This is a genomic window from Bradyrhizobium yuanmingense, assembly GCF_029167105.1.
In the GTDB taxonomy this organism is placed as follows: Bacteria; Pseudomonadota; Alphaproteobacteria; order Rhizobiales; family Xanthobacteraceae; genus Bradyrhizobium; species Bradyrhizobium yuanmingense_A.
On the sequence record NZ_JARFML010000003.1, the window covers coordinates 345,534 to 388,245 of the forward strand.

Below are 42,712 nucleotides of genomic sequence, written 5' to 3' on the forward strand. Positions count from 1 at the left end.
CTCGATGCGATCATCAGGAGCGCACTAGAGTGGGAACTTGCAAGATCGTACTAAGTTGGGCGTTACGAGGGGACCGAATCGTAGTGCGAGCGTTAAAATCGTGTAGTGCGGTGAAGGGCGTGATCCCTGAGCTGCTGCCGGTTTGATGGACACCGGGTTAAGCTAATCGCACCGTGCGCTCGAACTCAACCGGGCTGAGATAACCGATAGTCGAGTGCCTGCGGGTCGTGTTGTAGAATCTTTCGATGTAATCGAACACATCGGCTCGCGCCTCATCTCTGGTTTTGTAGATCTTGTTGGCCGTCCGTTCGGTCTTGAGCGAGGAGAACAAGCTATTCATCGCCGCGTTGTCCCAGACGTTCCCGGAGCGGCTCATACTGCAAATGATGCCGTGGTCGGCCATCACAGACAGGTTCACTATGTCGTCAGTCATTCCTCGAATCAAGTTGGTGCGACAAATCATCGGTAATCACCCGCAAAGTTGCTCGTTTGCTCCCGGGCCATGCGGGAGCGGCGCTGCGCGCCGCTTTGCTCTACCGAGCTACACCTCTCTCTGGGGGCGACCAACCGCCTCTACGACGCTTCCTTCCCTCTGTTGTAACTGTAGCTTTTCCGACCGGGACTGTGGTGAGGCCCATCTTGCTCGATCGCCGGAGGTTATTGATCTCCTTCATCAAGAGTATCCGCCGAAGCTGCGCTTCACGCGCCTGAACGTACACCTCCGTACTGATAGCGTGCTGATCGAAACCGTAAGATCGGAGCCGCGTTTCGATATAAATGGCTGCAGAAGCATCCAGTTGCCAATCCAGAGCGTTACCGATGGTGTAGATTTCGGCTACATCCTGGAAGTCCGGGGCAATGCCTGCCAGATCGACGCGGCGAAGAGTCATCTCGACGGCCTTTTGGCGATAGGTGCTGAGGAGCCTATGCCGCAGAACCCGGTAGCGTTGCATCTCCCAGAAGAGTTCTGCGATGTCGATAGCGAGCAGCCATTCGATGGCAGACTGGGGATCGAGGTCACTGAAGATGACAGTCTGAAGAGCCTGATAGTGGTCGATGTTCTCTCCGGGAAGAAGTAGCGGCGGAGGGCATAGCGCCTCGAATTGAGGCGGCAAGACGCTAGCCGATTGCGGCTGAAGGTTGATAGGACCATTCATTGACCTTGCGCCTCCGACCGCGGACGCGAAGGCGGTACAGCAACTGTCGCTCCGTTCGCCAAGTGGACGGGACTAGCATCCCAAAGCTCCTTCGCTATTGGCAGAGGCGAAATTTGCAGATTGGCCCACCAAGCCCTCTCGTTTCCGTGCCGATGCAGGGATTGGTGATGGGACCGGCAAAGCGGGACGGTAAACTCGTCGCTGACTTTTCGGCCCAAGGTACGCGGTTGAGCAAACTTCAGGTGATGCGCGTCTGCAGGGGTCTTCTGGCAAACCAGACACCCCTGGCCGCGGATGAACGCGAGGTGATCTTTACTCCGTCTCCGAGACGGTTCTTTCGGGAAGGCCAGGCCGACCTGCTCTACGGAAGTGGCATTGGCAGGCACGTGAAGGTTATTGGATCTTTGCGAAGGTAGTTCACCCGGTAAGAGCTGTGTGACCGTTAACACGGGCTGCTGATCTGCTACATCAACATCGGCAAGGGCGGCTTCCTCGAACCTGTTCTGGTAGGCCGCCTCGAGCACGCGAGCGTCCACCTCCAGGAGAGTGTTCTTGAGGGGCAGGCTGATCTTGGCCCAGGCGAGCAGGTCCTCACCGCCTTCCCGCAGGGCAAGCTCGCCCAACAGCCGGTCCAGGAGCTCGGCGGAGCGTTCAGGAGGTAACACCGCGGACCGGTTGAGAACGCCCTTCGGAGCTTTTCCCTTCGAGCCAGGCGCGGCCTGCGGCTCGGTGGCGGCTGGAGGGCCTGTGACAAGATCAGGGGCGTCCAAATCGTCCTCTCCGGCAATCCCGACCAGAGCGAACAGGGCATACCGGCGGGCATAGGTTAGCGCCGCGCCCATCCGGTGCGGCGTTTCGACCTCCTTGCTGGTGCAGACCGGTAGCTCCGAGGAGATCCATTTGCCGGAAGCGTGGGTAAGCAAGGTGGTGAGATGGATCTGTCCGGTGACCTGCTCGATCCGGGTGGTCTGGATAGTGGCGATTTCCTGCTGGCTTAACGTCTTGCGGACGATGTCCAGACCGGAGGCCAGGGAAGCGTAGCGGAAGGTTCGATCATCCTCCGGCGGGAAGGGCGATCGGATCACCGCTGTGAGGGTTTTCTCGGGGTTCGCCAATTCAGCTTGGGCCCGGGCGAGGGCGGCAGCGATGGTCCCGATGCGCTCACTGGACTGATGCATGGGGCTCCTCCGGCGCCTGGGTTTCGAAGCTGATCGCGCCGGACTTGGACCGCTTGGCTTTGATGCCATGTCCCATCGCTTCTTTGGCGTCCTCCGGCATCAGCTTCTTCAAGTCGGCCTTCGCCGCCTCATGCTGCCCGCACGATATGGCTCGGAATCTCAAGGGACAGCTCGAAAAGGGGACCTCCGGCAATCCGCGTGGACGGCCTCCCAGGCAGCCCCATCCCATCTGCGACGACCAGGTTCGTCGCGACTTCTTCGAAGCCGAGAAGATGTTGGTCCCCGTTTCATTGGGAATAAGCGCGAGATGATCCCCGCGCGTGTCGCGGTAGACAAGCAGCTTATCCTTAAGGCGGTGTCAGGCGATCCGCGCGCCATGGCACAGTACTATAAGCGGAAGGATCGTTTTATCGTCGAGTACGTCAACCAGCAGCTCGAGAACTTGCGCGTCATTGTCGAAGGCGAAGAACGTTTGCGTCAGTTTCCGGAAGACGTCACAGACGAGTTTAAGAGGGCACTAAGCCTGCTGAAGCAGACTATAGATCGACACTATTATCCGCTTTAGGACGAGCCGCCGCTTTTCAGGCTGTAGTAAGGGGAGTGCCTCATCGCACTCCCCTTTTCTTGTTCAGGTTCAGCGTGTCGCCGCCGAGTGCTAGAGCGCGCACCTATAAAGGCGCAGTCAGCCTGGATGGGCATGAGTTGACTCTTGCCAGCCCGGGTTCGGCGGTGAATTCAAAGCACTGATCAAAACTAAGCCATGCTCACGTCCTATTGTCGTCTGTAGCTGATTTCACGTGCATGACCTCGCACGGTCCGCTTCTAAGGGCTGAGCGGAAAGCTGGCGCCCGAGCTCCCGAGAGCAGCCTTTGACCCTGAACTGACATTATTGCCTAGCGAACGAGGCCCCGCTTCGCGCGCCTGCCGAGCCGCACGCTGTGTCGAATAAAGCCGCAGGCGGCGAGCAAGATAGTGAGAAGACCAATCTCCCAACGACCGGCAGCAAATAGAGCGATGCAAATCAGACAAACTAAGAAATGAAGGACGGTCCAAGATAAGGCAAACCCCAGATAGGTCCTTCCCGTTGAGATGTTGCTCGTGTTGTCCGCCATGAATGCAGAACCCTCGCCGCCCGACTCGTTGCGCCTTTTTGCACCTTGCCAAAATCTGCTGGACGGTGGAGCCCTGAAGCAGGCCTGCTGCAGTCCTGCTCGCCCCCTGTAAGCGACCTGATAATCTCCTGTTCGCTATCCTGTTTCTGACAGCATCGCGGTCTGCAATCAGCTCGTAAGCCGCTCAGATGTGGGCGTTTTTGCCCCTGCATGGTGCCGCCGGCGGCGCTATCCCGCGCAATTACCAGGCAGATCAGGTGCATCAGAACGCCAGCTCACCTCTGAGCTGTCTCGCGCCTCGTAAGATCGTCTCCAGCGACGCATAGAAAAACCGCCGCCGCTGATTGCTCAACGTTGCGGCGGTTGCTGTTGACTGAGTGTTAGCGAGAGGTGGGTTTACCGCACGTACCAATATCCCCACCAGCGCTGGGACACCGGCCGTGCCTGCGCCTTCATCGCTGCGACTTCTTCGGCCGGGCGCAGCTGCGGGCCATAGACCGCCGGCGGGTAAACATCATCCCACAGCACAAATCCGCCCTGGACAGCAGCCGCCCGGTGTGACGGAGCAACGGTGAGCTCGGCGGCCGGCGCCATGGATGTCGCCAAAGTGAGGCCAAGGGCGGCCAGGGCAATGGTTGGAATAAGGGGCCGGAAGTTCATTGGATTGAATCCCTCATGAAATGCGATGGGCGATAATGCGACGGGTTCCGGATGGTTGCAAGGGCACGGGCCTCACCGGTTGACGCCAATTTCCGGTTGCGCGGCCGCACGCTCTCGCCAAGGCGCGTCGGATCGACCGCGACGGGCCTTGATGCATTGGGCTGCGAGAACGTCTCTTAGATATGTGGTCGTCATATATAGAGAGTGTTCGATGATCACCGCCGGCCGAGACGAGATCAGGCAGAGGCTGGCAGCGTTGCCGCGCGCGCGGCATGCATGGACAAAGGAGACCGAACCTTGAACATTTTTTCGGCGCTCGTGAATCCTCGAGAACCATGATGTCGACACACTGCTCACTCTTGATAGGACGCGCACGATCCAGGACGACTCCCAGGACGACTCTCTCATGACTTCTGCGTTTGTCTCTGCTTCCATTTTCGGCGCTGGTCTCATTCTCGGATACGCGCTGCGCGCCTGGCGCGTCCAACGAAGAGCCGTGAGCTCATCCAGCAGCGCCTCGCGCCGGGCGTCGCGGCCCGCTCCGACCTCGACGTTCGGCCACGCCCGGCGAGCCTTCTAGGCATCGTCCCATTCGATGGCGGCATCCAGCTTCACACCGAACCGATGGGACATGACGACATGAGCGAGCCCAAGAAGGATGCGCCACGACGCTACATCGTGGACGGCGCCGGACAGCGCGTGCTTGTCGGTCTGACGATCTCGGAAACGATCGAGTTCGAAGCGCTGGACAAGCCGGACACCCGTCCCGGCGCCGAACTGCTCGGGGAGGCGGCGCGCGTCCGAGAGGCCAGGCATGGCGAACGTTGGGTCGAACTCTACGTCAAGCACGAGCGAGCCTGGAGTGACTGGATGGCCCAGACACGTGCGCAGTCGCCGCTGCCGTGTCTCAACTGAAAATAGCGAACGTCCATTCCCTCCCTCGAGATGGTCTCGCGCGTCGGTGGCAGGAGGCTGAAGCTCGTCACACCGCGAGCATGCGGCTTCCCTGGATGCTCATCAGGGTGAGGTTGCCGGTCGCATAGGCGCCGGTGTCGATATTGGCGCGGTTGGCCAGCAATTCGGCGCTGCGGACCGGCGTATGGCCGTGGACGATATATTTGCCGAACTGCTCCTCGCTCCGCAGGAATTCCTCGCGAATCCAGAGCAGATCGCGCTCGGTCTGCTCGGCGAGCGGCACGCCCGGGCGAACGCCGGCGTGGACGAAGAAGAAGTCTCCGCAACTGAAGCTCAGCCGCAGATTGTCCAGGAATTCCAGATGCTCAGTCGGCATGGCGCGAATCAAGTCGCGCAGGATCGATGCCGGCTCATCGCGCTTGAGATCCGGCGGAGCAAGCCCGTAGGACATCAATGTCTGGGTCCCGCCGACGGCGATCCAGTCCTCGAACAGTGAAGGATCTTCGAACACCCTCACCAGAAAGGCCTCGTGGTTGCCCTTGAGGAAGACCGCATTTCCCCGGCGGCTCCGCTCGACCAGAATGTCGAGGGTGGAACGCGTATCCGGGCCGCGATCGATGTAATCGCCCATGAAGACTTCGACGGCATAGCGCGGCCGGCTGCGCGCAACGTCGGCGTCGATCACCCGCAGCATGGGCTCGAGCAGATGCGCGCAGCCGTGAATATCAGAGATCGCGTAAATGCGGACGCCGTCCGGCAATTGCGGTTTGGGAGGCGACGGGTGGGATCTCGCGAAAGACTTCATGGCGCTCATCGATCGGGTGGTCGGAAAAATATCCCCAAGTCACCAGCACCGGAGAGCGTCCATCCAGCGCGAGCAACGCGAGTTCCGTGGGGCCGCAGCTCGTTGTCGGTCCCGATCACGCCAAAAGAAGGGCACGGCATTTTTTGCCGAATTGCCTTAATGGCGGCAGGAACGAGATGGGGCCGCAGGAATTGCATCGCTACCCTGAAGCGTGCGGCAAGTCTGCATCACTCGCCGCGATTCTTGCATGCACCTGCAGATAGAAATTCCAGGAAACTCTCGCGAGCGATCCGATGTTGCGTTCGGCGGCAGCAAAGCAGTGCCTCAAAGCTGAGCGAACGACGGCTCGTGCAAACGATAGCGCTGCATCGGATGCGGAACTTGATTCAAAATAGGGCAGTTCGTTCGCTCGTATGTCAGCACTGTGACGACATTTTCAGCGCGCCGAATTTCGCCGCGCATCTCAACGCGACTCATCATCCGTGCGCCGCAAAAGTTTTCGCGTGCAGCGCCACAATGTCGCTGCGATCGACCAACACTTTCCGTGCGGGGAATTGACGGGTCTTCAGCATCACGATGAGCGTCAGGCACTCTCTCGATACGCAGAGGTTCGAATGGCTGTTGCAACTTACGGTTCTGAAAGCGCTCATGCGCTGTCATCTGCGCGCGGCAGTGCGCTTCAGAGGCCCTTTCAGGTCGTCGTTATCGCTGCTGACTTTCTGTTGATCCTGCTGAGTTACGTGGCGGGAGCTTCGCTGTATGGCGTGGCCGTCGCATCGCCGCCGGAAGGCGCATCGGTGGGAGCCGGATTGTTTGTCGGCGTGGTGTTCGTCGGGATCGCCTATTTCCGGGACGTCTATTCCACGCACCGGCTGCTCAATCTGGTTTGGCAGCTTCGAATGGCGGCTTTTGTCTGGCTGACGTCGCTCACGATCCTTGCCGTTGCAGCCTTCCTGCTGAAATCGACGGACAATCTGTCGCGCGGCACCGTCATCGTCTTCGCCGTGATCGGCGGGCTCGGCCTGATCAGCCTGCGCTTCGCCTGGCAGGCCGTGTTCGGCACGAGCTTTGCGAGAAGCCGCCTGGTCGACCGCAAGGTGATCCTGCTCAGCCTGAAGCCGCTCGACTTCACCTCGAGCCGCTTCAAGGATTTGCGCAGGAACGGCTTCGACGTCACGCGCCATTTCGTGCTCGGACAGGACCGGGATGACGGCCAATGGGAGCGGCAGATTCGCGACGTCATCCGTCAGTCGCGCGCGGCCGATGTCGACGAATATCTGCTCGCGATCGACTGGAACGAATTGCCGATGCTGCGCAAGCTGGGGCCATATTTGCGCGCCGTCCCGCAGCCCATTCGCCTGCTGCCGGACGATTCCGTTGCCGACCTCGTGACCCGTCCGTTCCTGCCGGTCAGCGGAACCGTCGCGGTCGAGATCCAGCGGCCGCCGCTCACCATTCTCGAGCGGCTGCAGAAGCGCTGTCTCGACGTCGGTGTCGCTCTGTTCGCGCTCGTGCTGCTGACGCCGCTGCTGCTGACCGTAGCCGTGCTGATCAAGCTGGATTCGCCGGGAAGCGTCATATTCCGGCAGTCGCGCCGCGGCTTCAACGGCAAGCCGTTCGAGATCTGGAAGTTCCGCACCATGACGGTGTCCGAGAACGGCGAGACAGTGACCCAGGCGACCAAGGGGGATGCTCGGGTCACCAAGATCGGGCGCTTCCTGCGCATGACCAGCATCGACGAGCTGCCGCAGCTCTGGAACGTGCTGCGTGGGGACATGTCGCTGGTGGGACCGCGTCCGCACGCGCTCGCCCATGACAATTACTACGACGAGCTGATCAGCAAGTATGTCTACCGCCATCACATGAAGCCGGGCCTGACGGGCTGGGCTCAGGTGAACGGATTCCGGGGCGAGACCCCCACGATCGATCTGATGGAAAAGCGGGTCGAGTACGACGTCTGGTACGTCAGCAATTGGAGCATCTGGCTCGACCTGAAGATCATGGCCCGCACCGCGTCGGCAGTGATGTTTCAGGAAGCCTATTAGGCGCTTTTATTCTCTCAATCGCTTGGAACCCCAGCCGGGGAGCCTCAGGTTTTATTCTGTGGCGGCCTGCGGAAGAGCCGCATGATCGCATCGCGCAGCGCGAGCAGCGGCGGCACGAGCACGAAGAAGGCTCCCATTGCGACGGAGACGATGACGTGGCGGATCGAGAAGGGCTCGTCCTGCTCGATCTGGCGCCGGCTCGGGTCTATGGGGGCGGGAGAGAGCGTCGTCGCCATGGGGTGGCGGAGCGGCTTGCGTGGAGGGATCACGATCAACACGAACAGAATGTTGAGCAGGACCCAAACAGTCAAAATCGTCAGGACGATCAGCATCCGAGCCTACCGGAAAAGAACTGCGAGTATGAGCCGAGATTAGCCTCGGGGAGCCGAGAAAGAAAGATGCCTAAAGTTTCGGCATTTTCGGGCATCAAGCTCGGATTATCCCGTCTTATCGATGGATAATGGCCCCCAAGCGCACTCTCTTGGCGACCACCGTATCCGTCAATCCTTGCTTTTGGCTAGAGCAATAACTGCAAGTTGTGGATTCCGGGCGAATACGGACTGGCGAGCAGTTCCGGAGCGCTTGCCGCATCTCCGGTCCGTGCGCGAGGGCGCACGGGATGCCATTCAAGCGACCGCCAAGCACGAATAAGACCCGCTGCCAATTGGCAACGGGCCCGAGCTCATTCCAGTCGTTCAGTGGGAGCGGCGCCTCGCCTCCGCCTAGGCGTGCTCGACGTAATAGCTGTTGTGGTGCTTGCCCTTGTAGGCCTCGATGCGCTTGAGCATCTTCGGGTTCGCGCGGTTGAGCACGGCGCCGATCAGCTTCTTCTGGAGGACTTCCGAACCCGAAACCGACTCCTGCAGAGCGGTTCGCGTGGTCTGGCCCCATTCGATCACGTAGACCATGGCGTCGATCAGGAAGCTGACGGCCTTGGAATCGGCCACCGGCATCACCGGGGCGAGATCGATCACGATGTACTCGTAGTGCTCCTTCAGCACCTTGAGCAGCTCGGCCATTGCCTTGGATCCGATGACGTCGGCCGAATTGACCATGCGCGAGGCCACCACGGAGGGCAGGAAATCCAGTCCCGTCTCCTTGCTTCGCTGCACGTGGTAGCCGAGGTTCGCGGGATCGTTGAGAGCCTCCACGAGGCCGGTCTTGGCGTTGGGCGCGAGCTCCCGCGTCAGCGAGCGCGTGTGCAGATCGCCGTCGATCAGAACCGTGCGATGCCCGGTGAGGGCGATCAGCTGCGCGAAATTGGCGGCCACCGTCGTCTTGCCCTCCTTGGGCAGGGAAGAGACGATGCCGATCACCTTGATCTCGCGGGTCAGACGCGCGACGTCGATCGAAACCTTGATGTTGCGCAAGGTCTCGGCAAAACGTGAGAACGGATGATCGACGACGTAGCGGGAGAGATCGGGAGGGCCGGTCTTCGCTGACGTCGACAGCAACGCGCCGGCCTTCGTCGGCGGACGTATGTCCGGCAGTACGCCGAGGCATTTCACGCCGAGCTCATCCTCGACCTCGCCGGGGGTCCGCAGCACGTCGCTCAGCAGTTCACGCGCAAATGCCGCGCCGAAGCCGAGGCAGAGGCCGCCGACCAGGCCGCCCACGAGGGCGAGGACCGTTCGCGGCGAGCTCTTGCGGTCCGGCTTGGTGGCGGTGCTGATGAGGCGGGCCTCGCTGAGGGGAAAGCTCTGGTTCTGCGTCGCGCTCTGCAGCTTTTCCAGGAAGTTGTTGTAGAGATTGCGGTAGGTGTCGGCGGCACTTTCGAGATCGCGCAGCTTGACCTCGGCCTGGCCCTTGTTGCCGGCCTGGGCGACGAGCTCCTTCACGTTCTTCTCGAGCGAGGCCTCCCGGCTCTTCGCGATCTCGTAGTCGCTGCGATAGGCGTCTGCGATCCGACGCAGCTCGTCGGCGATGTTCTTGCGCAGCTCCTCCATCTTGTTGGCCAGATTGACCGCCGCAAGGTGGGACTTGCCGTAGCGCCTGGACCAGTCGGCATATTGCGCCTGGAGATCGAGATATTGAGCGCGCAGACGGGTGATCACCGAGTTGTTGAGGGCATCCGTCACGGTCGACTGCGCAACATCCTGATCGGAAATCGTGTCGATCCGGTCAAGCCGGGCCTTGGCTTCGGCGGTCGCAGCCCGCGCCTGAACTAGCTGCGTGTTGAGGTCGGACAATTGCTGCTCGGACATCAGGCCGCGGCTGGTTCCGACGATGTTGTTCTCGGCTTTGAAGGTCTGGACGGCGCGATCGCTGGCCGATGCCTGCTCGCTCAGCTCGATGCTGCGCTGCTGCAGCCATTCGGTGGCCCGCTTGGTGGACTGATATTTGGCCTCCAGGGCGCCGACGAGATAGGCATTGGCGATCGCGTTGGCGATCCTGGCGGCTTTGTCGGGGCTCCGCGCTTTATAGCTCAGCGACAGGACATATGTCGTCAGCACGCGCTCCGTACGCAGATTCTTCTGAATCTGCTGGACGACCGCATGTTCGATTCGCTCCTGGCTTGCTGGTTCGCCGGAGCCGAATAGCGATGTCAGCTTGCCGATGATGATAGAGAGCAGGCCGGGATTGGAGCCGTTGAACTCCGGGTCTTCTGTCAGCTTGAGGCGGCGGACGACGGACAGAATGAGGTCGTCCGAGTTGATGATCTCCACTTGGCTGTCGACGTAGCCCGTGTCGATCAGGGCGCTGCTGGCGTTGCTGTCCTTGTCCAGAACTTGCGTCTGCCGCGTATCCATCATGATGCGGGCATTTGCCGTATACATGGGCTGCGCCATGGCCAGATAGACGATCACCAGGGCCAGCGAGGCTCCCGTACAGACCGCGATGATCGGCCATTGGCGGCGAAGGACGTCGGTCACGCGCTCGAAGCTGAGGACCGCCCCGCCGAATTCGATGCCGAATCGGTGCCCCGACTGGAAATGTTCCCTAGGCTGGTACATGTGCTAATTCGTGCCTTTGACGATCATGGATCAATTCGGAAGGGGGACGGGCTTGAATGGATTGGCCAGCTTGGTTCTCCACTCGCCTTCGAGCAGTGCTCCGCCGCGGCCCGGCTGCGGCGAGGTCTTGACTTGCGATTGGACCTGGACGCCGGAGCTGTCGTCTCCTGCGGCGGAATAACCGGCCTGCACGTTGAGATCACCGACCCGCTGCACGAAATCCCTGATCTTGCGCGAGGCGTCCGGCTTGGTCGACGTGCAACGTGTTTCGGCAATGCGCAGCGCAGCGCCGATGGACGAGCGATCGGTTGAGGTCGAGGCCGAGATGAGCGTCTGCACGGACGGCAGCACCGACGGATTTGTGGCGACATAGCGCGCGAGCCAATACCGCAACTTCTCCTTGTCATTGCGCAGCCGCTCCAGGAGCGAGGAGGGCGACTTCACGAAGGTGTCGAGTTCGAGTTGCGAGGCGCGGTCCGAGAATTCGACGCACTGCGCGCGGCAAGCTTCGACACTCGAGACAATCAGCGCAAAACCGATCAAGACAATCGCCAGCCATCGCGGCTGTGCATGACGACGTGTTAGTCCGCGGCCCATCCGTGTTCCTTGCTTCTGTTGCAATAGGAGAACAGGCGAAACTTGGCAGGTAACTGTGTCATCTTTTTGTGCGACGCAAAACCCGATGCAAAACGTCGACAAATCGACGGCGCTGCCTGCTTTCTCGCCGGTTGTAGAAGAAAGATTTGCAATGCCTGCGAGATCGGCAGGTCGCGCTCAGGAATGTTGCAAACTGAAAAGATATCGGGCACGCGGTACGGCCGCTCGTCGCAAAACCGACAGAAGTCGTGACGCGCGCTTATTGTTCCCCCGGGCGAGAGAATTTTTCGTGCGACATCTGCACGCAGACAGATCAATGGTGCTGCGAAGAGCATCGATCGCAACAGTGCCGAATTTCGCGCACACTTTGCGCGCAAATACTCGCAATCATCACATCCGGATCGGCTTGCGCGCCGAAGCAGGCGCGCGTCGGATGAAAAGTGGCATGAACTTGGCGCTCGCATGTCCGAAAAATCTGCGAGCCTTGAAATTATCGTCGGGCGTCATGCATCGAATGCCAGTCCGCGATCGCAGAGATTGAACACGCGCGAGACCTGATACACACTGCTGCGATGCAACAGCGACGGAATGTTGATGTGACGGAGTTGGTTCATCGTGAGAAGGCGCATGTCCAGCCGCTCGACAGTATCCGGGGGATCGCCGCGACTTCGGTGGTGATCCACCATCTGCTGCTGATGCCGACCTTTCTCGCGGCATTCCCCCACAACGCCTGGATCAACTGTTCCTTCTTCAGGAGTGCATGGTTGCTGGTCGATCTGTTCTTTGTTCTCAGCGGAATGGTCATGGCGTTGAGCTACATCGAGAACGACTTCACGCGCTTCTCGTTGCGCGAATTCATGATACGGCGCCTAGCGCGAGTCTATCCGCTGCATATCGTCATGCTGCTCGCAAACCTCGTCTTTCGCCTGCTGCGCATCGGCCTCGTCATGGCGGGCGTCGTGGTCGCCGCCCCGACGGTTTTCGAGGTGAACAACGCCTATTCGTTCGGCCTCAATGTTCTGCTGCTGCATTCGATGGGCTTCATCGACTATCTCAGCTGGAATGCGCCGAGCTGGAGCATCAGCGTCGAGTTCTACACCTATTTCGTGTTTGGTCTGATCGTTCTCTTTGCCCTGCGCATGGGCTCGCTATCGTGGTTCTATGTGCTCTCCGGCCTGATCGCGGTCGGAAGTCTGGTCTTCATCATCTTCGTGCTCGAAAAGAGGAGCCTCGAGCTTCAGACGGATTTCGGCCTTCTACGCTGCTTCGTCGGCTTTTTCCTGGGCGTGTTGATGGTGAAGATCGTCGATCGCCTGCGTGCAAAGCCGGGCGCTGCCGTGCAGGGCGTGCTGCAATTCGTCGCCATGATCGCGAGCATCGTCCTGGTGTCCCTGGCAGAGACCAATCCTGCGGCGACCTTCCTCGCACCGGTGATTTTCGCGATCTTCCTCGGCAGCTTGCTCGCCTTTCCGGATGCGCTGCTAATGCCGCGGATCCTGGTGGCCAAGCCGCTGATCTGGCTGGGGCGCCGCTCGTACTCCATCTATATGGTTCACGCGCTCGTGGTGCTGCTGGCCGAATATTTCGTGCGGGGCGTGGGAGCGGGGCGAATCGCCGCCCTGGATTCGATCTGGACAGGCCTGCCGGCTACGCTGAATCTCGTCGTTTCACTGGCCGCCGTGCTCGCGGTTTCGCACCTCACCTATCTCTATGTCGAAATTCCCGGCGGCAGGCTCCTGCGAAATGCATTCGGAAGCCCCCCGGATTTTGCGCCATCCCCCGCCCGATCGGCGCGGCTGAGCAACTGAGCCGCGCATGAGCACCTTCGCGCTGCAACCCCGCAGGATGATGCTGATCAGCCTCAATATCGAGGCGATCGCGCTCGCAGCCTATCTGGTCCGGGATGCCTTCGGCGGTATGATGCGATACTACACCAGCATCATGCATTTGGACGCGCTTTGGTTCGTGCCGGACGGCATTGCGCTTCTGTGCCTGGTCCAGTTCATCGTGCATTGCATCTTGCGCAATCGCAGTATCATGGCTGCAGTTGTCCTCGTGCAGATCATGCTGTCGCTGGTGCTCGGCTACTTCATGCTGGGGACGGTCAACGCGGCGATGTCGTCGTTTAAGATGATGCTCCCGGTGTTCGTCGGATTTTGTTTCTGCGACACCAGTCTGGGCTCCTACAAGAAGCTGCTGTCGGTCATCGCCGCGACGTTCTACCTCTCGCTGATCGGCGTGCTGCTGACGAAATTCTACTTCATGCCCTGGGTCGGATACAAATATGAGTCCTTCGGCGCCGTTCGTGAGGCGGGTCGCTTATGGTGGGCCTATGGCGGTGACGATCAGCGTCTCACGGGCTTTGCTGCCGAAAGTACCATGGCGGCCTTCTTCATACTCGTGTCATTCGCCATTACGTCGATCCGTAAGAGCACGATTTGGTGCCTTCTGTACGGCTCTCTTGCGGTCTACATCATCCGTCTGACGACCAGCAAGACGACCATGATCGTCCTCGTGCTCTACTTGATTCTGCTGGTGTTCGTGCGGATGCTGCCGGAGAAGTCGCGCTTCCCCGCGATACGGAACATTGCATTGTGGTCGTTTGCCGCGATCCTGGTGCCGTTCTTCATGATCGTGCTTGCTTCGGGTACCGTCGCGGTGCCGCACACGACCCTGTTCAGCATCGTCGACCGCATCAACAACAGCTGGCAACTGCCGTTCGTCTACCTGAGCCAGCTCATGCCCGTGGGTCTCGTGACCGGCTGCGGCGTGGGCTGCTTCAACTATCCGCAGAAGCTGTTCTCGCCGCTCGCCCCCTTCTGGGTTCCGGTCGACAATTTCTACATCGGCACGTATCTGATGTTCGGACTCCCGTTCGTCGCATTCATGGTGATGGTATTCCGGGCGACGTTCGGCACGACCGACGTTTACAAGCTGACGCTGATCTTCGTCGTCAACTTGTTCACGATCACCGTTCTGAATTACGGCCCGGCGTCCGGCCTGCTGATCATCGCGTTGAGCTTCAGCGAGGTGTTCTCGCGGCGCGCGGCCACCGCGCGGGCGGGCGACGCCGTGCCAATCATCGTACGGCCACCGATGCCGTCATTAGAAGGCTTCCGCCCGGATGTACCGGCGGCGAGCGGAAGCAGGTGAGAACGAACAATGCATAAACGGCTCGCATTCATCGACACACTGCGCGGCATTGCTGTGCTGGCCGTCCTGGTCCAGCACGTATTCGAGGTCATCCTGGAAAAGCACCCGACGGGTGTCTATTACGGGCCCCTCCACGACATATTCGGCTACTACATGAACTTTGGCCGGTTCGGCGTCGTGTTGTTCTTCTTCGTGAGCGGCTTCGTCATTCCGTTCAGCTTCCCGGACAGCGCCACGCCTGTGCGCGATTTTACGATCAGCCGCTTCTTCCGGCTCTATCCGGCCTATTGGACTTCGATCGTTGTCGGGCTGGTGTCGGTGCAGCTGCTGGATTCGAAGAGTTTTCCGCTGGGGCAGATCGTCGCTAACGTGACGATGTTGCAGACCTTCGTGAATGTCCCGAATCTCTGGGTGTTCTATTGGACGCTGGCGATCGAACTCTTGTTCTACGTCGGATGCACCATTCTCTTTGCGATGGGGCTGCTCAACCGGCGCTTCACGGCGGTGACCATCGTCGTTGCCGCCGCGCTAGTGGGAACCACAGCTGCACTTTTCGTTGAGAGCAGGGCAGTCTCCTCGGTGATGGAGGTCGGCTTGAACCTCTCGGCGATGTTCCTGGGCAAGATCATCCGCGACACCGTCATTGGCGGCAAGCTGCGGTGGACGCATGTGACCGTCTGCACGCTTCTGTATGCGGTCTTCGCCGCCACCCTGTCCGACCGTCGGTTTGGCGGCGTGTATCACGAGAATTTCTTCTACAGTTATTCGATCGGATCGGCCTATATCTGCGCGGCGCTTGTCTTCATCGGCTTTGCCGTGTTCGGCGAGCGGATGGCCTGGCGCCCGATGGCATTCGTCGGCGTGATCAGCTATTCGGTCTATCTGATGTCGCCGTTCGTGATTGTCTACGTCCATCGCCTGGCATGGTTCGGCGACGGACCCCTCGGATGGTCGATCTTCCTGGTCGTCATCCTGGCATTGTCGATCCTCGTCAGTTGGATGACATACACGTTCATCGAGAAGCCCAGCATTTCCTTCGGGCAAAGATTCCGCTCCGCGCGAAGAAAGCCTGTCGTCCTCGAGCCAGTGCTCAGCACCCAGGGTGCCGCAGAGTGATTAAGGCACCTCACCAGCCGGGCGCCGCCTATGACGGATCGTTCGTTCCGTCGGTCCAGGGCCTGCGCGCCATCGCGGCGCTGAGCGTGCTGATGGACCATTTCTACGATATGCCGAAGGGCGGGATGTACGACATCCCGGATCCCGGCTTCCTGCCGCCGCTCTGGTCCTGGCTGCAATCGGTGATCAATGTCGGCGGGCACGGCGTCGAGCTGTTCTTCATGATCAGCGGATTCCTGATCCCGGCCAGTCTGATACGCCACGGTTCGCTGTCGCGGTTCTTCTTCGACCGCGTCCTGCGCATCATGCCGGTGTTCGTCGTGCTGCATCTTGCGCTGTTCGCGATCGGGCCGATCGTGGCCTACAAATTCTTCCGCGGGATCGATCTCACCGGCTATCTCGGGATCTTTGCGGCCAACCTGTTCTTCGTGCAGGACGCGCTCGGGTTGCCCATTGCCCAGCAGAATGCGTGGACGTTGACCTATGAGTGGGCATTCTACATCTGGTTTGCGCTGACATTCTCGATGTGGCGCGCTGGGGGCAGGCTGCTGGCGGCGCCTCTCATCCTGCTGGGCGTGGCCTGCCTGATGCGCTGGCCGATCACCGCGTTCTTTTGCATTGGGATGCTGTTCAGCGCGACGGGATTTCGCATTTCCATTCCCGGACGGCTCGGTCTGGTCGCAGGGCTCGTCTGCGCGGCCGCGCTGTATGCGAGCCTGGTGCTGTTTCATCCGTTCGTAGGCCTCATTCCCGGATTTCTGCTGTTCGCCATGGTGCTCGCCCCGGAATCAGGACTCGGGAAGGCCCTGAGCACGCCGGCGCTTCAATACATCGGCAAGATCAGCTACAGCCTCTATCTCGTGCACCCCTTCGTGCTCTTCCCCTTGCAGGTGGTTGGCCTGAAGCTGGTTGCCGCCGGCGTCGACCGCTGGCTGCTATGGGCGGCTTTCATCGGACTTGGGCTGGTGATGTCACTGGCTGCAAGTGCGATCAGCTATGAACTGATCGAAGTTCGGCTGAGGCGCTTGCTGGACGGCGCGTTCCGCAGCACGTTCTTTCGACCGCTGAAAGTGGGGCAATCGGCTTGAGAGAGCGCGTGTCGCGCTCACTTCACGGTACGACCGGCGAGCCTGTGATAGGATCCAAGCAACCGTTCGGCAATGTGGTCCCAGTTCAGGGGCCCGGCCGCGGTCTGCCGCGCGCCGTCAGCCAACGTTGCGGCGAGTGACTTCGACGTCAGCACGCGCTCGAGTGCATCGGCGAGCGCAGTGGCATCGCCGGGAGGAACCAGGAGACCATTGACGCCGTCCGTCACGACGTCGGGAATGCCACCGGTGGCGCTGGCGACGACGGGACGCGCATTCCCATAGGCGGATGCGAGCACTCCGCTTTGTGATGCATCCTTGTAGGGTAAGGCAACCACTGTAGCAGATTGAAATAGACGTCCGGTATCCGCAGGCGAAATGTAGGCATTGATGGTCTTGACCGTCGGCATTGCCTCCATCCGGGCGCCGAGCCGTGTCATCTCGGGGCCGCGCCCGGCGACGATCGCTTCATGCGCGACACCGCGCTGGGCCAACATATCGATCGCGTCGATGAAGACGTCGAGGCCCTTGTAAGCCCACATCCGTCCAAAAAACAGGATGCGCCCGGGTTCCGGCTCAGTGAACGAGCTTTTGTCCGACGGAACCATGAGCACGCCGTGCATGCTGGAGACCGTCTCGCCCTTGAAGTCGGGCGAGGCGCGATGAAAATCGGCAATGCAGCTCTCGCCGTGCGTCGTGACGATCGAGGCGGCTGCACGCATGCGCCCGCGCCAGGCATCTTCACGGGGCGAGGTGCCGGAGCCGCCCTCCGAGTGCGGGATAGCATCGTGAACGGTGAGCACCAGGGGAATGCCGAGCGGACGCAGGAGCTGAATCAGCTTGGACGTGTAGATCTCAGGAACTTCGTGACAATGGATCACGTCCGGGCGAAACGATATTATGTCAATGAACGAGGCAGGGATGCCAATTGCGCCGCCGCGCCGCAGGCTGAGGTCGCGAATTCGTGTCTCGAACGGCGCCGTCACGGCGATATCGGCAAGCTCCCATTGCTGGTTCGCGTCTTTGCGGTTGAGCACAAGCCGAACGTCGCAATGATGCGCCAATCCCGATGCGAGGCGGTAGGAATATTCCGCAAAATGCGGCGCGTAGATGGCCACGCGGAGGCGCTTGGCCATGTTAGTTCTTTCCGCTCCAGAGGTCGATCGGGAATGCATTCATCAAGGCACGATGATCAAAGTTGAGGCGCGCAGCTCCCCCCATCTCGCGACCTTCGTCAATACTCGTCGCAAACTCGACGCCGAACCGGCCGGTGCCCTCATAATAGTCACGATACTTGAACTCAGCCTCTCCGCTGCTCAGCCGTACGTATCGAGCCGGTATCCCGAATGCCTCGGCGACGATGATGCCGTGGAGCGAGCTGGCCAGAACCAGTTCAGCTTCGAGAATGGCGTCAATTCGCCGGTTCCAGGATCCCAGCGGTGAGACCACCGTATCGGCGGCAGGGTCGACGATGTTCAAATCGTGCAAATTCGGAACAAACACCCACGGCTTCTTGGCTGTGGGGTGGAAGCGATTGGGGAACAGCTGAGGAAGCAGCAACGCCGGGTCTCCGAACACTTCGGGGACCGCGATGCCCCGGCGCTGCAGGACCTCCCGGGTACGGGGGCCGCGCACGGCTCGCACGTCCAAATTCTGCACGCGATGGTTGAGGTCGCCTTGGCCGGCGCGCCCGTTTACGCCGCTTCCCCAGATCACATCGCCATTTCGCGCGTAGTGGAGCACGGAGCCGATCGCGAACAAGCGCGTTTGCCGCGGCACCTCATCGGCGAGCGTATAGCCGAATTGCCGCAAGAGATGGTCAACGACGACGATCGAAAGATGATCGCCGAAATTGATCGTTCCGTCGTCGGGACGCCAGAAGAACAAGTCCACGTGCGGATAGGGCAGTTGATGAATAAAGTCGCAGCCGACCTCGTTGATCAGCCGTCGTAGATTGCCTCGAAAATTCATGCTGCCTCGGATGTAGCTGCTTTCTTGCCGTAGTGTCCTCGTAAACAAGGCGACTATTGGACCATAGCAGCCAATGGCTCATCGACGAATGTCGACCTAACCCCGAATTGTGACAGGCTTCCAATTGCGCCACGAGATTATCAAGCCGCGCTCGATCGTTTCGGGCGTCATTTGGTCGGCGCTCGATTCCGCGGTCGGGCAGGCGCTCACGCTCGCAATCTACATGATCATGGCGCGGCTGCTGTCGCCGCAGATTCTCGGCATCGTGGCGACGGGAGCGCTGGCGCTCGAGTTCTGTCGGGCAGTCCTGATCGAGAGCATCGCGATTGCCGTCCAGGCGCGTCCCGATCCGAAGGATGAGGATTACACAGCCTCGTTTTGGCTCATTGCGGGCCTCTCCTTGTTTGCAGCACTCGCACTGTTCGCCTCGAGCGGCGCCATCGAACGATTCTCCGGTCTTTCGGATCTTGCCATCGTTCTCAAAGGATTTTGCATCGTGGTGGCCGTGCAAGGCCTGTCACGGACGCACGAAGCCTGGCTGACGCGCAACCAACTCTTTCGATCCCTCGCCATCCGTTCGATTTCTTCAATCTCTATCGGCGGGGCGGTAGGGATCGCGCTGGCGATACAGGGGTACGGGGTCGTTGCGCTGGTCGGACAGCTCGTCTCGACTTCGTTGATCTCGCTGGTCAGCCTTTGGATCCTGACGCCCTGGCGCCCTCGGCTGCGTGTCAGCCGGCAGGCTGTCATCGATCTCCTGAGCTATGCGCGTTACGTGGCGCTGACGGGAATCACGAACTTTGCCAATGCCAATTCCGATCTGATTTTCGTCACTTGGTATACCGGCGCCGCCGGCGCGGGCTTCTACAGCCTTGCCAAGCGCCTGGTCAACGCCGTGAGTACCGTGATCGGGAATGCGTTGAACCGCGTGTTCTTTTCGACCATCGCTGGCCTCCAGCATGACCGGGAAGCATCGCGTTCGACGCTGGTCGACTTCGTCAAGTACACGTCACTGCTGACGGCCCCGCTTTTCGCGGGCATAGCGGCTCTGGCACCGGATCTCATCGTCGGTTTCTTCGGATCCAAGTGGGGCGAGGCCGCCCCTCTACTCGCGATCATGTCGATCACCGGGTTCTTGACCACGATCGGCCTCTACAATCACTCTGTGATCCTGGCATTCGGCAAACCGCACTGGCAGACCTGGCTGACGCTGATATATGCGGTTTCGAACATAGCGATTTTCATCGTCGCTGCGCCGTTCGGCCTTGTCGCGATCGCTGTCGGCTACGTCGTTCGCGCCTTGTTGCTGTATCCGCTATCCGCCGGAGCATCGATGCGGATCTTGTCGCTCGGCATCAGGCCCTATGCCGCGGCGCTGATGCCCGCACTTGCGGGCTCTGCGGTGATGGCATGCGCGGTGGTTGCTGCCTCCGTTACCATGCCGGCCACGTCGCCATGGCTGCGTCTCGCCGCGCTCGTGCTGCTTGGGTCTTCGGTCTATCTTGCCGTCGTCATGGCGGTCGCCCGGCCGGCGGTGGTGCGGATTTGGCAGGAAGTCTTGGGCCGTGTGCGGCGATCGTCCAAGACCTAGCCAGAATTCGGCCTGCACGCACCAGCTAGCTTGCGTTGGCCGCCTGTCTGGCCTCGGCAAGATCGAGCGGCTCGGGCTTCGGGACGCGGGCTGATCTTGCCCCGCCAGGCGCAAGCCGGTTGATCAATCTTCTAGCGGGATCTTCGACGTAGCGATATGTCACGTCGGCAACGACTGTCAGAACGATGCAGCAGACCAACGCAAACACTGGAAACACACTCGGTTGAAGTCCGAAATAGTGCCAGGCCGGCTTGAAAAGCAGGATCAACAGCACTTCGTGCACCATGTAGATCGCGTATGACGTGTTCCCGAGGCGGCCAAGCCAGTCGGAACCGGGAAACCGCGCGAAGGCGCTTTCTCCTGTGGCTGTGACGAGGATCGCGAGAGAGAACAGTATGATTGCAAGGTCGGGCTTCGCAAAGAAGTTGAGGACCAGAACCGAGACGGCAAACAGCGCTATTCCGGCGAATGCAACCGGCTTCTTGCGATAGTCGCTGGAGAGCCTGAACAGGACGGTCAGGAGAATCCCGTTCAGGAAGCTCGGAAGCGCCCGTAACATCCCGAAATCGAAAGTTGCCCCGTACATCTGTGAGCGCTCCTGCCAGATCGGCAGGTGAGCATGGGCAAGGATGCCGTAAGAGAGCGCGACGATGATCGCGAGCATCAGCGGCGAGATCCTCCCGGCCAGCAGCATGAACAATGGGAATAATAGGTAACAGAACAGCTCGGCGCTGATGGACCAAGCCGGCGAGTTGAAGCTGAGATGATCTGTGATACCCCACGCCTGCACGAGGAAGAGGTTTTGAATGAAATCCGTCCAGCTAGCGTGCGAGGTCGGACCGGATATGCCCATGAGAGCAAGGACCGCGAATATCAACAATGTGAGCAGATGCAAGGGGTAGATTCGCGCGATCCGCCTGACGAGAAAACGCGCATAGGAGCGCAGGCCGGTCGAGCTTGAAGGATAGGAATAGGAGATCACGAAGCCGGACAGGATGAAGAACATGTCCACGAACAGGCCATAGGACCCGTTCCAGGCCGGTGAGATGCCCTTGTCGATCAGCTTCAGGTGGAAGATGAAGACCCCGAGCGCGGCGACGAAGCGGTAGAAGTCGAGAACGACAAAACGTCTTGCTTCACTGGCTTCCATCGGGCCTCGGAGTCCTTGCGCGGTTCGTTCCCCTTCTAGAGTCGAATTGTGACGCAAGTTCGCAAGCGCGTCGGCCGATGCGGCGCAATCGCGGCAGCCCGCCCGAATTCATGGGGCCTATCCAATTGCGAATGGCAGTCAGCTCTGCTCATCGATAAGGCAGGCGCCCGACAAACGAACAGAGCCGGGACCTTGCACGGTCCCGGCTCCCGTTTGGGCAGATTTCGCCGTGCTTAGACGAACACGAAGTCGTGGGTGGTCAGGCTGGAGACGTAGACGTTCTTCAGCAGAATCGAGTCGGTGGCCGAGAACGTGATGAGCGCGTTCGTGCCGGACTGCGTGATCTGGAGGTGGCTGTAGTCCTCCGCCAGCAGTTTCGAGATCGCGATCGTGTCGTGCGTCGTCCCGCTGCCGGCCTGGAAGTTGAGGATCTGGTCCTGGCCGTGGTCGTACGCGATGGTCGTCGAGTTCGGCGCCGCCGAGAACACGTCATTGCCGGCCCCGCCCTGGATCGTCACGCCGCTGGCGACGGCCGTGACGTTGTGGGTGCCATCGGACTTGGTCTGATCGATGAACTGGAGCGCCTTGGCGGTGTTGTAGTTCTCGTGCTGCGTGACGCCGGCCTGTCCGTTGAAGTTGAACAGGAAGACGTCCCTCGAGCCGTCGGCGTGGCTGGCGATCTCCTGGGTCTTGATGCCGGCGCTGTTATAGATGTCGGTCAGCTTGCTGCCGTCACTGTTGATGACCTGGGTATAGTCCAGAGTGCCGTCGGCGTGGGTCCTTGTGATCTCGACGATATTGCCCGAGGCATCGAGGTGCTGGTGCTGCGTCGTGTAGGACTGGCCTGTGATGTTGTAGTTCCAGTTGTCCGACGTGCCGTCGGCGTTCTTGATATAGGCAGCGGTCTTGATACCGCCGGTGTAGACCGTGGTGGAACTGTAGCCGTCGCTCTTGGTCGTCACCTCGCTGGTGATAATTCCGTTGGCGTCATACCAGCCCGAGGTCTTGGTGCCGTCGGCGCTCTGCACCAGGGTGAACGCCAGGCTGTCGTCGGCGTGGGTCCGCACGATGTGCGTAAGGAAACCGGTGGTATCGTAGCTATCGTGCTCTTTCGTGTAGTTCTGACCGATGACGTTGAAGAGATAGACATCCCTCGAGCCGTCGGAGTGATAGTCGGTTTGTGTCTTCTTGACGCCTGAAGCGTCGTAATTGGTCACGACGCTGCCACCGTCGCTGCCGACGACCTGGGTATAGTCGAGCGTGCCGTCGGCGTGCCAGCGGGTCACCTCCGTCGTCTTGCCGGTCGGATCGAGATGCTGGTGCTGCGTGGCATAGCTCTGGCCGGTGATGTTGTAGGTGTAATTGTCTTGGCTCAGGTCGGCATTGGTGATGTAGGCCGCAGTTTTCAGGCCGTTGGTATAGACCGTTGTCGAGTTGTAACCGTCGGCCTTCGTGATCACCTCGCTGGTGAGGACCCCCTTTGCATCGTACCAGTCCGTCGTCTTGGTCCCGTCCTTGCTCTGCACCAGCTTGAACGCCATGCTGCCGTCCGCGTGCTTCCGGATCAGCGTCGTAAGGAAGCCGGTTGCATCATAGACGTCGTGTTCGGTCGTGTAGTTCTGGCCGGTGATGTTGAAGAGGAAGACGTCCTTGCTGCCATCGGCGTGGTACTCGGATTGTTTCGTCCGTACTCCCGCCGAGTCATAGATGGTGACGACGCTGCTCCCGTCGTTGTTGATGACCTGGGTATAGTCGAGCGTGCCATCCGCGTGCTTGCGGGTGACGGACGTGACCTTGCCGGACGGATCGATGTGCTGGATCAGCGTGGTGTAGCTCTGGCCGGTGATGCCATAGGCATAGTTGTCCAGACTACCGTCGGCGTTCTTGATGTAAACTTTCGTCTTGACGCCGTTGCTGTAGAGGGTTGTCGAGGCGAAGCCGTCGGCCTTTTGGACCACCTCGCTGGTGAGGCTGCCGGCGGCATTGTACCAGTTGGTCGTCTTGGTGCCGTCGGCGGTCTGCATCAGCTCGAAGGCCAGGCTGCCGTCGGCATGCAGGCGCGTCAGGGTCGTGAGGAATCCGGTCGAATCGTAGACGTCGTGCTGGGTCGTATAGTTCTGGCCCTTGATGCTGTACGTCCAGACATCCTTGCTGCGATCGGCATGGTAGGCGGTCTCGACCAGTTTCACTCCCGTGGCGCTGTACAACGTGATCACGCTGCTGCCGTCACTATTGTAGACCTGGGTCGAGTCCAGAGAGCCGTCGGCATGGCTGCGGATCACCGAAGTGACCTTCCCCGAAGCGTCGAGATGCTGCACCTGGGTGGTGAAGCTCTTGCCCGTGATGTTGTAGGTATAGTTGTCCTGCGAGCCGTCTGCGTTCTTGACGTAGGCGGCTGTCTTCACGCCGTTCGTGTAGAGCGTGGTGGAGTAATAGCCGTCGGACTTCTGGACGACTTCGCTCAGCAGGGTGCCGGCCGTGTTGTAGGTGTCGGTTGTCCGGGTTGCGTCGGTTCCGACATGAACGAATTTCGTCTGCACGCCGCCGGTGTAGCTGATCACGTCCTTGGAGCCGTCGCTGTACACGACGGTGGTCGAGGTCGGCTGCCCGCTTGAATTGAGGCCGGTGTCGGATTTCGAGAGCAGCTTGCCACTCGAATCGTAAGTCCTCGTACTGGTCCAGGTCGCCGCCGAGTTCGTCACCGAGAACGAATATCCGCCCTGGATCTTCGAGAGCGCGTTGCCGTAATGGGCGATCATGTAGTCCATGGTCGCCTTCGACGCGACCTGCAGGACGTGGGAGTCGGTCAGGGTGATTGTCTGCAGCGCCGTCGAGTCGCTCAGATCGGACAGTTGCGGCACGATCTCCGCAGCCGTTCCGGTGACGCTGGTCCTTGTGTCCGGGGCGGGCGGCGTGGTCGGGGGCGCGTCGATCTCGATGATCACGGGGTGATCGCTGACCGGAATGGTGATGGTGCTGACGTCGGTATAGCTGGCGATCGCTGTGGTGCCGGTCAGCGTGTCGTACACCTTCACGGTATGATGGACGGCGCCGAGGTTCACCGTCACCGTCTGGGCCGCATTGGACAGCTCGGTATCGGTGGCGTCGTTCCAGAGCTTCGGCTCGGCCCAGACGACGAGTTCGTAGGCGCCATTGCTCTTGCCGAGCACCATGCTGTTGCCTGAGGCCGGCATGTTGCTCAACGTGTAGTTCAATGGGTCAGTCGGCTGCAGGCCGCCCTTGCCGTCGTCGGCCAGAATGGTCGTCAGGTTGTGAATCGCCGTCGCGGCGAGCTTGGGCGTGCCGTCGGAGTTGAACAGGCCGAAATTGGCTTCGGGATTGGTATTGGCGGCAGACGAGTCGCGGTCGAACAGCTCGTAGAGGTAAGTTGCACTCACGCCGGCCTTGTAGGCGACGACAAGCGTGTTCAGGATCGATTTGGCCTGCACCGTCTCGTTGGCGCCGAGATACTGGGTATTGGTTTGGGTGGTGTAGCCGGTTTCCGTGATGACGACGGGTTTTCCCGGAGCCGCGGCCATGACGGCGCTCAGCGTCGCCGCGATGGAGTTGCTCGGATTGAGGCCGGTGCTGACATAAGCGTGGGCGTTGGCATAGTCGACCGAGCCCGACATGTTGCCGAGCTGGCTGTAGCCCTGGGGATCGTTGTAGGCCAGTGACAGATTGTAGACGGGGATGCTGGCGAGCGTCGCGTTGGCATTGACGGCCTGATAGAGCGCACTCTGGAACTGGGCCGCGGCAGTGAGGCTCGAGCTGCCATTGTAGCTGAAGGGCTGGTGATTGGCCTCGTTAAGCCCCTCGATGGCGCTGATGCTGCCCGAATAGCTTGTCGCGAATTTCTGGAGCGAGGCGATGTAGTTCTGCAACCCGACCGTACCGGACTGGGGCAGCGCAGACGATACCAGAAAGTCGAACTTGTAGCCGGCGGCGGCCAGGCCCTCGACGACAGGCTGCGCAGAGGGGCTCGTCCCCATCGCGTCGCGGAGATGGGTGACGCCGATATATTCGAGGCTGTCGGCCATCAGCGCGAGGTTATTGTAGCCGGTCCATCCGAAACCGGCGTGCGTGTTGACGCCGATAGAGTTGATGAAGCCGCTGGCGGACAGGATGGTTTGATCAGGCATTGCAAACTCGAGTTTGAGCGCGAACGAAATTGCTCGCAGGGATTTGCGTCGAAGCTTCTCTGTCGAGTGTGAATTTCAGATAAAAATCGAAGCTACAAATCGCGAGTGAAATGCGGTTCCTTGTACAGGAACAGCTCGACTCGTATTGCAGCAGAATGCTGATGCGATGCCCGTGCAGGATGGCGTGAGAAAGGCGCTTTCAAGATTTCCACGATTTACGCTGCTAAATATATGCGCAAGCCGTGCGAGTTCGATCCAACGCTTCGGCTTGAGAGCGTGTCATACGAACGCGGCGCCTGGGAGTCGCGACCAAGTGAAGCGGCTCGTTGCCGAGTCCGGCTCTTCGTTTGCATCGTCGGATTGCACAGGGAGTCGGCAGATGCCATTTTCATAGGCGAGTAATTTGATAGGGTCTATCGCGTTGGTTGTGTCCGTATTTTCCCGGATGTAGCCATTTGGTTGGACCGGGGAGGCGCAATGGTTCCGTCCAGGAACTGAATCAGCGCCGTGGCCCAACGGCTCAATTGCTCGCCCGCTGTGTCCGATCCATGCCGGTGCGGCGAATTAGTCGCGGCGGGCCAGCATCAGAAAATCTCCGCGCCAGCCGACGATGGCCGTCGCGATTCCGGCGATCAAGATCTTGCCGGCAAGCCATGTCGCAGGCTCGGTCGGCATTGCGCCGAGTGATCCGATCAGGACGGCGGCCACCAGCGCCTGCGCGACCAGTGACCAGCGCGGGAATGCCTCGAACCGCAGGGTCGGACCGAGCGCAAACAGAATCGCTGCCAGCGTGGCGAGCGAAGCGCAGCCGACCGCTTGTCGCGGCGACAGGCCGGCCCAAACCGCGGCCAGCGCGACGGCCGCGACGATCGCGAGCTGGCCGGCCGCAACGACTACGAGCCTGGTCGCGAGCTTCTCCAGGTGCGGAACGACTGCGACGGTCGCCTGGAGATGCGTGTGCAGGAAATAGAAGGCGGCCACCATGGGCGCCGTCGTCAGGAAGCCGTCCAGGCTCTCCCGCGGCACCAGGATGCGAGCGGCATCCGGAATGAAGCCGACCAGTCCGCCGAGCAGCACGAGGGTCGTGCAGACCATGAACTCGAACATCCGCCGCGTCGATTGCACCGACTTCGTGACGGTTCCGCGCTCGAAATCCTTTACGACATCGGGATAGCTCACGGTGTGGATCGCTGCATTGAGGACCCAGAACGGGCGTTGCAGCAGGTCGAGCGCGATCGAAAACCCGGCGCTGGCGCCTGTCGCGCCCAGCCGGCCGATGATGATGAAGCGGAGCAGCACCGGCACCGACAGATGGATGACGGACGCACCCGCCGCGAGCATGCCGTAGCGGGCGTAGGTCTTCCAGTCGGCGAGCATCGTCTGCAACGAGGCGCGTTCCAGCGGCGTGCGGTATGCGATGAGCCCCGCGACGAGCCCCAGCGTGTGTCCCAACGCAATCCCGAGCAGCGCGGCCTCAGCCGTTCCCCAAATCCTTCCTCCCACCGCGGCTCCCGCCAGAAGCGCGGTGGCACGCAGTGCGAGAAGAGAGGAGGCGACCCCCAGCCGGTCCGACAGACGTACCGTCAGGAAATACAGATCCGTCACCCCCTGGAGCACGGATATGCCGAGGCCGAGCGCGATGATCCCTGCCGGCAGCGTGCTGGCCAGGAACGCGCAGCTTCCGACCGCTATCAGCGCGCCCGCACTCGACACGCCAGCTGCGAAGAGCGACCACCTCAGCCGGGCCGCCTCGTCCTCCCCGGCTGCTGCGAGAAAACGCAATCCGGCGAGCTGCAGCCACTCGAACATCAGGACGCAGAGCAATTGGCTCGAGGCCAGCGTGAGGGAAAAGCTGGTGTAGTCGGCAGCGGGCAAGAGATGGCTGACCGCGAAGATCAGGATGATCGCCGCGGCGCTTTGATAGAAATAGCCCGCCATCGCGAACAGGCGTGTCATCGCGGAATGAGGCGCTCCTTGCCGACGATGGCCGGACCTTTTGAGGCTTCAGTCGTTGCTGCGCGCACGTGCGACATCCGCTGCTCGCGCAATTGTTCATACAGATTCTTGTATGACGACAGCACGTCGGCAAATATCCACTTGCTGGTATCCGCAATGAGGCGCCGGCTGATCGCGTCGATCTTGTGGGGATCCGCCGCGACCTCCATCATGCTCTTGGCAAGCGATTTCGGGTCGGCTTCGGTCAGCCAGCCGGTCACGCCGTGCTCGATCACTTCGGGCATGCCGCCAAAGCGCGTTCCGAGCAGCGGCCTGCCGGCCGCCTTGGCGTCGGCGACGACGAGCGGACCAGGGTCGTGCCAGATCGAGGGGGCAATCACCACGTCGACCTGCTTGTAGAAATCGTCCGGCACCACGAATCCCATGAACTCGATACGCGCATCCGGCGCGAGCGCCCTGAGGCGCCGTTGTTCCTCGTCGCTGACGCGACCGGCGATCAGCATCCGGATGCGATCCCGGGGCAGCATGGCAAGTGCCCGCATCAGATTGTCGATGCCCTTTTCCTCGGTGAGGCGGCCGATGAATCCGAACGTCACCTCCGTGGTGCAGACCGGACGGGGATAGGGCTCGCGCGGCGGCTCGGTCGAGGCATTGCGGATCACGGTGCGGATCGGCGTCTCCGCGAACATGCCCATGTCGGTGTGAATCGACAGCACGCGCTCGCTCACGCCGACCACAGCGCTCAGCCAGTGCGTCGCCCGCTTGCGATGGAAGGTCAGGATCCCGCAACTCGTGCAGGTGTGCTCGCATGAGCGTCCCTGGTCGAAGCGCGAGCAGCGCGGGCAGGTCAGATAATAGTCGTGAAGCGTATGCAGCACCGGGACGCCGAGCTGGGCGGCAACGCGCCAGATCGCGGTGGTGAGACCGGACAGATTGTTGGAGTGCAGCACGTCCGGCTTGAAGGCCCGGATGCGTTCCGCGATCAGCGGCGCCTGCATCTGCCAGTCGTCGACCGCATGCCAGATGCTGCGCAAGACGGCGTTCTTCTGCTCCGTGAAGGGCCGATAGATGTTCTGGACCGGCGCGGAATAGACGTTGATGCCGTTGCAGCTTTCGCGCTCCTGCCCAGGGGACGATGCGGCCCGGATCACCTCGACCTCGTCTCCGCGCTGCACCAGGCCTTCGGCGAAGCGCCGCGCGAAGATCTCTGCACCGCCGACGATCTTGGAGGCCTGAGGCGTCGGATAAAGCGTGGACGTCAAAAGAACTTTCATCACTGAACCTCATGTTTTGCAAAATCGCGCTTACCGCGCCGGCCTTATCTCCAAAGCGGGCATGGCACCGTTGCCCGCTGCAATGAGAACCGGCGTGGTCGAAACCGGAATCCAGGCACCGGACGCAGGTCTTGCCGCCGAGTCGCACGGCATCGCAAAGGTTGCGCCGTCCTGATTCCCCTTGATCCGGACCTCGTAACGCCGCTCGGGAGTCTCGGACCACACCGCAACTCTGGCGCCGGACGTCGTCGTTGCATTGATCGACACGACGCCGCTGGCGAGCTCGCGTTTCTCGGCGCTCAGGCTGGAGCGGATGAAAGCCCAGGCGCCCTGAACCGCGCAGGCGACGGCCTTCGGCGAATTGTCGAAATGGTAGAGCCCGAAATTGTGCTCCAGGTCCGATGGATTCTGTCCGCTGTCCTTGAGTTCGTAGAACCACATGCCTTTGAGCCAGCGCGCCGCGGTCGACGCCCACAGGATCAGCTGCGCACTATTGTCGGACTGGGCTTGCTCGCTGACGCCGCATTTGTTGGTGGCAGCCGTGGTCCACCCGGTTTCGGTGACATAGATCGGAAAATCGGGGTTTCCGCTCGCCTGGCCGACGAGCCGGTGAAACGCCGTCAGCCGCTCGATGATTTCGGCCGAGGTCCGCTTGCTCGGGCCCATGCAGAAATTGTAGAGATGGATCGATGCGCCGTCCGCATATTGAAGAATGCCGGTCCGCAGCATCTTCTCGGTCCATGTCCAGCCCAGATCGTCGCCGAGCGCCCCGACGAGGAAAGGCGCATTCGGCGCAACCCGCTTGACCGCCGGTCGAGCGACTTGCGCGAGTGCCAGATAGTTTTCCGGCGAGAACGCAGGATCTTTCTTCGCCGCCAGGTTCCATTCGTTCCAGAGCTCGAACAGCGGATGCTGCGCCACCACCGATTGCGCGGCCGCCGCCGCATAATCGGCGAACCGCTGCCGCGCCTCGTCGGTCGTCGGTGGCGAGGAATTCGGAACGAGATGATGGCCGAAGGCGAGGATCAGGAGAGGGCGCGCGACGCCGGACTTGACCTGCGCTTCGAGCCTGCCAAGTCGGGGTGTGAAGCCCATCCGGCGTCCCCCAACCTCGAACTCGGACCAGGGAAAATCATCGCGAAAGGAATTGAGACCGAGTTGCTTGATCTGGGCGACGTTTTCCGAAGGCACGTATCCGCGCGCGCTCACCGGGCCGCCCAGCCCCTGATGCGTGCCGACCCCGAGCAGGAATCGGGCATCGAGCGGTTGCGCCTGCTGTGCGCAGACCGAGACCGGCAGGAGGATGGATGCGATGAGGCTCGCGAGGCGGAGACTGTCGCGAACCAAGGTGCGTGGGAGCGGTGCAGCCATCAGAAGTTCTTGGAGAGATCCGACTGCAGTCCCGCCTTCGCCTCGACCGGCGTCCGCTCGCCCTGGAGGAGATCGGCGTAGACCTGCTGCAATTGTCCATGCGTCTTCTGAACGTCATAAAACTGCTTGAACCGGTCGTAGCCGCGCTGCCCCAGCACCTTGAGATCGAGATCGAGTGCGCGCCGGAAACCATCCACGAGCGGCTGCACCGCGACGGGTTCGCAAAGCACGCCGGTCACGCCATCGACGACGATCTCGGGTAAAGCGCCGCTACGGAACGCCAGGATGGGCTTGGCCGCGCGCATCGCTTCCAGCGCAACGAGGCCAAAGGCTTCCCAACGTGACGGGATCACGACGAGGTCGGCGGCCTCGAGCTGGGTCTCGATGGTCGGGCGGTCGAGCCAGCCCAGAAGGGACACGTTCGACGGGACGGTCGGACCTTCGTACTTGTTGACGACGGAGGCGCCGATCATGCGGACGTCCAGCACATCCTCGAGCGCGCGTGCCGCTTCGATCAGCAGATCGAACCCCTTCTGCCGGTCCAGGCGTCCGATGAACAGCACCTTGACCTTCTTGGAGGTCCAGTCAGCCGCGACGGGCTGCGGCGTGCGGCTCTTCGAGATGCCGTTGTGGACCACGGTGAGGCGGTCGGCAGGAATTCCCGCGCGGACCGCCTCGTTGTATTCGTCGCCGGAGATGCAGATGATTCGGTCCGACGTGCGCGCAAGCAGGTTCTCCGCGGTCTTGGTCAGCAAATGACTGAAGCGGCCGGTCTCGCGCGAAAATGCCCAGCCGTGCGGACAATAGACGACGCGCGGTCCGCCCGAGCGGGCTGCCAGAGCGGGCCGGAGCACGAGCCCCGCAAAGGAAGAATGCAGGTGCACCACGTCCGGTCTGAAGGCATCCAGCGCTTGCATGCTCGCACGCAGCATCTGGAATAGGCCGGCGACGCTGCGGCCGGATCGGTCGAATGTCGTAATCTGGTTGTCATCGATCGCGCCGAGGTCGCCCCGATGATCCGACGGCACGACATAATGCACGTTCTCGGCACCGAAGCTGGCCTGCTGCTGAGGATGCAACTCGTTCAGATAGCTCGCGATCCCGCCACGGATCGTTTCGGCGATGTGCAGCACTTTCATCGTTTGCCTTGCGTAGGGCCGCGTTGGAGGGCCGGACATCGTGTATCCCTGTTCTGTGTTCGCTAGTGCGAAACACAGTTCCTCGAATACGTAGCGATATTGGGGCAGCGATGTGGTGATGTTGCGCCAAGGCGCTCGTGCTTGCGATAACCGCAACAACGGAGAAGAAAAATCATGGAACCAGGCAAAGAGGTGCGAGTTGCAAACCGTTTGTGCAAAAACCGTTGCGCGCGATAGGCGAACCGCGCCGCGTTTCACGCAGCGCTGGCGACGTTCGCCGGCGTTGCGAGGTGATCGAGCAGCGCCTTCGCCGATTTCTTCCAAGAATAGAAGGCAAGGCGATCCTGTTGCCGCCTGCGTTCCTGGTCCGAGATCGCGCCGATTGCCAGTCTTTCGAGCATGAGCTGCTTCAGCGCCTCGGCATCCGTGGCGCTAAAATACGCAGCCGCGTCGCCGCACGTCTCCACGACGGCGTCGGCCCTCGAGGCGATGACCGGGCAGCCGAAGATCATGGCTTCGAGCGGCGGCACGCCGAACCCCTCGTAGAGGGAGGGAAACACGAAGGCCGATGCATGCGCATAGAGCGCAGCGATCTCGCTGTCGGTCAGACGGCCGGCCAGCACCAGGCCGGAAGCCCCTTCGCCCGAATTATCCTGAAAGACCTTGCTGTTATCGCCGCCGACGATGACCAGGGGGACGTCAGCTCGGTCGAGCAGCTGGATGGCGCGGATCGCGACGGACAGATTCTTGTTCTTGGTTTTCGAGCCCACGAAGAGGAAGAACTTCTGCGGCTGAACGCCAAGTCGGGCAAGGATGCCGGGATCGGGCTTCGTGGCTGCAAAGTGCTCGGCGCTGTTGGGGAAGACGGGAATGCGCGATGCCGAGAGATTCAGCACGTCCGCAAGCTCCTTGCGGGAAAATCCCGACACCGTTGCGATGCTTGCGTGCCGGGCGAGCATCCGGCCCATCGTGCGATGGACGGTCAGATAGCGCCAATTGAAGAAGTCGGGCCTGCGAAAGACCTGGGCGTCGTGAATCACGACAATATGGTCGCGATGGAAGACGGGCCCGGAATTGGCCAGGCTGATCAAGCGGCCTCCGGCGGCAGCGCGGGCGAGATCGATTTGATCCCACGCGTGCCCATGCAACCGGCCGACAGCGCGAATCTTGATCCGGTCGAGATCAAGTTCCTCGCTTGCATCCGCGGGCTTCAACAATTGCCAGTCTGCGTTGCGCAGCGAGGCCGGAATCTGCTCCGACGCGAGCAGCACGTCGATCGCCTTGACCATTTCGGCGGCATAACGCTGCACGCCCGTGAGCTTTTGCGACAGAAAGCGGCCGTTGATGAAGAATTTCAATTGACTACCACGATGGTTCATGGAGTTCCGGCCGGGTTCGCGGGGAGCTCGCGGTGGAGGAGCCGCACGTGAGCAATCGTTAGGTACAGAAATATGACGCAGCCCGGCATGGCTCGGAGGCGCCGCCTGCATGGCCGGCGTCGCCTTGCTGCGTGCCAGGTCGGGGTGTAGAGGTCGGCCATGACCGATGACACCTACTCCTTCCGCTGCGGCTCGCTCACCGCGACCGTCAAGGCGCACGGCGCCGAGCTCTGCTCGCTGAAGGGCGGCGGCACCGAATTCCTTTGGCAGGCGGGGCCGGAATGGCCGCGTCACGCGCCGCTGCTGTTTCCGATCGTCGGGCGCCTTGCCAACGACGAATTGCGGCATCAGGGCAAGACGTATCGGATGACGCAGCACGGCTTCGCCCGCGACAGCCGCTTCATGTGGGCAGAACGCGGCGAGAGCCGCTGCACCCTGGTGCTCGATGACAATGAGACGACGCGCGCACTCTATCCGTTCCCGTTCCGGCTGACGGCGGCCTATGCGATCGATGAGTCCGGCCTCGATCTGACGCTGACGATCGCCAACACCGGCAAGGAGACGTTGCCGGCCTCGCTCGGCGGCCATCCCGCCTTCAATTGGCCGCTGCAGCCCGGCGCGGCGAAGGAGAGCCATGCGCTGACTTTCGCGAGCGCCGAACCGTCTCCGGTCCGCCGTCTCGACGGTGGATTGCTGCGGCCGGCGGCGGAGCCGAGCCCGGTCAAAGGCAGCACGCTTCCCTTGTCGGATTCCCTATTCGTCGACGACGCCATCATCTTCGACCGCATCGAGAGCACTTCGGTCCGCTATGCCGCGGCGGGCGGCGCATCGACCGGGCCATGGCTGAAAATGTCCTGGCGCGGATTTCGCGAGCTCGGCGTCTGGTCGAAACCGTCAGGCGCGCCGTTCCTCTGCATCGAGCCCTGGCGCGGCTACGCCAGTCCCGCCGGCTTTCAAGGCGAGTTCACCGACAAGCCGGGGCTGATGCACATCGCGCCGGGCGCTGAGGAAGAGTTATCCTACCGGATCGAGGTCGGATCGTCCTGACGCCGAACGGCTTCCGCACGCATGATTTGTTGCGGCGCGCATGCTTCGATCTTCGATCATCCTCAGACCTCGATGCGCGTGAGATCCTCGCCGAGCACCACCGGTCCTGCATAGTCCCGCCTGACGTCATCAAGCAATGCGTCCAGCATGGCATCGTCGGTGCGCGGACGGTGATGGGTCAGCGCGAGCTTCTTGACGCCGGCTTTGGCCGCGATCTTCCCGACCGTGTCGCCGCAGGCGATCGTGTATTTCGCGAGCCGGCGCAAATGCTCGTTGTTGATCTCGGGCGTGGCGAGAAAGCAGCACTGCACCAGCAGGTCGGCTCCCTCAGCCAGCCGCTCGAGCCCGGGGCAGGGGACGGTGTCGCCGGAAACAGCAATGACCTTGCCTTCCGCTTCGAAGCGGTAGCCGAGACACATCCAGCGCGCCAGGAAAGCAGGCGGCATGTCGAGACCATCGCCATGCGAGACCAGCTCGGCGCTGATCTTCCAGCGGCCGACATCTAGAATAGGACCCGGCACGATGTCCGTTGCGGCAACAGGCTTCCAGCCTCCGAAGCTAGGCTCGCCCTGGTCGCGCCAGGCGATGTCCTTGTCGTAGACCTGCGTGACCAGCGTATTGACGAGGCGTTCGGTGTCCGGCGGGCCGTAGACGCGCAACTCGTCCTTGCGCCCGTGCATCCACGAACTCAACATCACATCGTAGAGATCGCCGATGTGGTCGAAATGGTGATGGGTGAGGAAGATCGTGTTGATGGCGCCGAGCGGCACGCCCGCCTTGTGAAGCTGCACCATGACGCCACGGCCGGCGTCGAACAGGATGTTCGCCTCGCCAAGCCTGATCAGCGTGGTCGTCGCCATGCGGCGCGGGTCCGGGCGCGGGCCGCCGGTGCCGAGCAATATGACCTCCATGGCGCCACCTCCGAGTGCAGGCTTTGGAAGGCACAGTAGATGCGAAGCTCACGGGGGAGCAAGCCGCAGAGCGCCGCCCGAACTGTGATCTGCTGTTCCGAAAATCGGAAGATTTCCGGCACGGTGCGCGGAATGAGAAGTGTGCGCCAATTCATACTTAATGTGCCAAGAGCATGACCAATGTTGTTTGCGCATCACAACCCGCCTAGTATCGCGGCAGGCAATTTCGGGGGCTCGAACAGGCTGTGAATGTCCGTTCACATGACCGCGCGTTGCGCGGCGACTTGAATCTGCAGGTCGGAACGCAAGCACATGGGACCGCCAGGACACCGGTAGCTTCCGCTCGTCCGGCCGGCCGCGAGCGGCTGATCGTCGTCGAGGACGATCCGGTGACGCGGACCATGCTGGTCGACTATTTCAGCGACAACAATTTCGACGTGGTCGGCGCCGGCTCCTGCACGGAGTGCCGTCAGGCGCTGCGCGCGCGCACCGATCTCGTCTTCCTCGACGTGCAGCTGCCCGACGGGGACGGCTTCGAGCTCGCCAAGGAGATCCAGGCCACCAGCAACGCGGGCATCATCTTCGTGACGCGGCGCGACACCGACGTCGACCGCATTCTCGGCCTCGAGGTCGCCGGCGACCATTACGTCACCAAGCCGATCAACCTGCGCGATCTGCTCGCGCGTGCGCGCAGCGTGCTGCGGCGTCGCTCGATCGACCGCAAGGCGGCGCGCAACCACAATTCGATCGCGTTCGGCGACTGGATCATCGACCTGACCCGGCGCGAATTGCTCGGCAACGAGGGCAAGCCGGTGGCGCTGACGCGCGCCGAATTCGACCTGCTGGCGGCGCTCGTCGGCGCCGACGGCAGGCCGCTCAGCCGCGATTATCTGATCGAGGTCGTCAGCAATCGCCAGGCCGAAGTCGACATCCGCACCGTCGATGCGCTGGTGGCGCGGCTGCGCCGCAAGCTCGTCGGCAGCGGCACGCCCGTGATCGCGACCGTCACCGGCGTCGGCTACAAGCTCGCGCTCAGCGAGCGGCTGTAGCGCATGATCCGGAAAAGCGTGCAGCGGTTTTCCGGCAAGATCATGCTCAGACAATAGGCCATCGCCCGTCAGCGCGACGCGACGCGCTTCCAGCGTGCTTCGATGCGCGCCTTGATCTGGCTGACCTTGGCCTCATGGGCCGCCCAATAGGCGCGGCTGGCGGCCGCGGTGCCTTGACGATAGCGGGCATAGACCGCTTTGGGCTGCACCGGCACCTTCGGGCGGCTCGCCGGTTTCACGGGCGCCGCAACCGCAGCCGCAACCGTGGGCGCCGGATCCGGAGCAGCCGCAGCTTCGCGTTCTCCCGGCATTGCGCTCATCGCGACAAGCCGGTTGCGGGCCCGGTTGCAATAGACCTGCGACCGCGCGGTCATCTCCTCTTCGCCATGACCGGCCCGGTATTTCATCAGGGCGCGGCAGAGGTCCCCGCCCGAAAGCCGCCAGGCCTGACTGAGATAAAGCACCCCGTAATGGATGTTGACGTCGGGTTCGGCCAGCTCCGCGCTGCTGCCGCGGAAGCCCAGCATCGCCGCCGTCTCGGGGCGCACCTGCATCAGGCCGATTTCGCCCGCGCTGCCGATGACCGCCGGGTTGTAGCCGCTTTCGACGAAGACGACCGCCTCGGCGATATCGGCCGGCAGATTGGTGCTCTTGGTTTCCCGCTCGATGATCTTTCGGATCGTGGCCCGCGATGACGGCGTTTCGCCGGCGCCGAGCTCGCTGCTGCCGTCGGCCGCATGTGCGCCGATCGGAGCCGACACGAGCAGGACGATCGCGACGTGCCTCCACGTCGCGCCGAGAATGAAGCGTGCCCGATCCCGCAGCATGGGCCTGTCATAGAGCGCCGGAGTTAACAAACCGGCCTCAGGCGTGTGTGCGTCACGGCCGCGCGCGGGCGCTCTGGTCGGTGGATCTGGCCTGCGACGGCTCCGCCAGCTGGTCATCGACCGCATAGAGCGTGCAGCTGGGCGACCATTTCATGCAGGCTGCCAGCGAGTCGCGCCGGGCCTCCTCGGTCGTCGCCCGTCCGGCGCGCCAGCCGTAGCCGCCGTTCGGCGACACCGCAAAGGCCTTGTGCGGCTGCAGGCTGGCGAGATAGCGCGCGAACTCGGCCCGCGCGGCCTCGTTGAGCTGGCGTGGCGGCGGCAGCGGATCGGGCAGGCTCAGGAGGTCGTTGCCGAGCCCGCGCTCGCGCAGGAAGGCGTCGAGATACGGTGTCCATTGCGGCCGGCCCGCGACCGAATAGAGATAATGGCCGTCGTCGCCGTAAGCCGGGGCCGCGACGAACCTCGCATTGCCGCCGCCGGCGCGAAACCCATCATGGAGCCGGCGCGCGAGGTCGGGACCGAAATAGGAATCGTTGCTGGCATAGACCCACAGCATCGGCACGCGCGAGGACTTGCCGAAGGTGGCGAAGGCCTGCACCAGCCCATCCGGATTGCAGACATCGTCGTCGTTGCGCGAGCCGCGGCCGCCGGCAAAATTGATCGCGGCGACGAGCCCCGCCGGCGCCTGCGCGCTCAGCGCCACCGTGGCGAAGCCGCCGGCGGAATGGCCGGCCGCGATCATGCCGGACGTCGTCAGGTCGGCCCGGTGCGCCATCGCATCGATCGCGGCGCGCAGATCGGCAACCGCGACGGCGGCCGCCGGCAGGTACGCGGCCTTTGCGCAACCGCCGACGCTGTCGACGCGCCCGCCCGGCGAGGTGCCGTAGCCGCGCCGCATCACCACCAGCGCAGCAAAGCCGCGCCGGGCGTATTCCAGCGCGATGCCATAATATTTGTGCGCCGACATGGTCGCGCGGTCCTCGAACTTGCGCGGCGAGCCGTGGCTGAGCAGCGCCAGCGGATAGCGCTTCGTCCCCACGGGCCGCACCAGAAAGGCCTCCAGCCCTTGCGGTCCGGCCTCGACCATCGGGATGCGCAGGTCCTCCGTGTAGAACTCCGCGGCGCGCGCGGGTGCGCCGGCCAGCATGAAGGCGGCGATCAGCACGAGCAGCTTGCGCGAAGGGATCATGAGACGATTCGACGGGCGGTGCTGCCGAGCATAGCACGAACCCGCTCAGGCGGGCTGCAGCACCTCCAAGGAACGCCTTCCCCGTCGCGCGTGTTGTGCTCTTGGCGGGGGCTTGGCCGATGCTATGGTGTCCCGCACTCACGACAGGACGAGGGTATTCCAGTGGCTGATGTTCATCCCGCGGCGGGCAAGCAGGCCTCGCCGGACGCGCTCACCAATATTCCGCGGCTGGTGACGGCCTATTTCGCCGGCAAGCCGGATGCGTCCGATCCGGCACAGCGCGTGGCATTCGGCACGTCGGGCCATCGCGGCACCTCGTTCAAGAACACCTTCAACGAAGGCCACATCCTCGCGACCACGCAGGCGATTTGTGATTACCGCAAGGAGAAGGGCCTGACCGGCCCGCTCTTCATCGGCATCGATACCCATGCGCTGGCCGAGCCGGCGCTTACAAGCGCCATCGAGGTGTTCGCCGCCAACGGCGTCGAGGTCATGATCGACAAGGATGGCGGCTACACGCCGACGCCCGTCATCTCGCATGCGATCCTCACCTATAACAAGGGCCGCACCTCTGGCCTCGCCGACGGCGTCGTCATCACCCCCTCGCACAATCCCCCCGAGGACGGCGGCTACAAATACAATCCGCCTCATGGCGGCCCGGCCGATACGGACGTGACCGCTGCCGTCGAGAAGTGCGCCAACGCCTATCTCGCCGGCGAGCTCGAGGACGTGAAGCGCATCGACTATGCCAAGGCGCGCAAGGCCGCGAATGTCCACGCCTACGACTTCATCACGCCTTACGTCGCCGATCTCGGCAATGTCGTCGATCTCGACCTCGTCAAATCCGCCGGCGTCAAGATCGGCATCGATCCGCTCGGCGGCGCCGCCGTGCATTACTGGCATCCGATCATCGAGCGCTATGGCCTCAACGCCGATGTCGTGAACGAGGCGATCGATCCGACCTTCCGTTTCATGACGGTGGACTGGGACGGCAAGATCCGCATGGACTGCTCCTCGCCTTACGCGATGGCGAGCCTGATCGGCATGCGCGACCGCTTCGACGTCGCCTTTGCCAACGACACCGACGCCGACCGCCACGGCATCGTCACGCGCACCGGCGGGTTGATGAATCCGAACCATTACCTGGCGACCGCGATCTCCTATTTGTTCGCGCACCGTCCGGACTGGGGCAAGGATGCCGCGATCGGCAAGACCGTGGTGTCGAGCTCGATCATCGACCGCGTCGCCAAGAAGCTCGGCCGCAAGCTGGTGGAGACGCCGGTCGGCTTCAAATGGTTCGTCGACGGCCTCGTCACCGGCGGCTTCGGCTTCGGCGGCGAGGAGAGTGCAGGGGCCTCGTTCCTGCGCCGCGACGGCGCGGTGTGGACCACCGACAAGGACGGAATCATCCTCGGCCTGCTCGCTGCCGAGATCATGGCCAAGACCGGCCGCGATCCCAGCCAGATCTTCAACGATCTCACCGCCGAATTCGGCATGCCGCATTACGCGCGCATCGACGTTGCCGCCACCGGGCCGCAAAAGAACATCCTGAAATCCGTCACGCCGGAGCAGCTCGGCCTCAAGGACCTCGCCGGCGATCCCGTTCGCGCGACGCTGAGCAAGGCGCCCGGCAACGGCCAGCCCTTCGGCGGCATCAAGGTCGAAACCGATTTCGGCTGGTTCGCCGCGCGGCCGTCCGGCACCGAGGACGTCTACAAGATCTACGCCGAAAGCTTCCGCAGCCCCGAGCACCTGAAACGGATTCAGGAGGAGGCCCAGGCGGGATTGGCGAAAGTTTTCGCGGCGTAAGGTACGCGATCTTTCCGCCAGCTTGTATACATTCAAACCGCTAATGGTATCATAGTAGGTCTCATTAGGCCTTGAACAATTCCACTCCTCAGCTATTGTATACATAACGTATTCATAAGCCGTGGGAGTGAGACAATGACAAAGCCCTTCCCCATGAACGCCTGGTACGCCGCGGCGTGGGACGCCGACGTCAAGGCGGCGCTGCTGCCGCGGACGATCTGCGGCAAGCATGTCGTGATGTACCGCAAGGCGGACGGCTCGGTGGCCGCGCTGGAGGACGCCTGCTGGCATCGCCTGGTGCCGCTGTCCAAGGGCCGGCTCGAAGGCGACACCGTCGTCTGCGGCTATCACGGTCTGAAGTACAACGCGCAGGGGCGCTGCACCTTCATGCCCTCGCAGGAGACCATCAACCCCTCGGCCTGCGTGCGCGCCTATCCCGTGGTCGAGCGTCACCGCTACGTCTGGCTCTGGATGGGCGATCCCGCGCTGGCCGATCCCGCGCTCGTCCCCGACATGCACTGGAATCACGACCCGGCCTGGGCCGGCGACGGCAAGACCATCCACGTCAATTGCGACTACCGCCTCGTGCTCGACAATCTCATGGATCTCACCCACGAGACCTTCGTGCACGGCTCCTCCATCGGCAATGATGCCGTCGCCGAGGCGCCGTTCGACGTCACCCATGGCGAGAAGACGGTCACGGTGACGCGCTGGATGCGCGGCATCGAGCCGCCGCCGTTCTGGGCCAAGCAGCTCGGCAAGCCCGGTCTCGTCGACCGCTGGCAGATCATCCGCTTCGAGGCGCCGTGCGCCATCGCCATCGACGTCGGCGTCGCGCCGACAGGCACCGGTGCGCCGGAAGGCGACCGCTCGCAGGGCGTCAACGGCTTCGTGCTCAACACGATCACGCCGGAGACCGAGAAGACCTGTCACTACTTCTGGTCCTTCGTCCGCAACTATCGCATCAGCGAGCAGCGCCTCACCACCGAGATCCGCGAGGGCGTCTCCGGCATCTTCCGCGAGGACGAGCTGATCCTCGAAGCGCAGCAGCGCGCGATGGACGAAAACCCCGACCGCATCTTCTACAACCTCAACATCGACGCCGGCGCGATGTGGTCGCGCAAGCTGATCGACCGGATGGTGGCGAAGGAAAACGCCCCAAAGCACCTTCAGGCCGCGGAGTAGAACATGGCCGAGCGTGAGGTCGACCGCTCCATCTCGCAGACCGTGAAGGCGCAGCTCGCGCTGCGCGACCAGATCCTGTCGGGCGCCTTGCGGCCGGGCGAGCGCATCTCCGAGCTGCAGGCGGTGGAGACCACAGGCGCCTCGCGCACGCCGGTGCGCATGGCGCTGGTGCGGCTGGAGGAGGAGGGCCTGTTGGAGGCGATCCCCTCCGGCGGCTTCATGGTGAAGGCGTTTTCCGAGCGCGACATCTCCGATTCCATCGAGCTGCGCGGCACGCTGGAAGGCCTGGCGGCGCGCTTTGCCGCCGAGCGCGGCGTCTCCACGCGTGAGCTCGAGCCGCTGAAGGAGTGCCTTGCTGCGATCGACGAGCTGCTGCGGCAGGTGCCGATCTCGGTCGATGCTTTCTCGTCCTACGTCACGCTGAATGCGCGCTTCCACGCCCAGCTCACGGAGCTGTCGCGCAGCCCGCCGCTGATCCGGCAGATCGACCGCGCCTCGGCGCTGCCCTTTGCCTCGCCGAGCGGCTTCGTGATGGCGCAATCGGCGCTGCCGGAGGCACAGCAGATCCTGATCATCGCCCAGGAGCACCATCGCGTCGTGATCGATGCCATCGAGAACCGCGAAGGCGCGCGCGCCGAGGCCGTCATGCGCGAGCATGCCCGGCTCGCGGTGCGAAACCTGCGGCTCGCGCTGCGCAACCGCACCCATCTCGACCTCCTGCCGGCGCTCGCACTGATCAAGACCGCAACCGATTGAGGGCAGTCACCATGCGCTTCATCGAGACCTGGACCCCGGCAACGCTCGTTGCCACCCGCGATCTCACCCCGAACGTCCGCGAATTCCTGATCAAGCCGGATCAGTTCGAGGCCGCGGCCTATCCGGTCGGCAGCCACATCAATGTCAGCGTGACCATCGACGGCCTCCCGGAGACGCGGTCCTATTCGCTGGTCGGCGAGGCCTCCTCACTGGGCCTAAAGATCGCGGTGCGCCGTGCCGAGGATTCCCGCGGCGGCTCGCGCTACATGTGGTCCTTGCAGCCGGGCGCACGGCTCGACATCACCCAGCCCGCCTCGCTGCTCGCGGTCGATTGGACCCGCGACAATTATTGTCTGATTGCCGGCGGCATCGGCATCACCCCGATCCTCGGCGCCGCACAGGCGCTGGCGCGGCGCGGGGCGGACGTCACGCTGCATTATGCGGTACGCTCGCGCCGCGAGGCCGCCTATCTCGACGACCTCGCCGCGATGCTTGGTGACCGCCTCGTCGTTCATGCCAGCGACGAAGGCAGCCGGCTCGATCTCGACGCGCTGTTCGCCTCATTGCCGCGAGGCACGCTGGCGCTGTTCTGTGGCCCGATGCGGATGCTGGACGCCGCGCGTCATGCCTGGATCGGCGCCGGCCATCCGCTCACCGATCTCCGCTACGAGACCTTCGGCTCCAGCGGTACGCTGCCGACCGAAACGTTCACGGTGCGCCTCAAGGACTCCGGTGTCGAGCTCGAGATCCCGCGCGAGCGCTCGATGCTCGACGTGCTCAATGCCAGCGGCTTTGAGGTGATATCCGATTGCAAGCGCGGCGAATGCGGCCTCTGCGCCATCGACGTGGTCGACGTCGATGGCGAGATCGACCATCGCGACGTCTTCTTCAGCGACCACCAGAAGCAAGCCAACCAGAAGATCTGCGCCTGCGTCTCCCGCGCGCGGGGTACCATCACGGTGGATACGCTGCTGCGCGCAGATGCGGTCTGAGCGAGCCGGAGCGGATTTTCGTTGGGAGCAATGGGCGGGCGCCGCGGTCTCCACCTCTCCCGCTCTTGTCCGCCGAAGCCCTTTGGCGAAGGCGGATGCGGGAGAGGTCGCGCCCAACGGGTCGCGCCGCAGGCGCGCCCGATGACAGGCTCCGGCGCGGGTGAGGGCTCTCTCCTCTGGGGAATCCCGCCGTGGAG

The 42,712-nt window shown here is 62.3% G+C and carries 34 protein-coding genes and 2 pseudogenes (1 of these 36 running past the window's edge); 16 read left to right on the plus strand and 20 right to left on the minus strand.

All coding sequences use genetic code 11. The features are described from left to right. Positions 1 to 54, plus strand: partial view of a UDP-glucose 4-epimerase GalE gene (galE, locus tag P0R31_RS06335; RefSeq protein WP_275513296.1) — the end only. The gene continues 924 nt to the left of window position 1, outside the view; 54 of the gene's 978 nt are visible here — the last part of the coding sequence; its start codon lies beyond the left edge, outside the window; it ends in the stop codon at positions 52 to 54. A gap of 103 nt (positions 55 to 157) precedes the next feature. Here galE and P0R31_RS06340 read toward each other — a convergent pair. Then, positions 158 to 406 (minus strand): annotated as a pseudogene (locus P0R31_RS06340) (IS3 family transposase); the annotation flags it as partial. Positions 407 to 734: 328 nt separating this feature from the next. On the opposite strand from P0R31_RS06340, the gene P0R31_RS06345 reads away from it, so the two are divergent. Continuing rightward, on the plus strand, positions 735 to 1,079 hold the full coding sequence (locus P0R31_RS06345) for a hypothetical protein (RefSeq protein ID WP_275513297.1): 345 nt from the start codon (positions 735 to 737) through the stop codon (positions 1,077 to 1,079). Positions 1,080 to 1,153: 74 nt separating this feature from the next. Here P0R31_RS06345 and P0R31_RS06350 read toward each other — a convergent pair whose 3' ends face one another. Both P0R31_RS06350 and P0R31_RS06355 read right to left on the minus strand, forming a co-directional pair. Then, on the minus strand, positions 1,154 to 2,335 hold the full coding sequence (locus P0R31_RS06350; protein WP_275513298.1) for an ERF family protein: 1,182 nt from the start codon (positions 2,333 to 2,335) through the stop codon (positions 1,154 to 1,156). Further along, positions 2,319 to 2,471 (minus strand): annotated as a pseudogene (locus tag P0R31_RS06355) (YqaJ viral recombinase family protein); the annotation flags it as partial. The pseudogene P0R31_RS06355 and the gene P0R31_RS06350, both read right to left, overlap by 17 nt. A 171-nt stretch (positions 2,472 to 2,642) precedes the next feature. Between P0R31_RS06355 and P0R31_RS06360 the strand changes: the two are divergent. Then, the gene (locus P0R31_RS06360) at positions 2,643 to 2,900 is read left to right on the plus strand and encodes a hypothetical protein (protein ID WP_275513299.1); all 258 of its coding nucleotides are present in this window, start codon (positions 2,643 to 2,645) and stop codon (positions 2,898 to 2,900) included. Between the two features lie 943 nt (positions 2,901 to 3,843). On the opposite strand, the gene P0R31_RS06365 is transcribed toward P0R31_RS06360, so the two are convergent. Further along, positions 3,844 to 4,107, minus strand: coding sequence for a hypothetical protein (locus P0R31_RS06365; protein WP_275513300.1), 264 nt, complete (start codon positions 4,105 to 4,107; stop codon positions 3,844 to 3,846). 639 nt (positions 4,108 to 4,746) lie between these two features. Between P0R31_RS06365 and P0R31_RS06370 the strand changes: the two genes are divergently transcribed. Continuing rightward, on the plus strand, positions 4,747 to 5,022 hold the full coding sequence (locus P0R31_RS06370) for a hypothetical protein (protein ID WP_192893327.1): 276 nt from the start codon (positions 4,747 to 4,749) through the stop codon (positions 5,020 to 5,022). A 67-nt stretch (positions 5,023 to 5,089) separates the two neighbouring features. Here P0R31_RS06370 and P0R31_RS06375 read toward each other — a convergent pair whose 3' ends face one another. Next, entirely contained in the window at positions 5,090 to 5,827 is a 738-nt protein-coding gene (locus P0R31_RS06375; RefSeq protein ID WP_275513301.1) for a metallophosphoesterase, read from the minus strand. A gap of 614 nt (positions 5,828 to 6,441) precedes the next feature. Between P0R31_RS06375 and P0R31_RS06380 the strand changes: the two genes are divergently transcribed. Further along, positions 6,442 to 7,872: an undecaprenyl-phosphate glucose phosphotransferase gene (locus P0R31_RS06380; protein WP_275513302.1), complete on the plus strand. Its 1,431-nt coding sequence runs from the start codon at positions 6,442 to 6,444 to the stop codon at positions 7,870 to 7,872. A 44-nt stretch (positions 7,873 to 7,916) separates the two neighbouring features. Here the strand turns inward: P0R31_RS06380 and P0R31_RS06385 are convergent, their stop codons facing one another. The 3 genes from P0R31_RS06385 to P0R31_RS06395 all read right to left on the minus strand — a co-directional run bounded on the left by P0R31_RS06385 (position 7,917) and on the right by P0R31_RS06395 (position 11,369). Further along, positions 7,917 to 8,204 carry a hypothetical protein gene (locus tag P0R31_RS06385; protein ID WP_275513303.1) on the minus strand — a complete coding sequence of 96 codons (288 nt, stop codon included), beginning with the start codon at positions 8,202 to 8,204 and terminating at the stop codon, positions 7,917 to 7,919. Between the two features lie 390 nt (positions 8,205 to 8,594). Next, positions 8,595 to 10,826, minus strand: coding sequence for a Wzz/FepE/Etk N-terminal domain-containing protein (locus tag P0R31_RS06390; protein ID WP_275513304.1), 2,232 nt, complete (start codon positions 10,824 to 10,826; stop codon positions 8,595 to 8,597). 30 nt (positions 10,827 to 10,856) lie between these two features. Beyond that, positions 10,857 to 11,369, minus strand: a complete 513-nt coding sequence (locus P0R31_RS06395; protein ID WP_275513305.1) for a hypothetical protein — start codon at positions 11,367 to 11,369, stop codon at positions 10,857 to 10,859. Positions 11,370 to 12,019: 650 nt separating this feature from the next. Between P0R31_RS06395 and P0R31_RS06400 the strand changes: the two genes are divergently transcribed. The 4 genes from P0R31_RS06400 to P0R31_RS06415 are packed head-to-tail and all read left to right on the plus strand — an operon-like array spanning position 12,020 to position 16,780. Continuing rightward, on the plus strand, positions 12,020 to 13,231 hold the full coding sequence (locus tag P0R31_RS06400) for an acyltransferase family protein (RefSeq protein ID WP_275513306.1): 1,212 nt from the start codon (positions 12,020 to 12,022) through the stop codon (positions 13,229 to 13,231). A 7-nt stretch (positions 13,232 to 13,238) separates the two neighbouring features. After that, entirely contained in the window at positions 13,239 to 14,576 is a 1,338-nt protein-coding gene (locus P0R31_RS06405; protein ID WP_275513307.1) for a hypothetical protein, read from the plus strand. Positions 14,577 to 14,585: 9 nt separating this feature from the next. Then, complete coding sequence (locus tag P0R31_RS06410) at positions 14,586 to 15,692, plus strand: acyltransferase family protein (protein ID WP_275513308.1); 1,107 nt, start codon at positions 14,586 to 14,588, stop codon at positions 15,690 to 15,692. Then, the gene (locus P0R31_RS06415; protein ID WP_275513309.1) at positions 15,689 to 16,780 is read left to right on the plus strand and encodes an acyltransferase family protein; all 1,092 of its coding nucleotides are present in this window, start codon (positions 15,689 to 15,691) and stop codon (positions 16,778 to 16,780) included. The genes P0R31_RS06410 and P0R31_RS06415 overlap by 4 nt, the downstream gene beginning before the upstream one ends. Positions 16,781 to 16,797: 17 nt before the next feature. Here P0R31_RS06415 and P0R31_RS06420 read toward each other — a convergent pair whose 3' ends face one another. Both P0R31_RS06420 and P0R31_RS06425 read right to left on the minus strand, forming a co-directional pair. Then, positions 16,798 to 17,913: a glycosyltransferase family 4 protein gene (locus P0R31_RS06420; protein WP_275513310.1), complete on the minus strand. Its 1,116-nt coding sequence runs from the start codon at positions 17,911 to 17,913 to the stop codon at positions 16,798 to 16,800. A 1-nt stretch (position 17,914) separates the two neighbouring features. Continuing rightward, complete coding sequence (locus tag P0R31_RS06425; protein WP_275513311.1) at positions 17,915 to 18,748, minus strand: polysaccharide pyruvyl transferase family protein; 834 nt, start codon at positions 18,746 to 18,748, stop codon at positions 17,915 to 17,917. Between the two features lie 109 nt (positions 18,749 to 18,857). Between P0R31_RS06425 and P0R31_RS06430 the strand changes: the two genes are divergently transcribed. Next, positions 18,858 to 20,339 carry a lipopolysaccharide biosynthesis protein gene (locus P0R31_RS06430; RefSeq protein ID WP_275513312.1) on the plus strand — a complete coding sequence of 494 codons (1,482 nt, stop codon included), beginning with the start codon at positions 18,858 to 18,860 and terminating at the stop codon, positions 20,337 to 20,339. A 25-nt stretch (positions 20,340 to 20,364) separates the two neighbouring features. Here the strand turns inward: P0R31_RS06430 and P0R31_RS06435 are convergent, their stop codons facing one another. The 7 genes from P0R31_RS06435 to P0R31_RS06465 all read right to left on the minus strand — a co-directional run bounded on the left by P0R31_RS06435 (position 20,365) and on the right by P0R31_RS06465 (position 32,729). Then, complete coding sequence (locus P0R31_RS06435; protein WP_275513313.1) at positions 20,365 to 21,489, minus strand: acyltransferase family protein; 1,125 nt, start codon at positions 21,487 to 21,489, stop codon at positions 20,365 to 20,367. 233 nt (positions 21,490 to 21,722) lie between these two features. Further along, on the minus strand, positions 21,723 to 25,631 hold the full coding sequence (locus tag P0R31_RS06440) for an RHS repeat protein (protein WP_275513314.1): 3,909 nt from the start codon (positions 25,629 to 25,631) through the stop codon (positions 21,723 to 21,725). Positions 25,632 to 26,195: 564 nt separating this feature from the next. After that, on the minus strand, positions 26,196 to 27,587 hold the full coding sequence (locus P0R31_RS06445) for a hypothetical protein (protein WP_275513315.1): 1,392 nt from the start codon (positions 27,585 to 27,587) through the stop codon (positions 26,196 to 26,198). After that, positions 27,584 to 28,861: a glycosyltransferase family 4 protein gene (locus P0R31_RS06450; RefSeq protein ID WP_275513316.1), complete on the minus strand. Its 1,278-nt coding sequence runs from the start codon at positions 28,859 to 28,861 to the stop codon at positions 27,584 to 27,586. The genes P0R31_RS06445 and P0R31_RS06450 overlap by 4 nt, the downstream gene beginning before the upstream one ends. A gap of 30 nt (positions 28,862 to 28,891) precedes the next feature. Further along, on the minus strand, positions 28,892 to 30,232 hold the full coding sequence (locus tag P0R31_RS06455; protein WP_275513317.1) for a hypothetical protein: 1,341 nt from the start codon (positions 30,230 to 30,232) through the stop codon (positions 28,892 to 28,894). Continuing rightward, entirely contained in the window at positions 30,232 to 31,371 is a 1,140-nt protein-coding gene (locus P0R31_RS06460; RefSeq protein WP_275513318.1) for a glycosyltransferase, read from the minus strand. The genes P0R31_RS06455 and P0R31_RS06460 overlap by 1 nt, the downstream gene beginning before the upstream one ends. Before the next feature lie 254 nt (positions 31,372 to 31,625). After that, complete coding sequence (locus tag P0R31_RS06465; protein ID WP_275513344.1) at positions 31,626 to 32,729, minus strand: glycosyltransferase family 4 protein; 1,104 nt, start codon at positions 32,727 to 32,729, stop codon at positions 31,626 to 31,628. A gap of 180 nt (positions 32,730 to 32,909) precedes the next feature. Here P0R31_RS06465 and P0R31_RS06470 point away from each other — a divergent pair, with 180 nt between their 5' ends. Then, complete coding sequence (locus tag P0R31_RS06470) at positions 32,910 to 33,797, plus strand: aldose 1-epimerase family protein (protein ID WP_275513319.1); 888 nt, start codon at positions 32,910 to 32,912, stop codon at positions 33,795 to 33,797. A gap of 62 nt (positions 33,798 to 33,859) precedes the next feature. Here P0R31_RS06470 and P0R31_RS06475 read toward each other — a convergent pair whose 3' ends face one another. Further along, on the minus strand, positions 33,860 to 34,708 hold the full coding sequence (locus P0R31_RS06475; protein ID WP_275513320.1) for an MBL fold metallo-hydrolase: 849 nt from the start codon (positions 34,706 to 34,708) through the stop codon (positions 33,860 to 33,862). 245 nt (positions 34,709 to 34,953) lie between these two features. On the opposite strand from P0R31_RS06475, the gene P0R31_RS06480 reads away from it, so the two are divergent. After that, positions 34,954 to 35,757 (plus strand): response regulator transcription factor, encoded by an 804-nt coding sequence (locus P0R31_RS06480; RefSeq protein ID WP_275513321.1) that lies wholly within the window; start codon positions 34,954 to 34,956, stop codon positions 35,755 to 35,757. Positions 35,758 to 35,825: 68 nt separating this feature from the next. Here P0R31_RS06480 and P0R31_RS06485 read toward each other — a convergent pair whose 3' ends face one another. Both P0R31_RS06485 and P0R31_RS06490 read right to left on the minus strand, forming a co-directional pair. Beyond that, entirely contained in the window at positions 35,826 to 36,710 is an 885-nt protein-coding gene (locus P0R31_RS06485) for a transglycosylase SLT domain-containing protein (RefSeq protein WP_430516801.1), read from the minus strand. Further along, complete coding sequence (locus P0R31_RS06490; RefSeq protein ID WP_275513323.1) at positions 36,637 to 37,773, minus strand: alpha/beta hydrolase family protein; 1,137 nt, start codon at positions 37,771 to 37,773, stop codon at positions 36,637 to 36,639. The genes P0R31_RS06485 and P0R31_RS06490 overlap by 74 nt, the downstream gene beginning before the upstream one ends. Before the next feature lie 162 nt (positions 37,774 to 37,935). On the opposite strand from P0R31_RS06490, the gene pgm reads away from it, so the two are divergent. From pgm to P0R31_RS06510, 4 genes are all read left to right on the plus strand, one after another. Beyond that, complete coding sequence (gene pgm, locus P0R31_RS06495) at positions 37,936 to 39,582, plus strand: phosphoglucomutase (alpha-D-glucose-1,6-bisphosphate-dependent) (RefSeq protein WP_275513324.1); 1,647 nt, start codon at positions 37,936 to 37,938, stop codon at positions 39,580 to 39,582. A 135-nt stretch (positions 39,583 to 39,717) separates the two neighbouring features. Further along, on the plus strand, positions 39,718 to 40,767 hold the full coding sequence (locus tag P0R31_RS06500) for an aromatic ring-hydroxylating dioxygenase subunit alpha (RefSeq protein WP_275513325.1): 1,050 nt from the start codon (positions 39,718 to 39,720) through the stop codon (positions 40,765 to 40,767). Positions 40,768 to 40,770: 3 nt separating this feature from the next. Then, complete coding sequence (locus P0R31_RS06505) at positions 40,771 to 41,523, plus strand: GntR family transcriptional regulator (protein WP_275513326.1); 753 nt, start codon at positions 40,771 to 40,773, stop codon at positions 41,521 to 41,523. Between the two features lie 11 nt (positions 41,524 to 41,534). Then, a complete protein-coding gene (locus P0R31_RS06510; protein ID WP_275513327.1) occupies positions 41,535 to 42,515 on the plus strand; it encodes a PDR/VanB family oxidoreductase in 981 nt (326 codons plus the stop codon). Positions 42,516 to 42,712 lie beyond the last annotated feature (197 nt).

Bases quoted from the DNA above. Each gene is read 5' to 3' on its own strand.
- P0R31_RS06370 (WP_192893327.1), top strand. From the start codon at position 4,747: ATGAGCGAGCCCAAGAAGGATGCGCCACGACGCTACATCGTGGACGGC.
- P0R31_RS06435 (WP_275513313.1), bottom strand. From the start codon at position 21,489: ATGGAAGCCAGTGAAGCAAGACGTTTTGTCGTTCTCGACTTCTACCGC.
- P0R31_RS06500 (WP_275513325.1), top strand. From the start codon at position 39,718: ATGACAAAGCCCTTCCCCATGAACGCCTGGTACGCCGCGGCGTGGGAC.
- P0R31_RS06380 (WP_275513302.1), top strand. From the start codon at position 6,442: ATGGCTGTTGCAACTTACGGTTCTGAAAGCGCTCATGCGCTGTCATCT.
- P0R31_RS06365 (WP_275513300.1), bottom strand. From the start codon at position 4,107: ATGAACTTCCGGCCCCTTATTCCAACCATTGCCCTGGCCGCCCTTGGC.
- P0R31_RS06460 (WP_275513318.1), bottom strand. From the start codon at position 31,371: ATGAAAGTGCTGCACATCGCCGAAACGATCCGTGGCGGGATCGCGAGC.
- P0R31_RS06505 (WP_275513326.1), top strand. From the start codon at position 40,771: ATGGCCGAGCGTGAGGTCGACCGCTCCATCTCGCAGACCGTGAAGGCG.
- P0R31_RS06385 (WP_275513303.1), bottom strand. From the start codon at position 8,204: ATGCTGATCGTCCTGACGATTTTGACTGTTTGGGTCCTGCTCAACATT.
- P0R31_RS06470 (WP_275513319.1), top strand. From the start codon at position 32,910: ATGACCGATGACACCTACTCCTTCCGCTGCGGCTCGCTCACCGCGACC.
- P0R31_RS06360 (WP_275513299.1), top strand. From the start codon at position 2,643: ATGATCCCCGCGCGTGTCGCGGTAGACAAGCAGCTTATCCTTAAGGCG.
- P0R31_RS06450 (WP_275513316.1), bottom strand. From the start codon at position 28,861: ATGAAAGTTCTTTTGACGTCCACGCTTTATCCGACGCCTCAGGCCTCC.
- P0R31_RS06350 (WP_275513298.1), bottom strand. From the start codon at position 2,335: ATGCATCAGTCCAGTGAGCGCATCGGGACCATCGCTGCCGCCCTCGCC.
- P0R31_RS06490 (WP_275513323.1), bottom strand. From the start codon at position 37,773: ATGATCCCTTCGCGCAAGCTGCTCGTGCTGATCGCCGCCTTCATGCTG.
- P0R31_RS06390 (WP_275513304.1), bottom strand. From the start codon at position 10,826: ATGTACCAGCCTAGGGAACATTTCCAGTCGGGGCACCGATTCGGCATC.
- P0R31_RS06475 (WP_275513320.1), bottom strand. From the start codon at position 34,708: ATGGAGGTCATATTGCTCGGCACCGGCGGCCCGCGCCCGGACCCGCGC.
- P0R31_RS06405 (WP_275513307.1), top strand. From the start codon at position 13,239: ATGAGCACCTTCGCGCTGCAACCCCGCAGGATGATGCTGATCAGCCTC.
- P0R31_RS06445 (WP_275513315.1), bottom strand. From the start codon at position 27,587: ATGACACGCCTGTTCGCGATGGCGGGCTATTTCTATCAAAGCGCCGCG.
- P0R31_RS06375 (WP_275513301.1), bottom strand. From the start codon at position 5,827: ATGAAGTCTTTCGCGAGATCCCACCCGTCGCCTCCCAAACCGCAATTG.
- P0R31_RS06420 (WP_275513310.1), bottom strand. From the start codon at position 17,913: ATGGCCAAGCGCCTCCGCGTGGCCATCTACGCGCCGCATTTTGCGGAA.
- P0R31_RS06440 (WP_275513314.1), bottom strand. From the start codon at position 25,631: ATGCCTGATCAAACCATCCTGTCCGCCAGCGGCTTCATCAACTCTATC.
- P0R31_RS06410 (WP_275513308.1), top strand. From the start codon at position 14,586: ATGCATAAACGGCTCGCATTCATCGACACACTGCGCGGCATTGCTGTG.
- P0R31_RS06425 (WP_275513311.1), bottom strand. From the start codon at position 18,748: ATGAATTTTCGAGGCAATCTACGACGGCTGATCAACGAGGTCGGCTGC.
- P0R31_RS06510 (WP_275513327.1), top strand. From the start codon at position 41,535: ATGCGCTTCATCGAGACCTGGACCCCGGCAACGCTCGTTGCCACCCGC.
- P0R31_RS06485 (WP_430516801.1), bottom strand. From the start codon at position 36,710: ATGCGGTCGATGACCAGCTGGCGGAGCCGTCGCAGGCCAGATCCACCG.
- P0R31_RS06455 (WP_275513317.1), bottom strand. From the start codon at position 30,232: ATGGCTGCACCGCTCCCACGCACCTTGGTTCGCGACAGTCTCCGCCTC.